The sequence below is a fragment of the Mesorhizobium sp. M0854 genome (assembly GCF_040319815.1).
GTDB lineage: Bacteria > Pseudomonadota > Alphaproteobacteria > Rhizobiales > Rhizobiaceae > Mesorhizobium.
Genome location: NZ_JAMYOL010000037.1, coordinates 1 through 45,858, shown reverse-complemented (window position 1 = coordinate 45,858; position 45,858 = coordinate 1). Strand labels below are relative to the sequence as shown.

47 protein-coding genes and 1 pseudogene are annotated in these 45,858 nt (G+C 63.4%); 28 read left to right on the top strand and 20 right to left on the bottom strand.

Annotated features, from left to right (window positions below):
• Window positions 1–177 precede the first annotated feature (177 nt).
• The 5 genes from NKH99_RS29640 (at window position 178) to NKH99_RS29620 (ending at window position 2,161) form a co-directional block, all read left to right on the top strand.
• Window positions 178–813: a BA14K family protein gene (locus tag NKH99_RS29640; RefSeq protein WP_352501267.1), complete on the top strand. Its 636-nt coding sequence runs from the start codon at window positions 178–180 to the stop codon at window positions 811–813.
• A 128-nt stretch (window positions 814–941) separates the two neighbouring features.
• The gene (locus NKH99_RS29635) at window positions 942–1,271 is read left to right on the top strand and encodes a DUF2934 domain-containing protein (RefSeq protein WP_352541206.1); all 330 of its coding nucleotides are present in this window, start codon (window positions 942–944) and stop codon (window positions 1,269–1,271) included.
• Between the two features lie 3 nt (window positions 1,272–1,274).
• The gene (locus NKH99_RS29630) at window positions 1,275–1,424 is read left to right on the top strand and encodes a hypothetical protein (RefSeq protein ID WP_023677295.1); all 150 of its coding nucleotides are present in this window, start codon (window positions 1,275–1,277) and stop codon (window positions 1,422–1,424) included.
• Between the two features lie 212 nt (window positions 1,425–1,636).
• A complete protein-coding gene (locus NKH99_RS29625; protein WP_352475623.1) occupies window positions 1,637–1,897 on the top strand; it encodes a hypothetical protein in 261 nt (86 codons plus the stop codon).
• A gap of 3 nt (window positions 1,898–1,900) precedes the next feature.
• Window positions 1,901–2,161 (top strand): hypothetical protein, encoded by a 261-nt coding sequence (locus tag NKH99_RS29620; RefSeq protein ID WP_353017342.1) that lies wholly within the window; start codon window positions 1,901–1,903, stop codon window positions 2,159–2,161.
• Here NKH99_RS29620 and NKH99_RS29615 read toward each other — a convergent pair.
• The 7 genes from NKH99_RS29615 to NKH99_RS29585 form a co-directional block, all read right to left on the bottom strand.
• The gene (locus NKH99_RS29615; RefSeq protein ID WP_353017340.1) at window positions 2,158–2,862 is read right to left on the bottom strand and encodes an SOS response-associated peptidase; all 705 of its coding nucleotides are present in this window, start codon (window positions 2,860–2,862) and stop codon (window positions 2,158–2,160) included. The genes NKH99_RS29620 and NKH99_RS29615 overlap by 4 nt on opposite strands.
• Window positions 2,863–2,973: 111 nt before the next feature.
• Window positions 2,974–3,192, bottom strand: coding sequence for a hypothetical protein (locus tag NKH99_RS29610; protein ID WP_292659780.1), 219 nt, complete (start codon window positions 3,190–3,192; stop codon window positions 2,974–2,976).
• A 1,082-nt stretch (window positions 3,193–4,274) separates the two neighbouring features.
• Window positions 4,275–6,059 (bottom strand): ABC transporter ATP-binding protein, encoded by a 1,785-nt coding sequence (locus NKH99_RS29605; RefSeq protein ID WP_502900123.1) that lies wholly within the window; start codon window positions 6,057–6,059, stop codon window positions 4,275–4,277.
• Between the two features lie 9 nt (window positions 6,060–6,068).
• Complete coding sequence (locus tag NKH99_RS29600) at window positions 6,069–7,097, bottom strand: glycosyltransferase family 2 protein (RefSeq protein ID WP_502900122.1); 1,029 nt, start codon at window positions 7,095–7,097, stop codon at window positions 6,069–6,071.
• 6 nt (window positions 7,098–7,103) lie between these two features.
• The gene (locus NKH99_RS29595; protein WP_353017338.1) at window positions 7,104–8,210 is read right to left on the bottom strand and encodes a glycosyltransferase family 2 protein; all 1,107 of its coding nucleotides are present in this window, start codon (window positions 8,208–8,210) and stop codon (window positions 7,104–7,106) included.
• Window positions 8,211–8,212: 2 nt separating this feature from the next.
• Window positions 8,213–9,409 carry an acyltransferase family protein gene (locus tag NKH99_RS29590; RefSeq protein ID WP_353017335.1) on the bottom strand — a complete coding sequence of 399 codons (1,197 nt, stop codon included), beginning with the start codon at window positions 9,407–9,409 and terminating at the stop codon, window positions 8,213–8,215.
• 433 nt (window positions 9,410–9,842) lie between these two features.
• Window positions 9,843–11,249, bottom strand: coding sequence for an MFS transporter (locus tag NKH99_RS29585; RefSeq protein WP_352774329.1), 1,407 nt, complete (start codon window positions 11,247–11,249; stop codon window positions 9,843–9,845).
• 204 nt (window positions 11,250–11,453) lie between these two features.
• Between NKH99_RS29585 and NKH99_RS29580 the strand changes: the two genes are divergently transcribed.
• On the top strand, window positions 11,454–12,356 hold the full coding sequence (locus NKH99_RS29580) for a sigma-70 family RNA polymerase sigma factor (protein ID WP_353017333.1): 903 nt from the start codon (window positions 11,454–11,456) through the stop codon (window positions 12,354–12,356).
• A 92-nt stretch (window positions 12,357–12,448) separates the two neighbouring features.
• Here NKH99_RS29580 and NKH99_RS29575 read toward each other — a convergent pair whose 3' ends face one another.
• On the bottom strand, window positions 12,449–13,651 hold the full coding sequence (locus NKH99_RS29575) for an MFS transporter (protein WP_353017330.1): 1,203 nt from the start codon (window positions 13,649–13,651) through the stop codon (window positions 12,449–12,451).
• A 216-nt stretch (window positions 13,652–13,867) separates the two neighbouring features.
• On the opposite strand from NKH99_RS29575, the gene NKH99_RS29570 reads away from it, so the two are divergent.
• A complete protein-coding gene (locus tag NKH99_RS29570) occupies window positions 13,868–14,296 on the top strand; it encodes a VOC family protein (RefSeq protein ID WP_353017328.1) in 429 nt (142 codons plus the stop codon).
• 85 nt (window positions 14,297–14,381) lie between these two features.
• On the opposite strand, the gene NKH99_RS29565 is transcribed toward NKH99_RS29570, so the two are convergent.
• A complete protein-coding gene (locus NKH99_RS29565) occupies window positions 14,382–15,275 on the bottom strand; it encodes a LysR family transcriptional regulator (RefSeq protein ID WP_352744118.1) in 894 nt (297 codons plus the stop codon).
• A 97-nt stretch (window positions 15,276–15,372) separates the two neighbouring features.
• On the opposite strand from NKH99_RS29565, the gene NKH99_RS29560 reads away from it, so the two are divergent.
• Both NKH99_RS29560 and NKH99_RS29555 read left to right on the top strand, forming a co-directional pair.
• Window positions 15,373–16,122, top strand: a complete 750-nt coding sequence (locus NKH99_RS29560) for an SDR family NAD(P)-dependent oxidoreductase (RefSeq protein ID WP_352501277.1) — start codon at window positions 15,373–15,375, stop codon at window positions 16,120–16,122.
• A 152-nt stretch (window positions 16,123–16,274) separates the two neighbouring features.
• Window positions 16,275–16,658, top strand: a complete 384-nt coding sequence (locus NKH99_RS29555) for a YybH family protein (RefSeq protein WP_353017326.1) — start codon at window positions 16,275–16,277, stop codon at window positions 16,656–16,658.
• A 69-nt stretch (window positions 16,659–16,727) separates the two neighbouring features.
• Here NKH99_RS29555 and NKH99_RS29550 read toward each other — a convergent pair whose 3' ends face one another.
• Complete coding sequence (locus NKH99_RS29550) at window positions 16,728–17,189, bottom strand: Lrp/AsnC family transcriptional regulator (RefSeq protein ID WP_023677275.1); 462 nt, start codon at window positions 17,187–17,189, stop codon at window positions 16,728–16,730.
• A gap of 155 nt (window positions 17,190–17,344) precedes the next feature.
• On the opposite strand from NKH99_RS29550, the gene NKH99_RS29545 reads away from it, so the two are divergent.
• A complete protein-coding gene (locus NKH99_RS29545; protein ID WP_353017324.1) occupies window positions 17,345–18,352 on the top strand; it encodes an ornithine cyclodeaminase family protein in 1,008 nt (335 codons plus the stop codon).
• Between the two features lie 80 nt (window positions 18,353–18,432).
• Here NKH99_RS29545 and NKH99_RS29540 read toward each other — a convergent pair whose 3' ends face one another.
• Complete coding sequence (locus NKH99_RS29540; RefSeq protein ID WP_352774340.1) at window positions 18,433–19,365, bottom strand: dimethylarginine dimethylaminohydrolase family protein; 933 nt, start codon at window positions 19,363–19,365, stop codon at window positions 18,433–18,435.
• A gap of 33 nt (window positions 19,366–19,398) precedes the next feature.
• On the bottom strand, window positions 19,399–20,991 hold the full coding sequence (locus NKH99_RS29535) for a zinc-binding metallopeptidase family protein (RefSeq protein WP_353017322.1): 1,593 nt from the start codon (window positions 20,989–20,991) through the stop codon (window positions 19,399–19,401).
• Between the two features lie 75 nt (window positions 20,992–21,066).
• Here NKH99_RS29535 and NKH99_RS29530 point away from each other — a divergent pair, with 75 nt between their 5' ends.
• The 6 genes from NKH99_RS29530 to NKH99_RS29505 all read left to right on the top strand — a co-directional run bounded on the left by NKH99_RS29530 (window position 21,067) and on the right by NKH99_RS29505 (window position 26,399).
• On the top strand, window positions 21,067–21,957 hold the full coding sequence (locus tag NKH99_RS29530) for a LysR substrate-binding domain-containing protein (protein ID WP_353017319.1): 891 nt from the start codon (window positions 21,067–21,069) through the stop codon (window positions 21,955–21,957).
• A 125-nt stretch (window positions 21,958–22,082) separates the two neighbouring features.
• Window positions 22,083–23,177, top strand: coding sequence for an ABC transporter ATP-binding protein (locus tag NKH99_RS29525; protein WP_353017316.1), 1,095 nt, complete (start codon window positions 22,083–22,085; stop codon window positions 23,175–23,177).
• Between the two features lie 67 nt (window positions 23,178–23,244).
• Window positions 23,245–24,360 (top strand): ABC transporter substrate-binding protein, encoded by a 1,116-nt coding sequence (locus NKH99_RS29520; RefSeq protein WP_023677269.1) that lies wholly within the window; start codon window positions 23,245–23,247, stop codon window positions 24,358–24,360.
• Between the two features lie 17 nt (window positions 24,361–24,377).
• Entirely contained in the window at window positions 24,378–25,211 is an 834-nt protein-coding gene (locus tag NKH99_RS29515) for an ABC transporter permease (RefSeq protein WP_352473751.1), read from the top strand.
• A gap of 4 nt (window positions 25,212–25,215) precedes the next feature.
• Window positions 25,216–26,022 carry an ABC transporter permease gene (locus NKH99_RS29510; RefSeq protein ID WP_352980184.1) on the top strand — a complete coding sequence of 269 codons (807 nt, stop codon included), beginning with the start codon at window positions 25,216–25,218 and terminating at the stop codon, window positions 26,020–26,022.
• 89 nt (window positions 26,023–26,111) lie between these two features.
• Window positions 26,112–26,399, top strand: a complete 288-nt coding sequence (locus NKH99_RS29505; protein WP_352473753.1) for a DUF982 domain-containing protein — start codon at window positions 26,112–26,114, stop codon at window positions 26,397–26,399.
• Between the two features lie 42 nt (window positions 26,400–26,441).
• Here NKH99_RS29505 and NKH99_RS29500 read toward each other — a convergent pair whose 3' ends face one another.
• The 3 genes from NKH99_RS29500 to NKH99_RS29490 form a co-directional block, all read right to left on the bottom strand.
• Window positions 26,442–26,750 (bottom strand): HigA family addiction module antitoxin, encoded by a 309-nt coding sequence (locus NKH99_RS29500; protein ID WP_352774347.1) that lies wholly within the window; start codon window positions 26,748–26,750, stop codon window positions 26,442–26,444.
• Window positions 26,751–26,865: 115 nt separating this feature from the next.
• Window positions 26,866–27,933: a glycosyltransferase family 2 protein gene (locus NKH99_RS29495; RefSeq protein ID WP_353017312.1), complete on the bottom strand. Its 1,068-nt coding sequence runs from the start codon at window positions 27,931–27,933 to the stop codon at window positions 26,866–26,868.
• Window positions 27,934–28,405: 472 nt separating this feature from the next.
• The gene (locus NKH99_RS29490; protein WP_352685245.1) at window positions 28,406–29,737 is read right to left on the bottom strand and encodes a dicarboxylate/amino acid:cation symporter; all 1,332 of its coding nucleotides are present in this window, start codon (window positions 29,735–29,737) and stop codon (window positions 28,406–28,408) included.
• Window positions 29,738–29,975: 238 nt separating this feature from the next.
• On the opposite strand from NKH99_RS29490, the gene NKH99_RS29485 reads away from it, so the two are divergent.
• A complete protein-coding gene (locus NKH99_RS29485; protein ID WP_353017309.1) occupies window positions 29,976–31,835 on the top strand; it encodes a sensor histidine kinase in 1,860 nt (619 codons plus the stop codon).
• 6 nt (window positions 31,836–31,841) lie between these two features.
• On the top strand, window positions 31,842–33,197 hold the full coding sequence (locus tag NKH99_RS29480) for a sigma-54-dependent transcriptional regulator (RefSeq protein WP_353017306.1): 1,356 nt from the start codon (window positions 31,842–31,844) through the stop codon (window positions 33,195–33,197).
• 30 nt (window positions 33,198–33,227) lie between these two features.
• Here the strand turns inward: NKH99_RS29480 and NKH99_RS29475 are convergent, their stop codons facing one another.
• On the bottom strand, window positions 33,228–33,971 hold the full coding sequence (locus NKH99_RS29475) for a 2OG-Fe(II) oxygenase (protein WP_353017303.1): 744 nt from the start codon (window positions 33,969–33,971) through the stop codon (window positions 33,228–33,230).
• Window positions 33,972–34,278: 307 nt separating this feature from the next.
• Here NKH99_RS29475 and NKH99_RS29470 point away from each other — a divergent pair, with 307 nt between their 5' ends.
• The 9 genes and pseudogenes from NKH99_RS29470 (at window position 34,279) to NKH99_RS29430 (ending at window position 43,179) form a co-directional block, all read left to right on the top strand.
• Window positions 34,279–35,892, top strand: a complete 1,614-nt coding sequence (locus NKH99_RS29470; protein WP_353017300.1) for a tetratricopeptide repeat protein — start codon at window positions 34,279–34,281, stop codon at window positions 35,890–35,892.
• Window positions 35,893–36,069: 177 nt separating this feature from the next.
• Window positions 36,070–36,793: pseudogene (locus tag NKH99_RS29465) on the top strand (3-keto-5-aminohexanoate cleavage protein).
• A 203-nt stretch (window positions 36,794–36,996) separates the two neighbouring features.
• Window positions 36,997–38,040: an acyltransferase family protein gene (locus NKH99_RS29460; protein WP_353017297.1), complete on the top strand. Its 1,044-nt coding sequence runs from the start codon at window positions 36,997–36,999 to the stop codon at window positions 38,038–38,040.
• 317 nt (window positions 38,041–38,357) lie between these two features.
• The gene (locus NKH99_RS29455; protein WP_023677254.1) at window positions 38,358–38,861 is read left to right on the top strand and encodes an Lrp/AsnC family transcriptional regulator; all 504 of its coding nucleotides are present in this window, start codon (window positions 38,358–38,360) and stop codon (window positions 38,859–38,861) included.
• Window positions 38,858–40,021, top strand: a complete 1,164-nt coding sequence (locus tag NKH99_RS29450) for a saccharopine dehydrogenase family protein (protein ID WP_353017294.1) — start codon at window positions 38,858–38,860, stop codon at window positions 40,019–40,021. Before NKH99_RS29455 ends, NKH99_RS29450 begins: the two co-directional genes overlap by 4 nt.
• Before the next feature lie 110 nt (window positions 40,022–40,131).
• Window positions 40,132–40,920 (top strand): ABC transporter substrate-binding protein, encoded by a 789-nt coding sequence (locus tag NKH99_RS29445; RefSeq protein ID WP_352541231.1) that lies wholly within the window; start codon window positions 40,132–40,134, stop codon window positions 40,918–40,920.
• A 147-nt stretch (window positions 40,921–41,067) separates the two neighbouring features.
• On the top strand, window positions 41,068–41,739 hold the full coding sequence (locus NKH99_RS29440; RefSeq protein ID WP_352451492.1) for an amino acid ABC transporter permease: 672 nt from the start codon (window positions 41,068–41,070) through the stop codon (window positions 41,737–41,739).
• Complete coding sequence (locus NKH99_RS29435; RefSeq protein WP_352920321.1) at window positions 41,736–42,410, top strand: amino acid ABC transporter permease; 675 nt, start codon at window positions 41,736–41,738, stop codon at window positions 42,408–42,410. Before NKH99_RS29440 ends, NKH99_RS29435 begins: the two co-directional genes overlap by 4 nt.
• Before the next feature lie 25 nt (window positions 42,411–42,435).
• A complete protein-coding gene (locus NKH99_RS29430; protein ID WP_353017291.1) occupies window positions 42,436–43,179 on the top strand; it encodes an amino acid ABC transporter ATP-binding protein in 744 nt (247 codons plus the stop codon).
• An 86-nt stretch (window positions 43,180–43,265) separates the two neighbouring features.
• Here the strand turns inward: NKH99_RS29430 and NKH99_RS29425 are convergent, their stop codons facing one another.
• Window positions 43,266–43,511 (bottom strand): hypothetical protein, encoded by a 246-nt coding sequence (locus NKH99_RS29425; protein WP_352770451.1) that lies wholly within the window; start codon window positions 43,509–43,511, stop codon window positions 43,266–43,268.
• A 75-nt stretch (window positions 43,512–43,586) separates the two neighbouring features.
• Between NKH99_RS29425 and NKH99_RS29420 the strand changes: the two genes are divergently transcribed.
• On the top strand, window positions 43,587–43,679 hold the full coding sequence (locus tag NKH99_RS29420; protein ID WP_352935211.1) for a LysR family transcriptional regulator: 93 nt from the start codon (window positions 43,587–43,589) through the stop codon (window positions 43,677–43,679).
• Between the two features lie 483 nt (window positions 43,680–44,162).
• Here NKH99_RS29420 and NKH99_RS29415 read toward each other — a convergent pair whose 3' ends face one another.
• From NKH99_RS29415 to NKH99_RS29405, 3 genes are all read right to left on the bottom strand, one after another.
• The gene (locus NKH99_RS29415) at window positions 44,163–44,615 is read right to left on the bottom strand and encodes a nuclear transport factor 2 family protein (protein WP_353017288.1); all 453 of its coding nucleotides are present in this window, start codon (window positions 44,613–44,615) and stop codon (window positions 44,163–44,165) included.
• 39 nt (window positions 44,616–44,654) lie between these two features.
• Window positions 44,655–45,296: a hypothetical protein gene (locus NKH99_RS29410; protein WP_353017285.1), complete on the bottom strand. Its 642-nt coding sequence runs from the start codon at window positions 45,294–45,296 to the stop codon at window positions 44,655–44,657.
• A gap of 129 nt (window positions 45,297–45,425) precedes the next feature.
• On the bottom strand, window positions 45,426–45,858 hold a 433-nt coding region (locus tag NKH99_RS29405; RefSeq protein WP_353017280.1), incomplete at its 5' end, for a LuxR C-terminal-related transcriptional regulator.

Sequence of the window (45,858 nt, the reverse complement as noted above, 5' to 3'; positions counted from 1 at the left end):
TTTCATTTTGGGACTCATTCCCGGTTGGGACCCCCCCCCACCACGGGGGGGTGTGGGGGCGCGGCCCCCCCGACACGGAGAGAGGGGTCCTCCTTTAAGTGCCCTGCCCCCACCCTCTTCCTGGAACCGGATTCCCCGCCCCCGCATTTCCTTAACCGGGAGGCGAAGGAGCGCGGCATGAAAGCCTTATTCGCAATCTTTGGCGGCTTCGTGCTGACGCTCGCCGTATTCGCCAGCGGTCTCGCCTTCGCCACCTGGCTTCTAATAGCCAAGCCGGTACGGCCGGCCGCCCCGGTCTCCAGCGTCGCCGAACTGTGGGCCAAGGACCCGCGACCGGTGAACCCGGCCTCGCAGCGCCTCGAACGCCTCCCGGCCCGCCCGGTCCCCGTTCGCACCTCGGAAGTCGATCGCAGCTCGAAAACCACCGATGCCGCCGCAGCGTCGACAACCGACATTACCGCGACCGGCTCCATCCAGCCACCAGCGGAAGAGCAGCAGACGCTGCCCGCCGCCCACGTGGAATGGTGCGCCAGCCGCTACCGCTCCTACAGGCCGGACGACAACCACTACACATCCTACAGCGGACAACAGCGCCCCTGCATCTCGCCCTATCTCGGCGCCGCCGATGACGGCAGCTATTTCGAGGCGGGCGATACGTCGTCGGTGGAGGGCTACGCGCCATCGGATGAATCCGGCGCCGCCGAGCTCTCATTCGACCACGTGCAATACTGCTTCAGCCGCTACCGGTCGTATCGACCGGAGGACAACAGCTATCAGCCGTATTCGGGCGGGCCGCGCAGGCAGTGCGAGTAGGCAGGCCGTGGGGTGGCTGGCGGCCGCAGTGCATGGCGCCTTGTGCGGCCCCACCCAACGATCACGCAGATTTCTTGGATCGTTCGGGTTGGCGCGGCGTTCATCCGATACCCAAAGGAGAAATCAACATGGGCGACGACCGGGAAGACAAGATTCGTGAGCGCGCATACCAGATCTGGGAACGCGAAGGCGGGATCCATGGCGATCCCGAGCGGCACTGGCACCGGGCCGAGGCCGAGATCGACAGGGAGGCGGCCCTGCCACTGACGGCAGGCGATGCCCTGCCGGAAACCCGCGAGGTCGCGAGCTCCGACGTTTTGACGGTGGAGGCCCTGGCGGTGCGCACCGGCATATCGGGCGAACAGGCGCAGGAGCTGATCGACAGGCTGGGAAACGACAGGGCGGCTATCGAACAAGCCGCGCGCAACCTTAAGGGGAAGCACCGGCTCGGGGAGTGACAGATGATCAGAAAACTCAAAGACGGAAAATACCGCCTCTATTCGCGCAAGAAGGACGAAAAGACCGGCAAGCGCCGCAATCTCGGCACCTTCGATACCCGCGAGGCCGCCGAAAAGCACGAACGTGAGGTGCAGTATTTCAAGAGGCATTGAGGCGGCGTGCTGTCGCTTCCCAGGCAGCCGCCCGGAGGGCAGCCTCCTAGGCTGTCCAGCGTCACGACGTGATCCTTGGCGGTGCCTCCAGTGTTCCTGTTGAAATTGAACAAAACAGGAACAAAAATGTCAAGAGCGAATTGACTCTGCGAGGAATGCCTTCCTATTTGTCAGTAGGCGGGGCGGTTGCTCACAAATCGAGGAGAGCCGCGATGGGCAGACGAAAAAGCCGGTTTGACAGGCTGTCGGCGAGGGATGCGGAGGCGATCATCAGGGACGCTTTGAGCCTGCGCCGGACGGTGCTGTCGTCGCAGCTGCATCTGAAGGCGCATGGCGAGCTGTTCTGGCAGCTTTGCGGGCTTGTCGAAAAATTGCACGGGGTGCTGGCCAGCGTCGCGGAGAAGGAGCCCGATTACCGGATGGCGGAGCTTGGCCTGCTTCCCCTCCCCGAGGATTACTCGACCCGGAAATGAGCCATGGCCGCGCCGATGGACAGCGTTGGGCGTGCCGCCAAGGCCAACATGCTGCTCATCGTGGAGTGCGGCCACTGCTACCATGTCGGACGGTTCAGGGCGAATGACGTGGCCCAGGTGGTGGGCTGGAACAAGCCGCTGGAAGCGATCAGGTTCAGGTGCACGCGATGCAGCCGCAAGGACACGACGGTGAAGACGCAGTTCATCGACCAGGATCATCCGCCCAAGGGCTACATCTGGGTGCTGCAGAAATTCAAGCGCTAAAACAACGAGCCTTGCGCCGGCGCCTGCTGCGGAAATTTGATCTGTGTCGCCGGCTTGTCGACGATCACCAGCGCATCATCGCGCGCCGTGCGCTGCAGGTGCCTTGCCTCCGACCATGGCGCCGTCAGCCAGGTCTCGGTTTCTTCAGGCGTGGTCAGGATCACCGGCATTGCCTTCTCGTGGATCGGCGCGATCAGCGCGTTGGGCTGGGTCGTCATGAAGCCATAGACCTGGTGATCGCCAGGGCCGTCCTTGACCTTGCGAAGGCCCTGCCAACGTGTCCACAGGCCGGCAAAGAAGAACAGCGGGCGGTCCTCGCCGAGTGCAAACCAGTAGTTGCGCTGAATGCCGGTCTCGGGGTCCTTGTCGCCGGGCGTCGGGCTGGGCTCGGCGAAGCTGGTGACGGGCACAACGCAGCGGTTCTCGATGCCGAGATATTGCTGCCAGTGGCCGTATTGCGGGTTGCGGATGTTGGTGGTGCCGTAGTCGGCCTTGCCCTTCACCCGCTCCAGCGGCGTCGGCATGCCCCACAGCAGATTGGCCAGTTCGCGTTCGCCGTCCAGCGCATTGCGCACCACCGGGCCTGGCTGGTTGGGATAGATGTCGATGGACGGTTCGAGATTGCCGAGGATATCGCGCAAGACGCGGGTCCACTGGCGGATGGCCTCCTGGCTGGTCGTGATGTTGTAGAGATTGCACATTTCAGGCCGTTCCCGGATGCTCAGGCATCTTGTTGGAAACGGCCTGGAATTTCCAGCGCTGTGCGTCGGGTTGCTGACACGGCAGGCCGTGTCAGCAATGGTTTGTGAGACTTACCGCGCCGATTGTCTCATAGCTTGTGCGGCGACTGCGGCGAGAAAAGCCCTCGCCGCGGCATCGCAGGCCGCTCGAGACGGGCCTTTGGCGAAAAGAAGAAGCTCGGCGGCTCGAATGTTGAGCCCGTGCTTCCTTGCGAATGTGGCTAGATCGTAAGGCTTGTTGTCGTAAGGTTCGTCGTCGTAGTCGATCGTCAGATCGTAGTTTTCTTTCATTTTCTTCCTCCCTTTAGCGATCTCCCCCCTCCTGTCGCTAACGCAAAATTAACGTCGATGGCGGCGGGCGAGTCCACCAATCAGAGATTGTGTAAAAAACGTACGAGCTCGCATGCTCACCCTCGCAACGGGGCTGCGAGCAATCGCTGCGGGCCGGACCGGTCGAAAGAGCCGATTATGATGGCAATGTTGGAAAGGCTGCCACGGCCTGGTGCTACAGGGGTGTCCGAGACGCCTAGCGTGCCTAAATGGCCGGCATTTTCATCTTCCAGGCCCCGGTCCGCAGCCGGCGCCGTTGGGTCCGGCTAAAGGATAAATCCGGCTAATAACACCGTGAGGAGCAGCGACAGCGGAACGGCCGCAAGACACCAGATCTCCAACGTGTTGTTTTGCAGCGGGTCCATCGTCAGCCTCACTTTTTGGTTTGTCATTGTGACACTAACGGTTGGTCGGAGGTAGCGGTTCCAAGCGACGCCGTTCATAGAGCGCTGCCTGTGCTGCATATTAGCAACAGCTTGACGACCGCTACGTACCGCTTGGACAACTTCACTGGCGCTGGTGGATGCGTATTCCGCAGGACTGCACGCGCCCTCGGCATCAGTCGTGCGGGGATAGATCGCCGCCCATGATCAGTGCCGAGCCGGTCATGCTCCGGAACCCGATGGCTGCATCTATCTCCGGCCGAAGTTTCGCTACCACCGAGCCGATCCGATGTTCACTCCAGCCAGCGATGCGCGTTTACAGGGACCTAAGTCTGACCTGCCTGCGCAATGGTCTTGTGTACGGCCGGCGTCGGGAACAACTGCGCCCGTCTTCAGTTGATGGCGTCACCTCCTCGAGGAGACATCGGCGCAGAATCAGTCCCTTCATGCGCTGATTAGGGTCCGCCTGCCATTGCTGGATTTGGCAGGCGGACCCTTGGTTCTGTACGCTCCAGATGAAAAGCGGGTAAGCTCGGGATCACTCGTCATCCCAGAAATCCCGTAGAGACGTATGGCGGAGGTCTTCCTCGCCCCTGAGATGCTTGACCTGAATTGACATCCGAGACGACCTCCCAGCGCGCGCACGCAGCGGGGTCGCCCTCAGCCTTCCAGCGCCTCGTGCTGGTAAAGCTCGTCCATGCTGAGCGTCGCAAGCGCGGCGAACGGCGCCTGCTTTTTCACACGGCCGTGGCTCAGGATCACGACGTCGTCGCAGAACGAGATGGTGCTGCGATGATGGCTGATGACGATGGTAGTGCGGCGGCCGGCCCGCGACTTGAGCGTCTCGACGATTGCCGCTTCCGACAGGCCGTCCACCGCATTGGTGGCTTCGTCCAGGATCAGGATATCGGGATCGCGCACCAGGGCCCTGGCCAGCGCGATCCGCTGCCGCTGTCCCGCCGAGAGATTGACGCCACGATAGCCGACGACCGTCCAATAACCCTGCGGCAGTTGCTCGATGAAGTCATGCGCTTCGGCCAGCCTTGCGGCGCGCTCGGCGTCGTTGGCCGAGGCGGTGTCCTGGCCATAGATTATGTTGTCGAAAATCGTGCCGTCGACCAGCTCCAGCTCCTGGCTGGCGAGCGCGATGTGCTTTCGCCATTGGCTGGGGTCGATGCGGTCCAGAGGCGATCCATCAACGAGAATCCTGCCGCTATCCGGTTCGACGAAGCGGCACAAAAGATTGACGATCGTCGTCTTGCCGGCGCCCGACCGGCCGATCAGCGCGGTCGAGCGGCCGCTGCGGAGGTCGAAGCTCGCCGCATGCAGCACCACCGCGCGCTGTTCCGAACCAGAATAGGTAAAGGTGACGTCCTCGAATTTGATGCCTTGGCTGAGCCCAGGGAACGCTGCGCTGCCTTGCGGCGGCGCGGGCTTGCCGGATGGGTCCAGCATCCACGTCACCTCTTCAAGCGATCCGCTCAGGCCCTGCAGCTGGCTCCAGGCCATTTGCAGCGACCGCATATAGGGCTGCAGCCTGTAGAGCAGGATGACGAAGGCGACGATCAGCGGGAAGGAAACATTGGCGAACCAGGCGCCGATCACCACCGCCAGGAACAGCATGGCGTGCAGAACCTCGGTCAGCGGCGGCAACGCTCCCTGGCGGGTTAAAAGCACGAACGCCGCCCGGCGCACCGCATCCGATGCCTGGTCGAATGCCGCCTTCTCGCGTTGCTCCTGGCCGAAGATGCGGATCAGCCGCCCGGCATGCACCAGATGCAGCATCTGCGATGCGAGCTGGCTGTTGCGGGAGGCGACGCTGCGGCTCGGCGCCTTCAGATTGGCCGACAGCACGGCGTGCGCGACCTGGACCAGCGCCAGACCCAGCGTCACCAGCAGCGTCATCTGCCACGACAAAAGCAGCAGGAAGGCCAATAGGATGATTGCGGCCGATGCATTGACGATTGCCCCCAAAGTGATCTGGATGGCATCCGAGGCCCGCCAGGATTCGTTGGAGATGATGTTGAGCAGCCGTCCGGGACTTTGCTGCAGGAAGAACGGGTAGCCTACCCGCAGCAGCTGCTCCGACAGCGCGCTGCGGATCGAATGGCTCGCCTTGCCGTAGATGAAGGTGGTCAGCAGCGTGTTGGCGAAAGCGAACAGGTTCTTCAGCACGATCGAGCCTAGAATGGCGACGGATATGACGATCAGGCGGTCGCGCTCGCTCAGGCTCGATCCGACATGCTGGAAGACGGCGGAAAAGCCGGCCATGCCGGTCTGGCCTTGCCCCATGATTATGTTCAGCAACGGGATGATCAGGCCGATGCCGAAGCCTTCAAGCGCGGCGCTGAGCAGCCCGAGCACCACCACGGCCGGAAGCAGACGCAACTGTTTTTGCCCGAGCGCGCGGCGCAGCATCGGCAGGCTGGGCGGCATCAGTCGCATGATGGCGGATCACCTTGCCTCGGCATTTGCCTGTTGCTCCTGTCGCATTTCCGTCGTTTCGGGGGATTTCGCCAGCAAAAGCACCGCGAACTTGGCCGCGCCCAGCAAGTTCATGCCGATGATCGGCCAGTGCGACAGCTGGAGTTCACGGTCGAACAGCGGGCCTTTCCCCAATTCGCGCAAGGCCGCCCTCATCGACCAGTAGAAATGCCGAAGCAGCCACGGCGCGTTGCGGATATGCTTCAGGCAAAGCCCGCCATTGCCCATGCTGTAGTCGCGATGCAGCTTTTCGATGGCCTTGCGGTCGCGCCGGCCGTGATGGTGATAGATGGTCATGTCGGGCACGTATTCGACCGGAATCCCAAGCAGCACCGCCCGCACCAGATAGTCCGTATCCTCCGCCGATCGCAGCGGGCCGCCGGCGCCGAACCGTTCGTCGAACCGCCCGATACGGGCGGCGACATCGCGATGCATCGTCATGTTGCAGCCAAGCACGAAGCCGCCGGGATGGACATCCGGCGTAAGCCGCGCGCGCACCAGCGACCGCTTGATGGTGAACGGCAGGTCGCGGGGGTCGCCGATCTCGACGCGGCCGCCGCGGATGACCCGTTCGCCGGCCGCATAGTGCCGCTGCAGATCGCGCAGATAATCCTTGTGGACAGCGCAATCATCGTCGACGAAGACCAGCACGCGGCCCCGCGCCCGCTCCAGCCCGGCGTTGCGCGCGGCCGCCAATCCGGGTCGCGGCTCGCAAATGGCGGTGAACGGGATGTCCGACAGTTCGGCGATGCTGGCCAGCCGTTTGGCCGTGCTGTCGGTCGAGCCGTTGTCGACAACCACCAGCTCGGCGGCAAAGTCGGCATGGGCACGACACGCGGCCTGGATCGAGCTGATGCAGGGCTCGAGTACGGCGACACGGTCGCGTGTGCAGACAATGAAGCTGACCGCCGGCGCCGGTCCTTGCTGCGGCCGCGGCGACATGGCCGCCGGCACCGTCGAGCGGCCGCGCTGCTGGAGCTGGTGCGATTTGACGAACATGCGTTGCTAGCTCAACTGGTTCGAAGGCAAAACCGCCGCGGCCGGCACGGACTGCAGATACCGCGACAGGGCGTCCACCCGCCTGGTGACCGACATCGAGGCGAGACTGAAGCGCGGCGCGAAGGCACCGGTCCGAAACATGTACTGCTCGCGCCGTCGGATGAGTTTCCATTTCGCCGTCCGCGTCAGGAATTCGTGCATCAGCAGCGGCTGCCTTTCCCCCGATATCAGCTGGTAGAGGAAATAGAACAGGTTCAGCGTGCCGGCCTGGTAGCTCGGCCTCGTCTCGGCCGGCAGTGCGGAAATCCTTTCTTCCAGCGCAAGGATCCATTCGGCGGCACGGCGAACCGTGTCCATCGACAGGACCTCACCGATGTCGCGCAGGCCTTGCGTCTCTTGGGCGAGCCCTTCGCGCTCGAGGTTCTCGGCGACGATCTTCAAATGGGTCCTGCGCATTTCGCGCTTGTGCCTATTGGTCACGCTGTCGTCATGGATACGATAGGCGATCAGGCTTTCGGGGATCATGGCCGCCGGGTAGCGGTCGGTCAGCCGCCTGAACAGGTCGAAATCCTCGGCATGCTTGTAGCTTTCGTCATAAAATAGAACGCTCTCTTCGATGACCTTCCTGTTGTAGACGACCGTGGAATGCATGAAGATCGTGAAGAACATCGACAGTATTCGCAGGATATTGTCCTGGAATATCGGATCGGGCGAACCCCTGACGATGCGGTTGCCGAGCAAGGTATCGAAACCCGCGCCGCATAGAGCCAAGTCAGGCTGCTGGTTGAACAGCGCGACCTGCCGCGACAGGCGCTGGGGATAGGCGATGTCGTCGGCGTCCATCCTGGCGACCAGATCGCCGCGCGCCACGGCCAGGCCTTCATTCAAAGTTGCGATCAGGCCACGGTTTTCGCGTGAGATGATCGAGATGCGATTGTCGGCCTGGCGGTATTTCTGCAGGATCTGCAGCGAGTTGTCGGTCGAGCCGTCATCGATGGCGATGACCTCCAGACGCTCGTAATCCTGGCGCAGGACGCTGCCCAGCGCAGCGGCGAGATAAGGTCCCGCATTGTAGATCGGCAGCAGAACGGAAACCAAGGGAGCAGCAGCCATGATCAGCTCCGATCGGTTCGGTGCAGCTTGCGCGGCAAGGGTGACGTGCCACCATCAAGCGGCCTGCCCGGATATGCTCCGGCCGCGAGCCATCCGGCATTGCCCACGTCCATGCCTGCCGAGATGGCGCCGCGGCCTTTTCCAGCAACATAGGGGAAGTGGCGCTTGAGGCTGTTGAGCGGCTTTTCGAAAAGCAGCCACGAAACCGAAGCCAGCATGAGCGTCGCAGTTCCCGCGACCAGGAACCGCCCCGGCCCTTGCTCCGAGACGTTGAGCGGGATCCAGGGCTGCGACTTGACAACCAGAGCCAGCACTATGGGATGGTAGAGATAGACGCCGTAGCTTATGCGGCCAAGGCCAAGCAGCGGCGGCAGTTCGAGAAGTTTTCCGACGCGACCGCCAATGCCCGTTGAACAGCTTGCAACGATGACCCCCAGAGGCGCGACAGGCAGGATCTGCAACAGCAGCCAGAGACCCCATTCCTGCACCGGATTTGCCGGCGCCGGCGCAAACCACTGCAGAACGAAAAACGCCGCGGCGAGCCCCGGCCAGCCAGCTCGAAGCCATCGCGGCAAGCCGGCTGTTCTTGACCGGTAGGCGGCGAGCAGCGCGCCTGACGCCAATGCATCCATCGACGCCGGCGGCAGCAGGTCGCGCGCCAAACCGGGCGTTCCCGCGATCGGCCAATAAAACCGGTAGGCCAGCGACAGCATGATCACGCCGATGCAGATCGCTTCGAGGCGCTGGCGCGGTGCCAGCAGGACGATCAGTGGCCAGGCGATATAGAACTGCTCCTCGATGCTCAGGCTCCAGAAATGGCAGAGCAGCCAGGGCGTCCATTCATTCTGCGCCGCGTACCAGAAATTCGACAGATAGAGGGCATGCCAGGCCAGCGATCCTCTAGACTGCTCCAGGTCCACCAGCCAGACGAAACCCAGCACGGCGAAATAGGGCGGGAATATCCGCAGCGCCCGCCTGATATAGAAGGATCTCAGCGCCGGTCCGGTTTCGAATTCGGCGGCCGCTCTGGCTTCCAGCAGCAGTCGCGTGATCAGAAAGCCGCTCAGCACGAAGAACAGGCGCACGCCGATATGGCCCCAGAACGAAGACCCACCGGCTGCGAAGAAATGGGAGTACAGCACCATCGTCACGGCGATGGCCCTCAGCGCGTCCAATTGGGTGTCGCGCGCATTTCCCATTAGCGGCATACGCCGGCGGGACGGCGAAACTGCCAATCGGTCAATATAGCGGCGTCGTTCACGGCGCATTCCAATCGGAAGCGCCCCCCTTGCGCAGAATAGGACCACCATTGTGCAACGCAACACAAAAAGTTGACACATTTGAAACAGGAACGTGAGGCGCGACTAATAAAAGCCAAAAAACAGCAGGAAACAGCCTGAATTGTCCATTCTTGACGATTTTTTCGCACTGCCTTGGCCCGCCGATATCGGCGAGAGGGTGCTGCGATGCAGCATGTTCGCCGCCATCACGGGCGCAAGATCTGGGTCTGGACACAGATGCCCCGCCACAGGACCGGCCGGCAACCGACGCTCGGCGACCTTTTTGCTGCGCTGGCGCGGCTGCTGTTAGCGCGACAACAGTGGGAGCAAGCGCAAGCTTCCCGCCTTCGAGTTACGCCTCCTTGCTGGCATTCGCGAGCGCCACTGCGCGACGCTCCGGGAGCGCCAATCCGACGAGCGCGCCGGCGAGCGAGAGCAGAGCGGAGACGTCGATTGCCGAGGTGAAGCCATCGCTGAACGCGTCAGTGGACGAGAAGCTTCCAGTGCCGGCGAACACCGCACCGGCGATCGCGATCCCGGATACGCCACCGAGGAAGCGGAATGTGTTGAACGTGCCGGCAGCCTTGCCGACCTCCGGCCGGGCGACCGCATTGAGAACCGCGTTCTGCGCGGCAGGCATGGCCATCGACACGCCGGCACCGGTAATGATCAGCGGGGCGACTAGCTGAACGTAGGGCAGATCAGGTGCGGCGATCTGCGCCAGCCAGGCCATTCCAGCCGCTTGCAGGATCAGTCCGGCCACCACAAGCCAGCGCTCGCCGACTCGGTTGATCAGGCTGCCGGCGATCGGTGCGACCACGAAAAGCGTGGCGGTCCAGGGCAGCAATCCCATGCCGGCGCCGAACGGCCCACGGCTCTGGGCAAACTGCAGAAACTGCGGCAACAGGAATACGAGGCCGTACATGGCCGCGCAGAGCAGGAAGTTCGCCCCTACGCCCGAGGAGAATGCGCGCGCCTGAAAGAACCGCAAAGGCAGCATGGGCTCGCGGGTACGCAGCTGCCAAAGGACGAATGCGGTGGCGAAAAGCAGCCCGGCCGTCAGCGCCGTCAGCACTTCAGAGCCGCTCCAGCCCACGATGTTGCCGCGCATCAGACCCCAGACCAGACCAAATGCCGCCGCAGTTACCAGGACGACGCCGAGGACATCGATAGCCGTGCCCGGCCCGTAACTCTCCGGAATCCGACGCAGCACCAGCGGGATGAGGACGATGCCGACCGGGACATTGAGCCAGAAGATCCAGTGCCAGGAGAGGCCTTCGGAAATCGCACCGCCCGCCATCGGGCCGATGATCAGGGCCAGGCCGGTGATGCTGCTGAAGATACCCAGCGCCTTGCCTCGCTCCTCCGGGGGAAAAGCGACGCTCAGCAGCGCCATGGCCAGCGGCATGACCATTGCGGCACCTGCGCCCTGGACCGCACGGGCCGCAATCAGCAATCCGGCATTGCCAGCGAGCGCGCAGGCAACCGACGCTGCGACGAACAACGCCAATCCGGCAACGAGCGTACGCCGGCGGCCGAACCGGTCACCGAGCGCAGCCCCGGTCATGAGTAGGACGGCAAAACTCAAATTATAGGCGTTCATCGTCCATTGCAGCGTCTCCAGCGAGGCATCGAGCTCGACGCGCATTGTGCTCAATGCCGTCGCCACGACCATCGCATCGAGAACGACCATCAAGGAGCCTATCGACGTGAGGGCGAGAACCCAGACCTTCGTTGATCCCGCACTTTGCTTGCTCATGACTATGGCGCCTCCGGCTTGAACAAAGGGCCCGCCAGGTTGACGGGCCCGTGATCCAGAGACGCGTAGGGAACATCAAAGGATTCCAGCAGGAGAAAGTTTTTTCGACCGAATCCTTTTGCCATCGTCGAGCGTCTATAAGACGCTGCGCCCGATGGCGGGCGCCTCTGCCTGGGAGATACGCATGAGATCGACCCTTGTGCGATGACCGGATCCGCAATCGGCACGCCAGAAGGACGGGAGCCATTCGACCGGCTGCTCGGCGAATTGCGGCCGAAACTGCACCGTTATTGCGCCCGCATGACCGGTTCGGTGATCGATGCCGAGGATGTCGTCCAGGAAGCTACGGTCAAGGCGCTTGAGGCGTTCCCCGGGACCGGGCCGATAGCCAATGTCGAGGGCTGGCTGTTTCGCATCGCGCACAATGCCGCGCTCGACCACCTGCGCCGTCGTGCCAGGTTGGATGCCGCGCATGTCGTTGAGGATATCGATATGATCCCTGACCCCGGTATGTCGGCCGAGGGTCGGCACACTGCGGCCGCAAGCCTGCAGACCTTCATGCGCCTGCCCGCGGCGCAGCGTAGCAGCGTCATCCTCATGGATGTGCTCGGCTATACGATCGAAGAGATCGGCAACATTATCTACAGCAGCGTTCCGGCGGTGAAAGCCGCACTGCATCGCGGCCGTCTGCGCCTGCGCGAGGTCGCCGGCGAGTCTGAGGATCGGCCTGCGCCGGTGTTGGCCGAGCCCGAGCGGGCGCGGCTGGCAGCCTATGTAGAGCAGTTCAACGCCCGCGACTTCGATGCGATCCGCGACATGCTGGCCGAGGACGTCCGGCTTGATCTCGTAAACCGGCTCCGGGCGAGCGGCCGCACGAAAGTGGGCCGGTACTTCCACAATTACGCGGGTATCCACGATTGGCGGCTGCTTCCTGGCCTGGTGGATCGGCACCCAGCCATTCTTGTGATCGATCCGGACGACTCGGCCGGAGGGCTAAAATACTTTATCCTGCTGGAATGGGCCGGCGACAGACTGGCGAGAATTCGCGATTTCCGCTATGCGCGCTACACGCTTGATGGCGCCGAGGTGGTGCCTCTGCTTGCATAGCAATACGCGTTTCATAATGCCGAACACTGCCAGCTATTTTGGATCGCGGCCGCTTGCCATCCAAGCGGCCGCCCTTTTCCACCGATCGTGCTTTAAGCCGGTTGCAACTCCCTGCGCGGCAGCGGCGGGAAGGCGATCGCAATCGCCATCGCGCCAAGCCCGACAAGGGCCGAGCCGATGAACAGCCAGGAATAGCTAGCATAGGCATCGAACACCATGCCGCCGGCGAGCGGGCCGAAAGCCATGCCAAGGCTGGACAGCATGGTTACTGCACCGAACACCGTGCCGAGGATGCGCTGGCCGAAATATTCGCGCGCCAGCACCGCATAGAGCGGCATGACGCCGCCATAGGTGGCGCCGAAGATGACGGCGAGCGTGTAGAATTGACCAAGCTCGCTGACCGCCAGATAGGCGGCGATAACCACGGCCTGTATGGCCAGCCCGGTGATCAGCACCGGTTTAACGCCCAACCGATCGGCAAGCACGCCGTAAAGCAGCCGGCCACCCAGCCCTGCCAGGCCCTCGATGCTGTAGATGCTGACCGCCGCCATCGGCGCTATGCCGCACAGCATCGCATAGCTCACCATGTGGAAGATCGGCCCGGAATGCGCCGCGCAGCAGGCAAAGAAGGTCAGTCCCAACACGATGAATTGCGGCGAGCGCAGCGCCTGCGGAACCGTCATGCCGGCACCCTCGGCGGCAACGCTTGGGGCAGCGCCGTCGGCAGCGGGCTTGGGCGGCTGGCGCACCAGAAGCGCGGCCGGCAGTAGCAGCACCCACGCGGTTATGCCGATGTCGAACATTGCGGTGCGCCAGTCGTAGGCCGAAATCAGCCAGCGGGCGAAGGGCGAGATGGTCATTGGCGCCACGCCCATGCCGGCCGAGACCAGCGAGACGGCGAGGCTGCGGTTCGTGTCGAACCAGGCGGAGGTCAGCGCAATCATCGGCGCGAAGAAGGCGCTTGCCGCGAGGCCGACGAGCACGCCGTAGGCCAACTGGAAAACGAGCAGCGAACCGGTGCGGCTGGCCAGGACCAGCGCCAGGCCGAGCAGCACGGCGCCGGTCATGACGACGATGCGGGCGCCAAAGCGGTCGTAAATGGCGCCCCAGGCGAAGCCGCCGAGGCCCATTACTAGGAAGTTCAGCGTCATCGCACTCGATATGCCGGCGCGCGACCATTGTGTGTCAAGCGCCATCGGTTCGAGAAAGATCGCCAGCGAGAACATCGCCCCGAGGGCGACACAGGTCATCAGCGCGCCAGCCGCGACGACAACCCAACGATAGGGAAGGCTCATTTCACTTTTCTCCCATGCCGGAAGCGTTGATACGGCACGACCTTTTCGAGCTCCGCCGAGCCGCTTGCGTCCGAAGGACGTTGGACATGTCTTGAATCCGACAATCCGGTTGCATTTTTTATCCAGTCGGCGCGATGGCGCCATTCCACGGCTTTCTGGATTGACCGCGCACCATTCGAAGCTAGATTTCCAACCGGCGATCAGGAGCTGTCAAGCATGGCAAATCAGGAACTTCATCGCGGGCGTCTCATCGACCACCTCCAGCTGGTGGTCAGGGATCTCAAGGGCAGCCGCCGTTTCTACGAGGCGGTTCTCAACGTGCTCGGCATCCCGATCGGTGGCGCCGGCAATGATTATTTCTGGGCCGACGAGCTGTTCATTTCCACCCCCGACAACCCGGCGGCCCTGGGAAAGCTGACCGGGCGCCACCACCTGGCCTTCCAGGCAAAGGACCGCGCCATGGTCGACGCATTCTACAGGGCCGGCCTCGACGGCGGCGGCACCGACAATGGCGCGCCCGGCGAACGATCCTACCATCCCGGCTATTACGCCGCCTTCCTGCTCGACCCCGACGGCAACAACATCGAGGCCGTCCACCACGGCGCGGCCAACCGCAACGCCGATTCAGTGAAGATCACGTTCTAGCTTCGGGTAAGGGTGCTTCGCACCGGCCGGCACGGTTGGTCTCTGCCAAAAGCTGGGTGTTTGCGTCATAGACCATGCGTCTGCCCTATCGCGTCAGCGCAGCCATTTGGCCTGCAAGGAAATCGACGAACAGCCGCGCCCGGACCGGCAGCTGTCGCCCGTAGGCATGGACTATGTGCACCGGCATGGTTGGCATCGCCACCTCGGGCAGGATGCGGACCAGGCGACCCGCGTCGAGATCGTCCTGCACGGCAAACCGCATCAGATGCGCGATGCCGGCGCCGGCAAGTGCGGCATTGCGGATGGCGCCGCCGTCATCGGTATCGAGCCGCCCATCCGGCACGATCATCGTACCGTCGGCAAATGTGACCGGATAAGGCCGGCCAGCCATCTGGTGGCGGACGAATTCATGGTCCCGTAAATCCTCGACCGATGCCGGACGGCCGCGCCGCTCGACATAGGCCGGTGAGGCCACCAGCATGATCGGCAGATTGGCGATCTTGCGCGCGACGAGCCCGGTGTCTGAGAGCGGCCCCATGCGCACCGCAACGTCATAGCCTTCGCGGATCAGATCGGCGTGACGGTCGGTGACGCTGAGCTCCAGTTTGACTGCGCCGTGCTGCGCAAGGAACGCTTGCGCCCATGCCGCGATCAGGCCACGCCCAAGCTCGACCGGCGCTGTAACGCGCAGCAGGCCGCGCGCCGTATCGGCCATCTGAACGATGTCTTCGGCATCGTCCAGCGCCCTGAGCAGCGGCGCCACGCGCTCGTAATAGGCGATGCCTTCGCTGGTCAGCCCGAGCCGGCGCGTCGAGCGCTGGATCAGCCTGACGCCGAGCCGACGCTCGAGCCGCGCCACGCTTTTCGACACTGCCGACGGGCTGGAGCCGACCAGCCGGCTGGCGGCATGAAACGAGCCGGCATCGACCGTGCGGACGAAGGCGACGAGACCGGCGGTCTTTTCGAGGATGGTGGTCATTCCGGAATTCCAGGCACGAAAGAACGGATTGCGGGCACCATAATACGCGTTTCGATCATGATTAAATACCGCTCATCGTCAACAAAGGAGAGATTTGATGAGCAAGCTGAACGGCAAGGTCGCCATCGTCACCGGCGCCTCCAACGGTATCGGCGCCGCCATCGCCAAGAGTCTTGCCACGGCCGGCGCCGCAGTGGTCGTCAACTACGCCTCGTCACGGGAAGGCGCTAACCGCGTTGTCGCCGAGATCGAGGACCGTGGCGGCCGCGCCATCGCCGTCCAGGGCGACGTGTCGCAAGCGGCTGATGTGCGCCGCCTGTTCGAGGCGGCGAAATTGGAGTTTGGCGGGCTCGACATACTGGTCAACAATGCCGGAGTCTTCGCATTCGAGCCGCTGGAAGCGGTGACCGAGGCCGAGTTTCACCGCGAGTTCGACATCAATGTGTTGGGCATCATTCTGACCACGCAAGCAGCAGTGAAGCATTTTGGCGCGGGCGGCGGCAGCATCATCAACATAAGCTCGGTCGCCAGCCGCAATCCGCAGCCGAACTCGCTCGTCTACGCCGCGACCAAAGGTGCGGTGGACACGATCACGCTGTCGATGTCGCGGGAGCTCGGCGCACGCAACATCCGCGTCAACGCCATCGCGCCCGGCGGCATCGATACCGAGGGCCTCGCGCGCATCGGCATCGTCGGCAGCGAATTCGAGAAGCAGATTATAGCCATGACGCCGCTCGGTCGCTTCGGCCTGCCCGACGACGTCGCCCGCGTCGCGGTGTTCCTCGCCTCCGACGAAGCGTCCTGGCTGACCGGCGAGCGCATCACCGCCTCCGGTGGCTGGCGATAGGCATGGAGGGCGCGAACCTGCCGGCTCGCTGACCGTGCTACCCGCGGCGCGACGCACTGCAATCGATGACGAGAGCGATCTAAGCCCTATGTAGCAGCGAGGAAGGAGCGCCGTGCGTCATCGATGACGGCGAGATGCCAGGGAGGTAACGGATGACGGGCGACGAAAAAGCAATCCGAAAGCTGGTCGAGACGTGGATGGATGCGAGCAAGCGTGGAGACATCGCGACCGTCCTCAGCTTAATGACGGACGACGCGATCTTCATGGTTCCCGGCCGGGAACCCTTCGACAAGGAGATCTTCGCGGCAGCCGCGCGGGAGACGGCCGGCGTTCATATCGACGGCACGAGCGATATCGTGGAACTACAGCTTCTCGGCAATTGGGCCTTCATCCGCAGCCGCATCAATATGACCGCGACCCCGCCGAATGGCGAGCCGGTCCATCGATCGGGATATGCGCTGACGCTCCTGCGCAAGGAGGCGGATGGTGAGTGGCGGCTCGCAAGCGACGCAAACCTGCTGACCCAGCAAGGCTAGAGCCGGTCTCCGGCATCTCTGCACCTGGGCGAAGATGCGATGCAGGTCGCTCTGATTCCCTCCACCTGATCACACCGGCAAGAGGGCGTTCGGCTTGACATCGGCGATGGAGGCGAACGTGTGCGTTTCGCGCACGCCGGGCAGCGGCAGGATGACCCGCTGCAGGAAATCCTGGAACACCGCCATATCGGCGATCCGCGCCTTGACCAGATAATCGAAACCGCCAACCACCATATGGCACTCCAGAACCTCCGGAGCTTTCGCCACCGCTTCGGCGAAGCGGTCAAAGACATGAGGCGCCGTGTGGTCAAGCCGGACCTCGATGAACACCAGCGTTCCCCGGCCGACCTTGCGCGGATCGAGCATGGCCCTGACCGCGGTGATGAACCCGTCGCGGAACAGGCGCTTAACCCGCTGGCTGGTTCCGGTCGGAGACAGCCCGACACGCCCGGCAAGATCAAGCGTCGTCCGGCGTCCGTCTTCCTGCAGCAACCGGAGCAGGCTGCGGTCTATCTGGTCGAGGTCGCTCATTTCACAATCCACGCTATCTAAGGGATTTGCGTGTTGATTTCACGCAGAGACACCGAAATCAACGTATTTCACAACATAAAACCTCGCAATAGCCTGCGCTTCCCTCACCGCTGAAAGCAAACGTGGTGAGCCGATTTCGAACACAGGAGTGCAGGATGACCAAGCAAGCGTTCAGCCCAGCCGGCAAGAGTGCGGCGGAAATCAGCAAGGGAGCGACCGAGATCCTGGTGCTGAGCGAAGCCGACGTGATGGCGTGCATCGACCTCAGTCAGCTTCTCGATGTTCTGGAAGACGGCTTCAAGGCGCTGTCACAAGGCAAGGTCGTCAATCCACCCCGACCACAGCTCGACATCCCCGAGGCCGGCTACAGCCTCGCCATGCCGGCCTGGATGGAGGGCATGAACCTGACCGTCAAGATCGTCAACGTCTTCGAAGGCAACCTGGCCAAGAACCTGCCCAGCCACCTCGCCACCATCACCCTGTTTGATCCGCTGTCCGGCCTGCCGGTCTGTATCATGGACGGCACCTTCATAACCGCGGTGCGGACCTCCGGCTCCGCCGTGCTGTCGGTGCGCACGCTTGCCCGCAGGGACGCCAGGATAGCGACCGTGGTCGGCGCCGGCGTGCAGGCCAACCAGCACCTGCATCTGTTGCCCTTGGTGCGCGACTTTGCCGAAATCCGTGTCGCTTCGAAGAGCTTCGACGATGCGGCAGCGCTTGCCCGGCTGCATCCGTCGGTGGTGGCGGTCGCCGACCTCAAGGCAGCAGTGCGCAGTTCCGACGTGGTGTGCCTGGCGACCCACTCCTACCAGCCGGTGATCGACGCAGGCTGGGTCCAGCCGGGCACGCATGTCTCCTCGGTCGGGGTGGCGCCGCCCGGCGGTGAAATGCCGATCGAGCTCATCGGCAGATCCAGTCTTTTTGTCGAAACCAAGGATGCATTCAGACCGACCCCGGTCGGATCTTGCGAGCTTGCCGGCTTCGACCCGGATTTCGGCACCGAGCTTGGCGCCATGCTGCTCGACCGCGCGCCGGGCCGCGTTTCGGATCAACAGATCACCACCTACAAGGCGATGGGCATTGCGATGGAAGACATGGTCGCTGCCGACCTCGTCTATCGTTGCGCCCGGCGTCTGCGCAAGGGAAAGCTCATCGTGCTGTAGGGGCGCGCCGCACGCCAGGCGGGATCGACGGTGCTGACAATGGCGCTTTCGCGCAAGCGGCCGGGCTAAAGGCCGGCCCCTCAGGCCGGCTCGCGCTTCAGCGCCTGCGCCATGCAGTGAATGCCGCCGCCGGTCTTCGAGATCTCGCTCATGTCGATGGCCGCCACCTCGAAGCCGCGTGCCTTGAGCTGGCCGATCAGCGTCTGGCTCGAGGTCGGGGCGATTACCCTGTCCTTGCCCAGCGACATGAAGTTGCAGCCGAGCGCCATAGTATCCTGGAACGGCACGTCGATGATCTCGTGGCCCTTGCCCTTCAGCCAGTCGACGATGCCGGGCTCTGTACAGGCAAGGCAGACGGCGGTCAGCTTTTCGGCGATCGGCACCACCATCAGGTCGATATGGACGTAATACTCGTCGATGAAGGCGATGCGGGTCTCCCAGCCCTCCTTGTCGAACCAGGCCTGGACCTGGCGCGCGCCCTCCTCCTGCGTGCGGGCGCCACCGCAGCCGATCAGCACGACGCCGTCCTCGATGACGTTGAAGTCGCCGCCCTCGAACGTGCCCGCGGTGACCATGTCGTAGATCGGGATGCCGAGCTTCTCATAGGTGCGGATCGCCGCGTAGTTCTCGCCGCGCCGCCACCATTGCGACATGGCGGTGATGATGGCGCCGTACGGCGTCATGACGCTGGAATCGCGCGAGTAGACCTGCATCGGCAGTTCCGGCGTCGGCTCGTGCCAGTGGATATTGACACCGAAATGCTCATAGGCGGCGACCAGGTCCTTGTGCTGCGCCTGCGCGATCTGGACGTTGCATGGCGCTTCGCGCAGGTGCTTGCGCGACAGCGAGCTGGTCGAGAGATGGCGCAGGAAATTCGGCGAGCCGAGCAGCACGTCGGTCAGCACGTCTGTCTCGTTGGCGAAGCCCCAGGCGGTCAGCGGCTTGGTTCCGCCGGCCGGGTTGCGGTGCTGCAGCGAAAACGCCTCGGCGACGATGCGGTCATGGACGGTCATGGGGTTTCTCCTCGTGAAGGGCGGCTTGGTTGATCATGCGGCTTGGTTGCCTGGTATCCACCAATCCCGTCCGCGCGGGGTGGTGATGTATTCCGGCCAGCGAAATCCGATGGGCGGATCGTAGTCGCAGAGCGGCGCGACCCAGTTCGAGCCGCCGATGCCGCCGCCGGTGCGGGCGACGAATTCATCCATCGCCGCGTTGCGCGCGGCATCGTCTTCCAACAGGCGAAGTGCTGCCAGCGCGACCGTCTTTGCGGCGCAGATGACCATTGGGTCGATGGTGGCAGAAATGCCGCCCAGCGCATTCATCGCCCAGGACGGAAACGCGTGGCCGTTCTCGGATCGCAGCGCCGGCCGGGCGACGTAGAACCGCGCCGTCGGCGTCTGCCACGACATGTCGGTGTAGTCGTCGGAGGTCGAATTGAGCTGCGACGGCGGCAAGTCGCGGCGCAGGATCGCTTCTGCATCCTGCGGCGTGATCAGCTGCTCCAGTTCGTCGATGAATGGTTCCTCGGTCGCCTCGCCGCCGGCATTGACCTGGATTTCGCGGGCGATCGCCTTGGCCGTCTTGTCCCAGCACGGCGGCCCGACCGCCGCCAGCGCGTCGAAGGCAATGCCGGCCATTGCGTGGTTGGCAAGCCCCGGCCGCGACTTCGACACCCAGTGCCGCTCATGGCGGCAGCCGCTCATCCTGGCTGCGGCTTCCGCATTGCGGTCGAGCACGGCGGTGACCTGCTCGGCCATCGCAAGCGTCGGCACGCGGATCATGTACTGGATGTCGGCCAGCCCGGCCGGCAGATTGTCGGCGGTCGCCTGGCCCGCCGTCAGGATCGCCTCGCTGATCGACCAGCCACCCTGGTGCGGCAGCATGGAATCGCGCAGCGCCTTGGAGGCCATGTACATCATCATGAGCGCGTCGTTGGCGCCGGGCGCCCTGACTGCCGAATGCGCCTGCGGGATGGGTGCTGCGCCGCCTGCCGCCCTCGCCCAATGTTCCGGCTCGTCGCACACAAAGCGGTAGATCATCGCATAGGCCGCGCCGCAATGCGTGTCCCAGCGCGCCGTGTTGCACAGCGGCAGCATGTAGAAGGGATGGAAGGAGATCATGCCGACGAGGCCATCATAGTAGCCCTTCGCGGCATGGATCGGCTTCGACCCGCGCACCTTCTCCGCCGGCTCGCCGGTGAAGCGCAGCGTGCCAGATATGCCGTGGCGCTGCATCGCCGCCTTGGTCGCCAGCAGCCCGCCGAGGCTGGCAATGCCGAGGCCGGAATGCGGATCGGTGTGGCCGCCGGCCTGTTCGCCCAGCCCCGGGCGCGGTCGCTTCACCGTCGCCGCATCCTGGCAATTGCCGGGCACTGCATCATACTCGGCATACAGGCCGATGGTCGGCCCCGCGCCATTGGTCCAGTGGGCGCAGAAGGCGGTCGGCATGCCGCCAGAACCTTCCTCGACGGAAAAGCCTTCGTGCTTCAGATGCTCGACATACCAGGCGGCCGACTGGTATTCGCGCCAGGCGGTCTCGCCGAAATCGAAGATCGCCCGCGTCCACGCCGATAGCGACGGCTGGATGTCGTCCAGAAAGGCAAGTGCGGTCACTTGCGCGGAGGTCACCGGTTTCTCCATGGCGGAAAGAAAGCAGTGAAGCGCCCCGCCAAAAAGTGATATGTTTTCCCGGCTCATGCAAATTCGGTTCACCTCTTGAGAATTCCCTCGACGCAGGCGCTGCGCGCCCTCGACAGTTTTGCCCGCCACGGCAGCGTCTGGCGCGCCGCCGACGAACTGCATCTGACCCGCAGCGCAGTCAGCCATCAGCTTCGCCTGCTCGAACGCGATCTCGGCTTCGACCTGCTCGAGCGCATTGGCAAGGGCGTGGCGCTGACGCCGCGCGGCCAGCGCTATGCCAGCGACGTGCGCAAGGCGCTGACGGTGCTGGGCGACGCGGTGACACGCCATGCCGGCACCGGCATCGGCGGCTCGTTCAGCGTCAGTTGTACGCCGGGTTTCGCCTCGCTGTTCCTGTGCACCCATATCGGCGAGTTCCGGCAGATGTACCCCGATGTCGCGCTGCGCATCCTGACGCCGCGCCGTCTCGACGACGTGAGCAATGCCGACGAGGCCGATGCCTTCATCGCCTTCGGCGTCGGCAATTGGCCGAACCGCGCGGTCGAGCTGTTGTGCGGGATCTCCTTTACGCCGCTGTGCAGCCCGACGCTGCTCAACAAGATCGGCGGCTTCTCCAAGCCGGCCGACGTGCTGCGCGCCAATCTCCTGCATCTCGGCGATACCGAGGACTGGGCGCGCTGGCTGGCGCTGTCCAAGGTCGAGAACCCCGACCCGGAAGGCGGCATCTTCTTTTCCGACATGAACCTGGTCTTTTCGGCGGCGATCGCCGGCCAGGGCATCGCCATGGGCGACGAGCTGACCAGCGGCCGGGCACTGAGCGAAGGCCGGCTGGTCCGCCCCTTCGACATAGCGATCAATTCACCGCGCTCGTATTTTCTGGTTTCCGAGCACGCCAAGGCGGCGCATCCGGTGCTGGAGGCGTTTGGGCGGTGGCTGCGGTCGAAGCTGTCGGAGAACCAGCGTTAATCTCCCCCCTCGAGGGGGAGATTGGGCGCATAGATGAATCAAATTTGCCGATCAGGCGAAAACTATTCGGTTGCGGTGAGCCGCCGCCCTGCCTACGATTTCGCCTACGCTAAGGAAAGGGCAGGATGCAGCAACCCGGCCGGGCCGCAGAGATCAAGGCAATCAGGATCGGCAAGAGCTTCGGCTCGTTCCGTGCGCTGGACGATCTGACGCTCGATATCGGCCGTGGCGAGTTCCTCACCCTGCTCGGCCCCTCCGGTTCCGGCAAGACCACCTTCCTGATGATCCTTGCCGGCTTCATTCAGCCGACCGACGGTCGCCTTTACAGCGACGGCGTCGACATCACCGAGCGGCCGGCCGAGCAGCGTGCCGCCGGCATGGTGTTCCAGGGCTATGCGCTGTTCCCGCATATGAGCGTCGAGGCCAACATCGCCTTTCCGCTCAAGGTGCGAAAGAAACCGGCGGCCGAGATCAAACGCCGCGTCGGCGAAATGATCGAGCGCGTCGGGCTCAAGGGCCACGAAAAGAAACTGCCGTCGCAATTGTCCGGTGGCCAGCAGCAGCGGGTCGCACTGGCGCGGGCGCTGGTGTTCGAGCCGGGCGTACTTTTGCTCGATGAGCCGTTTTCAGCACTCGACAAGGGCCTGCGCGGCCAGATGCAGGCCGAGATGAAGCGGTTGCACCAGGAGACCGGCACCACCTTCGTCTTCGTCACCCATGACCAGAGCGAGGCGCTGGCGTTGTCATCTCGCGTCGCCATCTTCAACCACGGCAAATTGCTGCAGGTCGGCGCGCCGGACGAGGTCTACGACCGGCCGGACAACCGCTTCGTCGCCGAGTTCCTGGGCGAGATCAACATGCTGCCGCTGAAGGGCGTACGCCCGGCCAACAATGGCTCGACGGGCCTCTGCGAAGACCGCGCGATCAGCATGCGCTGCAAGGCCGAGAAGGTCCGGGGCGACGCCATCCTGGCGATCCGGCCCGAATACATGTCGATCGCCCGCGAAGCCGCGACAGGCGAGAACGGCATTGCCGCGACTGCCGTCGCCTCGACCTATCTCGGCGCTGCGACGCGGCTCGATCTGACGACGCGGCAAGGCGCCAAGGTGACGATCTCTGTGCCGAACGAGGTCGCCGCTTCCGCGCTCAGCAAGGGCAATTCCGTCTGGCTGACCTGGCCGGCGGAGAAAGGCTTCCTCCTTCCGAACGGAGGACAATGACGATCGGCGCGGCGAATTCGCCAAGCTGACTTTCAGGAAATATCAACGACAAAAAAGGGGAACTGACATGACAAACCAAACCAAGAAAAATTCCATCGAGGCGCTATCCGCCAGGGCAGTGCGCGGCGAGATCTCGCGCCGGCAGTTTACGCAGCTGGCCGCACTGGTGCTGGCCGGCACGCCGATGCTGCTGCGCTCGACCGGCGCCTTTGCCGCGGCTAAGGAACTGGTGCTCGTCAACTGGGGCGGCGACGCCATTACCGCCTATGACGCGGCTTACGGCCAGGCCTTCACCAAGGAAACCGGCATTGTCGTTAAGATGGACGGCTCCGGCCCGACCGAAGGCGCGATCGCGGCGCAGTTCAAGAGCGGCGCCCCGACCTGGGACCTGGTCGACGTCGATCCGTTCTCGGCCATCACGCTCGGCGCCCAAGGCATGCTCGAGCCGATCGATTATGCGGTCGTCGACAAGAAGAAGATGCGGCCGGGCTTCGGCTGGGAATACGCCGCCTCGACCTATTTCTTCTCCTATGTCATCGCCTATGATGCCGAGAAATACGGCAGCCAGGCACCAACCGGCATGGCCGACTTCTTCGACGTGGCAAAATTCCCCGGCAAGCGCTCGCTCTACAAATGGGGCGTGTCGAGCTGGGAAGCGGCACTGCTCGCCGACGGCATCGCACCGGCATCGCTCTACCCGCTCGACCTCAAGCGCGCGCATGACAAGATCGCCGCCTTCAAGGAAAACGTCGTCGCCTATTGGGGTGGCGGCGCCGAAAGCCAGAGCGTGCTGCTCAATGGCGAGGCCTCGATGGCGATCGTCTGGTCGACCCGGGCTTCGCTCATCGAGCAGGATTCCGGCGGCAAGATCAAGTTCATCTGGGACCAGGGCCTGATCTCGCCCGGCGCGCTCGCCGTGCTCAAGGGCAATCCCGGCGGCAAGGACGCGGCGATGAAGTTCATCGCCAGCACCCAGGACCCGGAGAAGGAACTCATCATGTTCGAAAAGCTCGGTCAGGGTCCGGCCAACCCGGCCACCGATGCGCTGATACCCGCCGACAAGAGGCGCATCAATCCGGTCGATCCCGAGAACATGAAGAAGCAGATCCCGCTCGACATGGATTGGTACGCCAAGAACTACGGGGCGGCACTCGACGAATACACGAAGATCATCTCCGCCTGACAAGCCGGGATAACCGGATGAGAGCATACCTCTCCGACAGGATGGGTGCGGCGCTGTTGATGGCGCCGCTGCTCCTCTTTCTTGTGCTGGCCTATGCCTGGCCATTCCTTGGCGTGGTTAAATGGAGCTTCACCCTGCCCACGCCGGGGCTGGGGCAGTACAATGCGCTGCTCACGGATCAGTTGGTGCAGTCGGTCTTCATCCGCACGCTGCGTATCGCCGCGATCGTGACGATCGTTTCGGTTGTCGCCGCCTACGCCATCACCGTTGTCTGGGTACGCGGCACGCCGGTGCAGCGCGTCGTGGCCGAGTTCTGCATCCTGGTGCCGTTCTGGATCTCGGTGCTGACGCGCGCCTTCGGCTGGGTGGCGCTTTTGTCCAATCGCGGCCTGATCAACACCTGGCTGCAGGCGGTCGGCTTCATCTCAGAGCCGCTGGCGCTGGTGCGCAACGAGTTCGGCGTTATCGTCGGCATGACGCATTTCCTCATTCCCTTCGCCGTGTTTCCGCTGGCCTCATCGATGCGCAGCCTCGACGACCGTGTGCTGCTGGCGGCGCGCGGCCTCGGCTCCAGCCGTATGCGCACCTTTTGGTCGGTATTCGTGCCGATGACCAGCTCCGGCATCATCGGCTCGGCGCTGATCGTCTTCGTCTTTTCGCTCGGCTTCTTCGTCACGCCGGCGATCCTCGGCGGCGGCCGTAGCGTGATGATCGCCGAGCTGATCTACCTTCGCATCTTCCAGAGCCCGGACTGGGGCCTGGGCGCCGCAATCAGTGTCGTGCTGGTGCTGTTTGTCGGCGCGCTGATGGCGCTGCTGTTCCGCTATATCAGACCCAAGCAACTGGTGTAGCGCGATGCCGACCTACCGCCCCGGTCCCGTCTCGCTGGTCCTCGCCGCCCTCGTCGCGCTGTTCCTGCTGCTGCCGCTGCTCGCCGTCATCCCGGTATCGCTGACGCCGAGCCGCATGCTGGCGATGCCGTCGGGCGAATTGTCGCTGCGCCATTACCGGGCGCTGATCGAGGATCCGCGCTGGATCGATTCGATCCTGCTCTCGATCAGGATCGGCATCGTCAGCAGCGCCTTTTCCACCGTGCTGGCGCTCTGCTTCAGCCTCGGCATCTGGATGTTCCAGCCGCGCTTCACGGCAGCATTGGTCGGTTTTGTGCTGCTGCCGATGGTGGTGCCGCCGGTGGTCTCGGCAATCACGCTCTACTTCCTGCTGACCTCGATCTCGGGGTTCTCGTCGTTCTTCGGCTATGACACCTGGCTGGGTGTCGCCATGGCGCATGCGGTGATGACGGTGCCCTTCGCCACGGTGCTGATCCTGGTGTCGCTCAGCCAGCTCGACCGCCGCATCGACCTCGCCGCCCGTGGCCTCGGCGCCACCGTGTGGGAGCGCGCCACCCGCATCATCATGCCCAATATCAAGTTCGGCATCGTCACCGCGGCGTTGTTGTCTTTCGTGCTGTCCTGGGAGGAGATCGGCGTCACCCTGTTTATCACCTCGGTCAACGCCATCACGCTGCCGCGCTTGATGTGGATGGGCCTGCGCGACAACATCGACCCGGCGATCGCCGCACTCTCGGTGATCCTGATCGTCATCACCGTACTGGTGCTTGTGGCGCGCAGCGTCGTGGTCAGGCTGCGCGAGGCGCAGTGAGGGCCGCCTCACGCCGTGGTGACTGGCGCGAATGAAACCTTGCGCTACGATTTTCGTTATAGATGGTTCAACACGTCGAGGGCTCTGCCATGAACCAGGGATGGTTTGCCAAGCCGGTTGCGGTTGCGGTCGGCATCGTGGGAGATATCCGCAACATTTCCAACGCACGGCAGGCTGTCGAGTTGCTGGAAGCCCACTGGCGTGACGCCGGCAGCGCCAAACACGGCTTGGCGCTGCGCACATGCCGCCGTGCCATGAGTGACGACCGCTGGACCGAAGCCGCCAGGGACGCGTTCGTCGAGGCCGCGCGGGAAGCGCATGTCCTGGTCGAGCGAGCCGTCGAACCGGAGAACCGGTCCAGGCAGGCGGGACCGTGATCGATTTTTGAGAGCTCGGTGGTCCGGCGGATCTATTGCATCTCAGGCAGCATGCAATCTTGGAACGGCGCTGACGTCGACCTCGCGCTCCGCATGCCAGGCATCATAGGCAGCCTGCATCCTGAGCCAGATCGCGGCGCCGTCGCCGAACATCTTTCCAAGACGGGCAGCGACAGCCGGCGACACCGGCTTCTTTTCGCGGATGATGTCATAAAGCTGCTGGCGCGAGATTCCGAGCAGATTGGCGATCTCCACCTTGGTCTTTCCGGTTGCCGGGATAATGTCGTCAAGCAGCGCTCCAGGGTGGGATGGGCAGCGCTCGATCGGACGCATCGGCTCATAAGAGGTCATGGGCTGGTTGTCCTTTCGCTTGGGGCGCCACGTACCCATAATGATATTGTTCGAAATCTACCCGGGTTGCCAGACCTCCCGAAAACCTGGCGGAGTTGTGGCACAGCGCCACCCACTATCCCATGGCGTGGCGGATGGTCTTGGACAGGCGGCTCAAAAATGCCGGCCTCGACGACTCATCAAGCTTCCACGACAGCACCGCGGTCGCCATTTTCCGCGGCAATACCCCGACCGACAGGAACCAGGCGGCAAGGATCGCGCGCCGCCGCAGGGATGCGGTCATTTCGAGGCTGGCGACGGCGCCGGCCGCCCCGAGCGCCAGCCGGGAATCGTCGGCCACGGGATGTCGGTCTCTGTCCGCGCAAAGCGACGCCAGCCGCTCTTCCAGGTGGACCGGATCGTGGCGGACAGCATCCGACGGCACGATGGTCAGGCCGATCCCGGAAGCCTGGTCCGACAGCGCCTGCATGCGGCGGAAATCGTGGGTTACCCGCCAGCGTGCCCGCTCGGCGAGCTTTTCACCGAAGACTGAATGGTTGGCGCCATGGATCCGGTAGGCGCCGAGGCATTCGTCGATGGACTGGACGTGCCCGTACATCGGCGCCAGCGTTGCCAGATAGCCGTCGGCGCCCTGGCGGAACTCCGGCTCCGGTATCGGCATGATCGATTCGAGCGTTGCGCGGTCAAAGGCCAGCCCGCTGGTCACGGTCGTCTGATAGCGGCCCTTGTGCAGTAGTTTCGGCATGACGTCGCCGCTGTCGAAAGGCAATTCGGGCGGCGGAAAGACATCCTTGATGCGCTGTCCTTCGTCGACGATATGCAGTCTGGACTGGACCTGGGCGGTTGCCTCGTCCCAGGTTTCGACAATGGTGGAGACGGCGGTCGGATAGAGATAATCGTCGGCGTCGAGGAACAGGACGATCTTGCCCGAGCTCGCAGCGAAGCCGGTGTTGAATGCCGCCGCGTGTCCGCCATTTTGCGCTCGCGGGCATGCGAGGATCTCGTCGCGATAAGATTCCATGATTGTCGTGGAATTGTCCTGCGATGCATCGTCGACGACGATGACCTCGACATCCGCGTAGTCCTGCTCGAGAGCGCTGTCGATGCTGCGTTTGAGGAACCGCGCGTAGTTGTAATTCGGGATGATGATGGATACCGGAATCCTGTTTTGGACAGACTGCATCGCGTTTGACCTCGCATCTTGCTTTGGTTCGGCAAAGGCCCGCTCATGGGCCCGCCCCCCTCTTCAAGCGCCCCTCTTGGCGCGCAACGAGTTCCCTGGGAGAAAGCCTGCGCTTCCCACGAGGAGACGGGTCACGTTTCGCTTTGCGACTTCGTACTGAGGCCGCCTTTGCCTTCGAGGCTGCTGCCATGGTCAGGGTCGGCGGCAGCAAAAGCTCCGACGGTTCGGCAAGGATGATGTTGCAAACCGAGCCCGACGGAAATGTCTCGCCTCGCGATCAGGTCGGGAGCGAAGCGGACGGTGCCATGAAGGCACGGCGGATACTGGCCTGCAAATGCGGCTGGAACAAGCCCCGCGTCGAAAATAGCGCCACTTCAGGTTGCGTTTCAGGCGGCATGCCGCGACCGCCGCCGCTGTTGCCCCGAAGCCGGCGAACCGCCTCCGGGGCCTTGTGGTCATGTGGCCTGGACGGTCAGGCGGCCTGCAAACCCGGCAGCGACAGGTCGACTTCCTCCGGCAAGTCGCCGGCCATGGCGGCGGCAAACTTCGTCTGGTCGAGTTCTCCCTCCCAGCGTGCCACCACCACTGTCGCCACCGCATTGCCGATGAAATTGGTCAGCGCCCGGCATTCCGACATGAATCGGTCGACACCGAGGATCAGCGCCATGCCGGCGACCGGCACGGTGGGGACGACCGAAAGCGTTGCCGCCAGGGTGATGAAGCCGGCGCCGGTGATGCCGGCGGCACCCTTGGAGCTCAGCATGGCGACGGCGAGCAGCAGGATCTGGTCGCCGTAGGTGAGTGGCGTGTCGGTCGCCTGCGCGATGAACAGCGCCGCCAGCGTCATGTAGATGTTGGTGCCGTCGAGGTTGAAGGAATAGCCGGTCGGGATGACCAGGCCGACCACCGAGCGGTTGCAGCCGGCGCGCTCCATCTTGGCCATGAGGCCCGGCAATGCCGCTTCCGAGGACGAGGTGCCGAGCACCAGCAGCAGCTCTTCCTTGATGTAGCGGATCAGCGCCAGGATCGAGAAGCCGTTGTAGCGGGCGACAGTGCCGAGCACCACCAGCACGAACAGCAGCGCGGTCAGGTAGAACGTGCCGATCAGCATGGCGAGGTTGGCGATCGAGCCGATGCCGTATTTGCCGATCGTGAAGGCCATGGCGCCAAACGCGCCGATCGGTGCGGCCTTCATCAGGATGGCGACGAGGCGGAAGATCGGCGTGGTCAGCGCCTGCAGGAAATCGACGACCGGACGGCCGCGATCGCCGACCAGCGCCAGGGCGACACCGAACAGCACCGAGAAGAACAGCACCTGCAGGATGTCGCCCTGCGCGAAGGCGCCGGTGATGGTGTCGGGGATGATGTTCATCAGGAAGCCGACGATGGTAGTGTCGTGCGCCTTCTCGGCATAGGCCGCCACCTTGGCGGTATCGAGCGTCGCTGGATTGATGTGCATGCCGGCGCCGGGCTGGACGACATTGGAGACGACCAGGCCGACGACCAGCGCCAGCGTCGAGAACACCAGGAAATAGATCATCGCCTTGCCGGCGACGCGGCCGACCTTCTGCAGGTCGGAGACACCGGCGATACCGGTCGCCACGGTCAGGAAGATCACCGGCGCGATGACCATCTTCACCAGCTTGATGAAGGCGTCGCCGAACGGCTTCATCGCCTCGCCGGTTTCGGGATAGAAATGGCCGAGCAGCACGCCGGCGGCGATCGCCGCGAGCACCTGCACATAAAGATGCCGGTATAAGGGAAGTTTGCCGCGCGGCTCGGCGGCAGCGATTGCTGTCTGCATAACGTCCTCCATGGCGCCCCGATCGAAAGCTCGACTCCCCGGGGCAGTTGTTTTGAGACCAGCAGCCTCGCGACTGCTGAATTCGTGTTTGCAACAGTCGTGCCAGATACGCAGAAGAGCTTTTCATCATTGATTTTGTTGAGCATTCGCAAACGTCCGCTGTGCTGGACGCATGGATAGGTGCGAATCTCCGCATAGGTCGAATTGTGCTTTGTGCGAATTCATGCACAAATGGGCGATGCTGCAACGCCCCGCCGGTGCCTTGTCTTCGACGCCCGAGCAACTCGCCAGGCGGGCGCGCCGAGCCTGGCTGCTGTTTGCGGCCATCGCGCTTTTGATCGTCACGGCAGCGCTCTACGGCGCCGGCCTTTACGGCCGCACCGCCGAGGTCGGGACCCTGGCGGCGCAGGGGCGTACCGACGCCAATCTGAAGGTCGCGCTGCTGCGCGCGGTGCTCGAAAGCCCGCGCGCCCTGCCGCTGCTTTTGTCCGCAGACCAGCAAGTGCGTGACGCGCTGTCGCAGAAAAATGCCGCGGCAATCGATGTGCTGAACCGCAAGCTCGAGGGGCTGGTCTCCGGCACCAAGGCGTCGGTACTCTATGTCGTCGGCACCGATGGACTGGCGGTCGCCTCCAGCAACTGGCGCGAGCCGATCAGCTTCGTCGGCAATGACTACCGTTTCCGCGACTATTTCTCCGGCGCGATGCAGGCCGGAACCGCCGAGTATTTTGCGCTCGGCAATGTCAGCAAGCGCCCCGGCCTCTACATTTCGCGGCGCGTCGGCGACACAGACGCACCGCTCGGCGTCGTCGTCGTCAAGATGGAGTTCGACCAGCTCGAAGCCGACTGGCGCGAGGCGAATCGCCCGGCTTATGTCAGCGACGAGAACGGCGTCGTGCTGATCACCAGCGTGCCGTCCTGGCGTTTCATGACAACCGCACCGCTGGCCGCACCTAAGCAAGCCGCGATCCGCGACAGCCAACAGTTCGGCGACGCGCCGCTTGTGCCGTTGCCGATCATGCACGCGCAGGCGCTCAGCCCGGATGTGTCGATCGTCCACGCAGTAACGCCCGGCGGCAGCGACGCGGAGTATCTCAGCCTTTCCACGACGATTCCTTCGACCCCCTGGCGGCTCGACTATCTGATCCCGGCTGAAGCGCCGATCGCCGCCGCCGTCCGCGAAATGCGGCTTCTGGCGCTCGGCGTCGTCGTCCCGCTGCTCGGCCTTGCCGCGTATCTGTTGTGGCGCCGGCAGTCGGCGCAGATGCGGATTGCCGCTGAACAGGCAGCCCGCACCGAACTCGAACGCCGCGTCGTGGAACGGACCGAGGATTTGAGCCGCGCCCGCGACCGGCTGCAGGCCGAGATAACAGGCCACCGCAGCACGGAAGCCAAGCTCCAAATCGTGCAGCAGGATCTGGTCCAGGCCAACCGCCTCGCCATCCTCGGCCAGGTCGCGGCCGGTGTCGCCCATGAGATCAACCAGCCGGTCGCCACCATACGCGCCTATGCCGACAATGCCCGCACCTTCCTCGACCGCAAGCAGACCGGGCCGGCCGAGGAAAACCTCGGCGCTATCGCAGCCCTTACCGAACGCATCGGCTCAATCACCGAGGAGTTGAAGGCATTTGCCCGCAAGGGCCGCACCGCCGCCGAGCCTGTCGAATTACGTGGTGTTATCGAAGGCGCCGTCATGCTGTTGAGAAGCCGCTTTGCCGGCCGGCTCGACGCATTGGCCATCGACCTGCCGCCGCCGAGCCTCAAGGTCATGGGCAATCGAGTGCGGCTCGAACAGGTGCTGATCAACCTCTTCCAGAACGCGCTCGAAGCACTCGACGGCCGCGACGACGCTCATGTGCAGGTGTCGGTCGAGGAGACCGCGGACGGCGTGACGGTCGGCGTGTCCGATAACGGACCGGGCATTCCACCCGCGATCCTCAAATCGCTGTTCACGCCGTTCAACACCTCGAAGGAAAAAGGCCTTGGCCTTGGCCTCGTCATCTCGAAGGACATCGTCGCCGATTATGGCGGCCGCATCGAAGTTTCGAGCGACGACAGCGGCACCCGCTTCACCATTCATCTCCAGACAGCAGCGTAAGCCATCATGACGAACGACAATGCCGCGCCGGTGATCCTGATCGACGACGACCGCGATCTCCTCAAGGCCACCGTGCAGACGCTGGAGCTTGCCGGCTTCTCGGTTTCCGCCTTTGCGGTGGCCACTGAGGCGCTGGCCGGGCTCGACGCCGGCTTTACCGGTGTCGTGGTGTCGGATATCCGCATGCCTCAGATCGACGGCTTGCAGCTTTTCAATCGCATCCTGCGGCTGGATGCCGACATTCCCGTCATCCTCGTCACCGGCCACGGCGACATCGCCATGGCCGTCAAGGCGATCAAGGACGGCGCCTACGACTTCATCACCAAGCCCTTCGCCGCCGACCGGCTGGTACAGAGCGTGCGCCGCGCAGCGGAAAAGCGCTGCCTGGTGATGGAGAACCGGGCCTTGCGCGAGGCGGCCGGAGAGGCGCAGGACGGCCTGCCGCTGATCGGCCAGACGCCGGCGATGGACAGGCTGCGCCGCACGCTACGCCAGATCGCCGACACCGACGTCGATGTGCTGGTGACCGGCGAGACCGGCTCCGGCAAGGAGGTGGTGGCAAGCCTTCTGCATCGCTGGAGCCGCCGCGCCAAGGGCAATTTCGTCGCGCTGAATTGCGGCACGCTGCCGGAGACCGTCATCGAGAGCGAGTTGTTCGGCCACGAGGCCGGCGCCTTCACCGGTGCGCAGAAGAAACGGATCGGCCGCATCGAGCATGCCAGCGGCGGCACGCTGTTCCTCGACGAGATCGAAAGCATGCCGGTCTCGACACAGGTGCAGATGCTGCGCGTGCTGGAGATGCGCGAGGTCACCCCGCTCGGCACCAACGAGGTACGGCCGGTCGACCTGCGCGTCGTCGCCGCCGCCAAGGTCGACCTCGGCGATCCGCGCCAGCGCGGCACGTTTCGCGAGGATCTCTATTACCGGCTCAACGTGGTGACGATCTCGATCCCGCCGCTGCGCGAGCGCCGCGACGATGTCGCCCTGCTGTTCTTCTATTTCGCCGAGCGCGCCGCCGCCCGTTTCCACCGCCAGGTGCCGGCAGTGCCGGCTTCGGTGCATCGCCATCTGAGCGACCATGACTGGCCGGGCAATGTGCGCGAACTGGCGCATTTCGCCGAGCGGTTTGTGCTTGGATTGGAGGAAGGCGCGGAAGCACAACCCCCTGCCCCGACCGAATCGAACGCCGCCATGAAGCTGCCGGAGCGGCTGGAGCGCTACGAGGCCGACATCATCCGCGAGACGCTTGGCCGCAACGACGGCGACGTCAGGCGCACGATCGAAGCTTTGGGGATTCCGCGCAAAACCTTCTACGACAAGCTCCAGCGCCACGGCATCGTGCGCAGCGATTTTTCCCGGTAACCGCCGGCGGGCCTCGACCGGGCGGCTCGGTTACTTGGCGTCGTGGAAGATGATGCCGACGGTGTGGCGCATGCCGGAGCGAAGCCGGCTGACGCCGTGCCTGAGATTGACCCGGTAATTGCCTCGTGTGCCCTGGACCGGTCGATTGTGGACCGCGAAGGCGACTGCATCGCCCTGGCGCAGCGGCACCACTTCGGCGCGGCTTTGCATGCGCGGACGCTGCTCGGTCAGCACGAACTCGCCACCGGTGAAATCCTTGCCGGGTTCGGACAACAGGATCGCCACCTGCAGCGGGAACGCCAGATCACCGTAGAGATCCTGATGCAAGCAGTTGAAGTCGCCGGAAACATATTGCAGCAGGAGCGGCGTCGGCCGCGTCTGGCCCTGCTCGTGGCATTGCCTGAGGAACGCGGCGTGTTCGTCGGGATAGCGCTGCGCGATACCCATGCGCTCGTTCCAGTCGTTGGCGACCGCAGCCAGGCGGGGATAGAGCGCCGTGCGCAAGCCGCCGATCAAGTCGGGCAAGGGATAGCGGAAATAGCGGTACTCGCCCTTGCCGAAGCCATGCCGCGCCATATGGACATGGCTGCGGAAATGACTCTCGTCCGAATAGAGTTCGGCAATCTGCCGGCACTCCTGCGGCGTCAGCAGCTTTTCCATCACCGCGCAGCCATAGCCGCCCAGCTCATCGGCCAGCGTCCGCCAATCATATCCGGCAACGCGCAGTTCCGCCGATTTCACCGCCGCCTTCGCGCCTATCGAATCGATGGTCATGGCTTCGCCTCCTGTGGCTTCTCTGTCATTGAGATGGGTGAAACGGCGCGCGCGGACCACCCGTTTCTTGCCGGGTGAGCTCGTTAGCGATTGTCTCGGGGATTTCGTTGAATACAATGCAGCTGGGCTTGCCGCGATGGGGGGCGAATTGATCCGACGGGTTCGACAAAGGGACGGGGCAGTCCGGCAATTCCTCGTTTGCCTCGTCGTCATGCTGGTCTCGGCGCTCCCGGCCTTGCCCGCCAGCAGCGACTGCGTCAGCGACGACGAGGTCGAGGCAAGCACGCGGATCGCCGCCTGTACGCGCATGATCGAGGATGCGACAGAGCCCCTCGAAAACCGCGGTATTGCCTATTTCAAGCGCGGCAATGCCCTGACGGAACGAGGCGACTATGACCGCGCGATCGCCGACTACAGCGCGTTCATCGGCATCGCACCGACCGTCGCCAGCGGCTACTACAACCGGGGCATCAGCTGGGTCTTCAAGGGCGACTACGACAAGGGCATCGCCGATCTGGACAAGGCGATCAGCCTGGACCCGAAATATGGCGATGCCTACTACAATCGCGGCGTCGCCTGGACCTTCAAGGGCGAGAACGACCGGGCTTTGGCCGACTATGACAGGGCAATCAGCCTCAATCCGGGAGACGGCAGAAATTACCACAATCGCGGGCTGATCTGGTCACGCAAAGGCGACGACGACCGCGCGATAGCCGACTTCGACCGGGCCATCAGGCTCAACCCGAACGACGCCGGTTCCCTGAACGATCGAGCCGATGCGTTGACCAGCAAGGGCGATGAGGAGCGCGCGCTGGCCGACTATGACAAGGTGATCAGCCTCGATCCGAAAAACGCGCATGCCTACTACCGGCGCGGCAACGCCCGGCTGACGGCCGGCGATTTTGACGGCGCCATCGCCGACTACAGCCAAGTGATCAGCCTCGATCCGAACGATGAGAGCATCTGGTACAACAGAGGGGTGGCCTGGTCAGGCAAGAGCGACAATGACCGCGCCATCGCCGACTACGACAAGGCAATCAGCCTCGATCCGAAAGGCCCCAACGCGTACTTCAATCGAGGTATCGCCTGGGCTAGCAAGCGAGACAATGATCGCGCCATCGCCGACTACGACCAGGTAATCAAGCTCGACCCGAAACAAGCCCTCGCATATAATAATCGTGGCTTGGCCTGGGTGGCAAAGGGGAACGATATTCGCGCCTTCGCGGACTACAGTCGCGCAATCGATATCGACTCAACACTTGCCATCGCCTACAACAACCGAGGCTTTCTCTGGAACAAGCGAGGTGAGTCCGATCGGGCCATCGCCGAATACGACCGGGCGATTGGTCTCGATCCGAAAAATCCAAGAATTTACCACAACCGCGGCATTGCCTGGATGGGAAAGGCAGACGACGGTCGAGCCATTGCTGACTTCGACCAGGCGATCCTGCTCGATCCGAATTATCCGTACAGCTACTCAAACAGGGGTGTTCTTTATTTCTATTCCGGCTCGCTGGCGAAGGCGCAGGCTGACTTTGAAAAGGCGGCCGCTCTCGAGCCCGACTACGCCTATTTTGCCATATGGCTGGATATTGTTGAGCGACGCAACGGCGCGGCGAGCCATTTGCGGGAGGCAGCTTCCAAACTCGACATGACGAAGTGGCCGGCGCCCGTGGTTCGAATGCTGCTTGGCGAAAAGACGCCCACCGCGACATTGAACGACGCCGATGACTCGGATCCAACCAAGAAACACGGCAAGTTTTGCGAGATCGGTTTCTACAACGCGGAACTCAGCCGGCTCAAAGGGCAACGCGATCAGGCACTATCGCTTTACAGGCATACCATCAGCCATTGTCCAAAGAATTTTATCGAATACCGTGCCGCCAACGCTGCATTACGCGAGTTGGGTGTTTCGCCGTAACTCTGCCCGACGGATGTTCGTTTGCTAAGAAGACTGATCCGAACACGATAGAGGTGCATTCTGCCAGACTGATCCAAGCCGGCCGGCGTCCATATGTCAGGAGCCTTCGCCAGCGCGATTCCGGTTTTCACTGGCCCGCGCTAGACTGGCAGCAACCGCAACCGGACTGCCCCCGGCATGATCGTCCAGACCTGCATCAATGGCGCGCAGCGCCGATTTTCACCCGCGACTGCCGCTTGATCCCGAAGCCATGGCGCGCGACGGTGCGACCTGCGTCGCCGCCGGTGCGGCCGAACTGCATGTCCATGCCCGCGGGCTGGACGGTCGCGAAAGCCTGGCTCCGGCGGCGATGGACCAGACTGTGCTAGCGCTTCGTCGCGCCTGCCCTGGAACGCTGATCGGCGTGTCGACCGGCGCCTGGATCGAGAATGACGACGAGCGGACGCTGGCCGCGATCGCCGCTTGGAGCGAGCTGCCCGACTATGCCTCGGTCAATCTCAGCGAAGACGCCGCGCCCGCTATCATGGAGCGTCTGCGCCAGCGCGGCATTGGCATCGAGGCGGGGCTTGCCTCCGTCGCCGACGCCGAACGCCTGGTGAGCCTCGACCATGGCAAACGCGTGCTGCGGATCCTGATCGAAATCTCCGAGCAGGAGCCGGACGCTGCGCTGGAGATCAGCGACGATATCGCCGCCGTGCTCGACGGCGCCGGAATGCGCCGGGCAATCCTGCTGCACGGCGCCGACGCCACGGTCTGGCCTTTCGTGCACCGGGCGGCGGAACGCCGTTGGTCGACGCGCGTCGGACTGGAAGACGGCAAGGAGCTCCCTGATGGAACAGTAGCATCTAGTAACGCTGCGCTGACAGCGGCAGCCGTCGCTATCTTCGAGTCCAGCCGTTAGCGCGGGAACGGCCAATCTCCTCTTCACTGGGGAGATGCCAAGTTCGGCAACGAGGCAGGCCAAAGTCGGCCGAGCGTAAGTGTGGCGGCACGCTATATCAATAAAACTTGCCTAAAACTTTACGTGTTAATTAAACCAACAATTAATCGGCACATCAACGATCACGTATGTTAATGCTCTCCTGCACCGGGGACCATTTTTTGATGAACATCATTCCACAGAATGATCACGCTGCGCCGCGTCGGATTCAACAGTATACATCGATACAGGTACTGCGGGGGCTGGCAGCTCTCATGGTTGTTATCTATCATCTTCCGGCCGCGCTGGGCATGCTCGATCTGCGTATTCCCGTTCTAAACAGCGGCGTCGACCTGTTTTTCGTCATTAGTGGTTTTGTAATGGTTCTCTCGACAGAGAACAGACGCGCCGACCACCGTGCTTTTTTGATGCAGCGCTTCACGCGCGTCGTTCCGTTCTATTGGGTTATGACCTTCCTTATGGTCGCCGCACTTTGGTTGTTTGCCGGTCGTGCAGTGTCTCTTGAGCAGACCACCAATAGCCTGCTTTTCATAGCCTATCTCGATACGGTCACAGGCTATGTCCAACCGGTGCTTGGCGTGGGTTGGACGCTCAATCTGGAAATCCTGTTTTACATTCTGTTCGCGGCGACTATGCGTTTCGGCACGCTGACGCAAATGGCCATGGTCGGCGTTGTCTTTGCAATCGCCGTAGCGGCGCGCATCGTCTTCAAACCCGCCGCCGACACTGTGCTGTTTTTCTATACCACGCCAATCCTGTTTGAGTTCCTTGCCGGCATGGTGCTCGGCCACCTGGTCGGCAGACTGGCGCGTTTGGCTACCGTCCTGGGTGTCTCGGCGCTCGTGTTCGCCATCGTGTCCATGCTGGTGATGGTACTTGGCTTCAACTTGCCGCGAACCCTTGCTCAGGGAATCCCGGCCTTGATCCTAGCCGCCGGTTGCATCAGCCTGGAAAGCTACTTCCGGCTTTTTGCTCCTCGCCTGCTGGCAAGGTTGGGCGATGCCTCCTACTCTCTCTATCTGACGCATCCTATCGTGCTGCTTGCGACCGCTCCTGTCGTTGCAAGCGTCAGCGTATCACCATGGCTTGCTGGCATGGTTATTGTCACCGCCTGCATTGCCGTCTCCCTGGCCAACTACAGTTTTGTTGAAAAGCCGATTTTGGCCATTTCGCGGATGAGCCTTTCCGCCCGTCACGTGAAGGCATGAGTTGCGGCTGCGCTCCGCGGAACCACGGTGTCCCGCCAATCTTAGACCGGCGGCGCTGAACCTTCAAAAGATCCGGAAACAAAAATCCGCCTCGGGAGGACGGGTCGTTGGAGCCAAATTGGCACCATACCCAAATTAGTAGCATAGCTGCCGGCACAAAGCAAGAACAAAATGTGGCGACATCGACGAAACTGCCGATAGGCGCAGCGGCACGGCGGATGACATGGCTCTTGCCGTTGTTAAAAATCTCTCATAAGGTATTTTCATATCAGAAAGAAAATACGATCATTTCTTTCCCTTTATGAAAGCCTGAGCGTTTGCGGGAACATCTCGATCAGACCGACCGGCGACTGGTCAAGCTGCTGTCGCAAGATGCGCAGCTTGGCGTCAACCGCCTCGCTGAGAAGATGGCGATCTCGGTGCCGACGGTGCGCATGCGGCTGCGCAACCTGCTCGACCGCAACCTGCTCAAGATCGTCGGGCTGCTCAACCTGACCGAACGCCCTGAGCTGATCTCGGCCATCGTCGGCATCAACGCGCAGGGACGCGGCCGCGCCCGGGAACTGGCGCAGCGCATCTCCGAACTGCCTTTCGTGAACTCGGCCGCCGTCGTCACCGGGCGCTTCGACATCATCGTCGACGTGACCGTGGCCGGTGATGTCGCCGATCTCTACCGCGTCACCAGCGAGCTGATCCCCGGCGCCGGCGAGCCGGGCGAAGTCGTGCGCAGCGAGACCTTCGTCGTCATGGCGTCCTGCAACAAATGGGTCAGCCTGCCGGAAGGCTGCTGGTCGGACGAGACGCGGAAGGAAATGGCATGAAGATCGCGGTTCTCGGCGGCCTCGGCCTGCAAGGCCGGGCGGCGATCGCCGATCTCGTTGCCAGCGACGGCGTCGAGCAAGTGGTCTGCCTCGACACGGCAACCGACGGCGCTGCGCGGCTTGGCGGCCTGACCGACCTTGCCAGGGTGCGTTTTGTCGTGCCGGAGGGCGCGATCGGTCCGGTGCTGGCCGAGGTGATGAAGGACGTCGATGCGGTCATCGACCTGTTGCCGCAGCCGCTGATGCGCGACGCGGTGCAGGCGGCGATCGCGACGCGCACGCCGCTGGTCACCACCAATTACGGCAAGGCCATCGCCGATCTCGCTCCCGAGGCCGAAAAGGCCGGCGTGTCGATCGTCACCGAATGCGGGCTCGACCCCGGCATCGACCTGGTGCTCTACGCGCGCGCCGCCAGCCAGTTCGACACCATCACCGCGATCGATTCCTACTGCGGCGGCATTCCCGAGCCGAAGGCGGTGGTCGAGCCGCTGCGCTACAAGGTGAGCTGGAATTTCGACATGGTTCTGGTCAGCCAGAACCGCGACAGCGTGCTGGTCGAGGACGGTAAACGGGTCGATGTGCCGGCCGCCCGCCAGCACGACAATCGTTTCATCCACGAGATCGAGGTGGCGGGACTGGGCAGGCTCGAAGCCTTCCCCAATGGCGACGCGCCGCATTATGCCGGCATGCTCGCCGCCGCCAAGGGGCTGCAGCGCTCCGGCCGCTATTCGCTTCGCTGGCCCGGCTGGTCGGCGTTCTGGGCGCCGCTGAAGCAGCTCGGCTTCCTGTCCGAGGACAAGGTGCAAAGCACCGGTGCCAGCCCACGCGAATTCCTCGGCCGGCTGCTTGGCCCGCAACTGCAATATGGCGCCGACGAAAAGGACCTTTGCGTGATGCGCAACGTCTTTGTCGGCAGCGAAGGCGGCCGCCGCAAGACGGTGACCTCGGAGCTGGTCATCGAACGCGACCTCGCCTCGGGCCTATTCGGCATGAGCCTCGGCGTCGGCTATCCCGCCAGCATTGTGGCGCAGATGCTGGCACGGCGCGAGATCGCCGCGCCCGGCCTGCTCAATCCGCTGCTGCATGTTCCCGATGGCCGCTTCCTCGATGAGCTGGCCAGGCGCGGCATCAAGGTTGCCGAAACGGTGAGCTGGGACTGAAGGATTTTCGAACGGTGGTCGCCGCCGGCAACGGCGCTGCCGCTCAAAAAGCACCTCGATGGGGTGAAACAACAAGTGGAACAACAAACGAAACAAGGAGGAATGCCCAAATGAAGATTGCCAAGCTTTTCATCGCCGGCCTTGCGCTCGCTGGCCTTACCGCTGCCGCCAGTGCGGGAACGCTCGACGAGATCACCAAGCGCGGAGAGTTGCGCGTCGCCGTGCAGACGCAAGGACCGCCCTTCTCGCTGGTGGGTGCTGCCGGCGAACGCACCGGCAGTTCGGTCGAACTCGCCGAACTGATGGCCAAGGAAATGGGCGTCAAGATCACCTTCCTCGACTTCGACTGGGACGGCCTGATCCCGGCGCTGCTGTCGGGCAAGGCCGATCTTCTGGTCGCCGACATGACCCCGACACTGGCGCGTGGCATGAAGGTCGCCTTCACCAAGCCTTACATGTACACGGGCAGCACAGTCTTCACCAAGGCTGGGACCGCCTTCAAATCCACCGAGGACTGCAAGGCCAAGGGCACCAAGATCGCCGTGCTGCTCGGCGCCACCGGCGAGAAGGAAGCCAAGGCCGCCTTCCCCGACGCCGATATCAAGAGCTACAAGGGCGGCGGCCCGCTGCTGCTCGACGCCGTCAACAACGGCCAGGCCGATTGCGGCGTCAACGACGTCTCGGCGGTCAAGGGCCAGTCGACCGCTTACCCCGCCGGCAGCTTCATCATCATGCCGGACATGCTGTCGAAGGAGCCGCTGGCCTTCGCCACGCGCTATGACGAGCAGGACCTGCTGGTGTGGATGAACCTGTTCCTCGACCAGGTCAGCCTCGACGGCCGCCTGCAGAAGAACCTCGATTACTGGGTGAATTCCGACGCCTGGAAGAAGGATCACTGAGTAGTGTGAATAGGGAGTAGGGAGTAGGGAGTAGGGAGTAGTAAAGCGCTACTCGCTACTCGCTACTCGCTACTCGCTACTCGCTACTTTCTGCTCCTATTCCCAATTCCCTATTCCCTATTCACTATTCACCATTCACCGTCCAAAATGCTCGAAAACTTCAGCTTCCGCACCATCGTCGAATATCTGCCCCTGTTCGGGCAGGGCCTCGTCACGACCGTGTGGCTGTCTGTCCTCTCCTTTGCCGGCGCGCTCGCCGTCGGCATCGTGCTCGCCGCCATGAACCTGCAGCGCGGCCGGCTGTTCCGCGTCCCGGCCAAGGCCTATATCGACGCGGTGCGCGCCACGCCGCTGCTGGCGCAGCTTTATTTCCTCTATTTCGGCCTGCCGCGGCTCGGCTTCGTCCTGCCCGAGTTCGTCGTCGGCATCTTGGCCCTGTCACTGAACAGCGGCGCCTATGTCGCCGAGATCATCCGCGCCGGCATCCTGTCGATCCCGCGCGGCCAGGTGGAGGCCGGCGTCGCCTCCGGCATGACCTATGTCCAGCGCATGCGCCTGGTCATCCTGCCGCAGGCGTTCAAGGTGACGATCCCGCCGCTGCTCGGCCAGGCGATCGTGCTGGTCAAGGATTCCGCCCTGTTGTCGCTGATCTCGGTTGCCGAGCTGACGCGCGCCGGACAATTGCTCGCCTCCGACCGCTTCATGCCGGCCGAAGGTTTCATCACCATCGCCGCCTTCTACCTCCTGCTCTATTACGGGCTGAAGGGGCTGGCGGCGCTCTCCGGGCGCTGGCTCGGCCTGGCGGGGGCACGGACATGATCTGGCAGCAGCTGCAAAGCATCGCCGGCAGCTATCCCCTCGCCTTGCACGGCCTCGGCATGACCGTGGTGCTGTCGCTGATCAGCCTGGTGCTGGGCACGCTGCTCGGCTTCGGCCTCGGCATCCTGCGCACCGGCGGCAACCGGCTGATCAGCGGCGCGATCGGCGCCTGGGTCGACCTGATCCGCGGCACGCCGTTCCTGGTGCAGATCTTCCTGATCTTCTTCATCCTGCCGGAACTCGGCATCGAGCTCGACGCCTTCACCGCCGGCATCATCGCGCTGACCAACCTGGCCGCCTGCTTCATCTGCGAGATCGTCGTCGCCGGCATCCGCTCGGTGCCGACCGGCCAGGTCGAGGCAGCGCTTGCGTCCGGCCTGTCGCGCTGGCAGCGCATGCGCCAGGTAGTGCTGCCGCAGGCGATGCGCATCGTGCTGCCGCCGCTGGTCGGGCAATATGTGCTACTGATCAAGGATTCCTCGGTCGTCTCGGCCATCGGCCTCACCGACCTCACCCGCGTCGGCTGGCTGGTGGTGCAGCGTGTACCCAATGGGCTGCTGGTCTTCTTCCTGGTCGGGCTCGGTTACTTCATCGTCTGTTACCCCCTGATCATGCTGGCCCGCCGGCTGGAGCAACGCATGGGCGCGGCGCATGGCGAGGTGCAGTTGTGACATCGAACCTCAAGGGTCCGGCAATATGACCAAAACCGGCATGATCGAATTTCGCGGCGTCAACAAATGGTTCGGCACGCTCAACGTGCTGAAGGACATCAAGCTCAGCGTCGAGCCGCGCGAAGTGGTCGTCGTCTGCGGCCCGAGCGGCTCGGGCAAGAGCACCCTGATCCGCTGCATCAATGGGCTGGAGACGATCCGCGACGGCGACCTGACGGTCGACGGCCAGCGCCTCGGCGACCCCGCCACCAACATGACGCGGCTGCGCACCGAGATCGGCTTCGTCTTCCAGTCGTTCAACCTCTACCCGCACAAGACGGCGCTCGAGAACGTCACCCTGGCGCCGATCCATGTCCGCAAGATCCCGCGCGCTGAAGCCGAGAAGGCCGGGCGCGAATTGCTCGCCAAGGTCGGCCTCGCCGACAAGGTGAACGCCTATCCGGCGCAGCTGTCTGGTGGCCAGCAGCAGCGCGTGGCGATCGCGCGCTGCCTCGGCATGCGCCCCAAGATCATGCTGTTCGACGAGCCGACCTCGGCGCTCGATCCCGAGATGATCTCGGAAGTGCTCGACGTCATGGTCGCGGTGGCGGAGGAAGGCATGACCATGATGGTGGTGACGCACGAGATGGGCTTTGCCCGCAAGGTCGCCCAGCGCGTCGTGTTCATGGACGCGGGCGCCATCGTCGAAAGCGGCACGCCGGATGAGTTCTTCTCGCACCCGAAGACCGACCGCAGCCGCGCTTTTCTGAGCAAGATCCTGCGGCATTGACAGCAGCGACAATACGCACCGAACCTGCCGTCGCCTTTGCGCCGAGGTTGCGCTCGAGCCTACAATGGATCATCCGCAGCGGCGCACTATGGCGACACACCGAGCGCGCGCAGTGCCTTGCCTGCCGCGACATATTCGATGAAGTCGCGGGGGCAGTCGCGTACCGCAAGCCGGTACCGCCGCAAGGCTTGATCGTCACGGCCGTCGAGCCGGTAAAACTCCGCGACATAGAGATTGGCCTCGCATAGATTTCCGCGTTTCTTGGCCGGGACCGGGACGGGATCGTCGGCTGCGGCCAACGCTGCTTCGGGCGTCTGTTCGCCAAGAAACATGCGAAACCAGCGGCGCCGGCCAACTTCACGGCCGCGGCCAAGACACTTCGGGTCTCGCCGTCGGCGATCAGCAAGATGATCAGGCAACTGGAAGCGCGGCTTAGCGCGACCCTTCTGAGGCGGACCACGAGGGCGACGAGCCTGACTGAAGCCGGCGAGAGGTTTTGAGCCAGGCAGGACCGGCGCTGGAGCTCATCCTTGCCGCAATGAGGGATGCGGGAAGCTTTGCCGAAAAGCCTGCCGGCCGGTTGCGGTTGAATGTCCCGCAGATGACCTATCCGAACTTCCTCAAAGTACCAGAAACATAGGTAATTATACTTTCCAAATCCCTGCCCCGGAGCGCCGATCTGGTTCCTGTCGTGGCTCCTGCGGACGTGGCCCCGCGCTGTTCGCGACCAAATCTTGCGCCGGGTTAGCGTTCGCTCTGGGCCTAAGATCTGCCGAAGCGTTCAGCCGACCAAGCGGCAGCAATGGGTGGCGAGCCGACGCTCCACGCGAACGCATGGAATGGCCGGATTGCTGGGCTAGCCGGACGTTGAATGTGGATCAATTCGGGCTGAAAAGAAGCACAGTTCTGGCTCCATGACGCCGGCAGAGCCGATGGTCCCGCCAGCGCAAATCCTTTCTCTGCCCGTTTCGGACCGACGCTTCTCAGAACGCGAAATCCGCGGACTGAACGACATCGGCTGGGAGCCAGGTTTCATGAACTTGCAAGATCTCGGGCCCCCGGCTGTTGCCGCGATCGCGGACCACCATCGTCGTGACCCGGCCATTGTTCGGTTGATCGGAGTCCTTCGCGTCGCGTTGCCATTCGTGGTAGTTCACGACCGCCAGGTCGGCGCTTTGATGGCTGATCCGGATGTCGCGTATTTTGATACGGAAGGCCGGATTCGATCCGTAGATGCTCTTCATGTAACCTGCGAAATCATTTTTCCCGAACGCCCTGCCGCCCGGCATGATGGCGACCAGATCGTCGCTGATCCGGTCGAGCGCGTTCTTCTTGAACGTCGCGTCGTCGCCAGGGCATCGGCCCACCACCCAGTCGGTGAAGAATTCGTGGATGTCGTGGATCGTCGCCTCGATTTCCTTCGTTTGAAGGGACATTTTTTCCTCCTGTCTCAAGATGATGCTGGATCAGGCGCTTTACGCCGCGGCTTGCCCCGACCGGACGCTGCTTGAGGACAGCCCGTACCACGCGAGCCACAGGCACATGAGAAGCGAGGAAATCAGCCAGATCGGACCCCCGATGCCGATCCCGAGCTGCTCACCGAGTGTCCACCCGGTTGCTGAAAGGATACCGAACGCCGAGCCGACGATCGCGGCCCATCGGGGCAGTATCCCAACGTTGTCGCGGGCATCGTGATACGCGACAAGCGCTGTCGCCAGAGCGAGCGCCCAGAATCCGTTACCCATGCCGCCGGAAAACGCCCACCAGGTCATGAAGGCGTTGGTGTCACCCCGGTCGGCCGCGACCGCGACCACCGATGCCTCGGCGACTGCGGTGGAGAACGTGGTCAGGGCGCCGAGAGCCATCACCATCCAGGCAGAACTCAGCATCGGCGAACGCCGGACCCGGGGGTTGAGTGCCAGGTTCAGGAACGAAGCGCCGGCGATCAGGAACAGCGCCGCTGCCGCCGTCCAATGGACCGTAGCCCATCGCCCATGGCCCTCGGCGATATTCTGCATCTGAACAGACAAATCCGCGTCCGGTGGCCCGTGAAAGACGAGCGCAGCCGCCAGCAGCAGCGTTCCGGTGGCGAGCCAGACACCGCCCGGCCCGCTCATGCTGTTATTATTCGTTGGCATCGGGAAAACCTCCTGTGGCCTTTACCACGCCATGAGGTTTAGACCCGCGCCACGGTTGCCCGCTTCGGCGTAAGTACCCACGCAGCGAGAAATTTGGCTTGGGTAGGATTACCCAGATACGACCATGCCGATCAGGCCGTGCTCGACCGCATAGGCCGTGGCTGCCGCGCGCGTGCGCACGTTCAGCCGCGTCAGGATATCGCTAACGTGACGGTCTACCGTCCGCTGGCTCAGACCGAGCTCGCGGGCAATTTGAGGAGGTGGCGGCAGGTTACCGATGTGACAGAAGTTCGTTTCGGGCTCAATCGAGCCGTTCATCGCGTCCGCCGCCGAGGACCGGGGGAAGGGTGGATGCTGCCATTCGTCTCGTCGATGGGAACGAGTAGGTAGCGCCAATATCGCGACATTCATGGCGCTTCTCAAAAGCGGCCCTTCGCGCAACGGCTCGAATCGACCGATAGTGTTGAAGAAGTCGGCGATGAAGCCGTGGATCCACTCGCACCGAAGCGTCTTGATTAAGGTCGACGCGACCTCCTCGCCT

Bases quoted from the DNA above. Each gene is read 5' to 3' on its own strand.
- NKH99_RS29550 (WP_023677275.1), bottom strand. From the start codon at position 17,189: ATGAGCGACCTCGACCAGATAGACCGCAGCCTGCTCCGGTTGCTGCAG.
- NKH99_RS29535 (WP_353017322.1), bottom strand. From the start codon at position 20,991: ATGGAGAAACCGGTGACCTCCGCGCAAGTGACCGCACTTGCCTTTCTG.
- NKH99_RS29460 (WP_353017297.1), top strand. From the start codon at position 36,997: ATGAACATCATTCCACAGAATGATCACGCTGCGCCGCGTCGGATTCAA.
- NKH99_RS29640 (WP_352501267.1), top strand. From the start codon at position 178: ATGAAAGCCTTATTCGCAATCTTTGGCGGCTTCGTGCTGACGCTCGCC.
- NKH99_RS29565 (WP_352744118.1), bottom strand. From the start codon at position 15,275: ATGACCACCATCCTCGAAAAGACCGCCGGTCTCGTCGCCTTCGTCCGC.
- NKH99_RS29580 (WP_353017333.1), top strand. From the start codon at position 11,454: ATGACCGGATCCGCAATCGGCACGCCAGAAGGACGGGAGCCATTCGAC.
- NKH99_RS29485 (WP_353017309.1), top strand. From the start codon at position 29,976: ATGCTGCAACGCCCCGCCGGTGCCTTGTCTTCGACGCCCGAGCAACTC.
- NKH99_RS29500 (WP_352774347.1), bottom strand. From the start codon at position 26,750: ATGACCTCTTATGAGCCGATGCGTCCGATCGAGCGCTGCCCATCCCAC.
- NKH99_RS29630 (WP_023677295.1), top strand. From the start codon at position 1,275: ATGATCAGAAAACTCAAAGACGGAAAATACCGCCTCTATTCGCGCAAG.
- NKH99_RS29505 (WP_352473753.1), top strand. From the start codon at position 26,112: ATGAACCAGGGATGGTTTGCCAAGCCGGTTGCGGTTGCGGTCGGCATC.
- NKH99_RS29515 (WP_352473751.1), top strand. From the start codon at position 24,378: ATGAGAGCATACCTCTCCGACAGGATGGGTGCGGCGCTGTTGATGGCG.
- NKH99_RS29570 (WP_353017328.1), top strand. From the start codon at position 13,868: ATGGCAAATCAGGAACTTCATCGCGGGCGTCTCATCGACCACCTCCAG.
- NKH99_RS29605 (WP_502900123.1), bottom strand. From the start codon at position 6,059: ATGCGACTGATGCCGCCCAGCCTGCCGATGCTGCGCCGCGCGCTCGGG.
- NKH99_RS29415 (WP_353017288.1), bottom strand. From the start codon at position 44,615: ATGTCCCTTCAAACGAAGGAAATCGAGGCGACGATCCACGACATCCAC.
- NKH99_RS29490 (WP_352685245.1), bottom strand. From the start codon at position 29,737: ATGCAGACAGCAATCGCTGCCGCCGAGCCGCGCGGCAAACTTCCCTTA.
- NKH99_RS29590 (WP_353017335.1), bottom strand. From the start codon at position 9,409: ATGGGAAATGCGCGCGACACCCAATTGGACGCGCTGAGGGCCATCGCC.
- NKH99_RS29510 (WP_352980184.1), top strand. From the start codon at position 25,216: ATGCCGACCTACCGCCCCGGTCCCGTCTCGCTGGTCCTCGCCGCCCTC.
- NKH99_RS29435 (WP_352920321.1), top strand. From the start codon at position 41,736: ATGATCTGGCAGCAGCTGCAAAGCATCGCCGGCAGCTATCCCCTCGCC.
- NKH99_RS29445 (WP_352541231.1), top strand. From the start codon at position 40,132: ATGAAGATTGCCAAGCTTTTCATCGCCGGCCTTGCGCTCGCTGGCCTT.
- NKH99_RS29470 (WP_353017300.1), top strand. From the start codon at position 34,279: ATGATCGAGGATGCGACAGAGCCCCTCGAAAACCGCGGTATTGCCTAT.
- NKH99_RS29425 (WP_352770451.1), bottom strand. From the start codon at position 43,511: ATGTTTCTTGGCGAACAGACGCCCGAAGCAGCGTTGGCCGCAGCCGAC.
- NKH99_RS29495 (WP_353017312.1), bottom strand. From the start codon at position 27,933: ATGCAGTCTGTCCAAAACAGGATTCCGGTATCCATCATCATCCCGAAT.
- NKH99_RS29595 (WP_353017338.1), bottom strand. From the start codon at position 8,210: ATGGCTGCTGCTCCCTTGGTTTCCGTTCTGCTGCCGATCTACAATGCG.
- NKH99_RS29475 (WP_353017303.1), bottom strand. From the start codon at position 33,971: ATGACCATCGATTCGATAGGCGCGAAGGCGGCGGTGAAATCGGCGGAA.
- NKH99_RS29520 (WP_023677269.1), top strand. From the start codon at position 23,245: ATGACAAACCAAACCAAGAAAAATTCCATCGAGGCGCTATCCGCCAGG.
- NKH99_RS29430 (WP_353017291.1), top strand. From the start codon at position 42,436: ATGACCAAAACCGGCATGATCGAATTTCGCGGCGTCAACAAATGGTTC.
- NKH99_RS29585 (WP_352774329.1), bottom strand. From the start codon at position 11,249: ATGAGCAAGCAAAGTGCGGGATCAACGAAGGTCTGGGTTCTCGCCCTC.
- NKH99_RS29575 (WP_353017330.1), bottom strand. From the start codon at position 13,651: ATGAGCCTTCCCTATCGTTGGGTTGTCGTCGCGGCTGGCGCGCTGATG.
- NKH99_RS29600 (WP_502900122.1), bottom strand. From the start codon at position 7,097: ATGTTCGTCAAATCGCACCAGCTCCAGCAGCGCGGCCGCTCGACGGTG.
- NKH99_RS29635 (WP_352541206.1), top strand. From the start codon at position 942: ATGGGCGACGACCGGGAAGACAAGATTCGTGAGCGCGCATACCAGATC.
- NKH99_RS29450 (WP_353017294.1), top strand. From the start codon at position 38,858: ATGAAGATCGCGGTTCTCGGCGGCCTCGGCCTGCAAGGCCGGGCGGCG.
- NKH99_RS29480 (WP_353017306.1), top strand. From the start codon at position 31,842: ATGACGAACGACAATGCCGCGCCGGTGATCCTGATCGACGACGACCGC.
- NKH99_RS29610 (WP_292659780.1), bottom strand. From the start codon at position 3,192: ATGAAAGAAAACTACGATCTGACGATCGACTACGACGACGAACCTTAC.
- NKH99_RS29525 (WP_353017316.1), top strand. From the start codon at position 22,083: ATGCAGCAACCCGGCCGGGCCGCAGAGATCAAGGCAATCAGGATCGGC.
- NKH99_RS29410 (WP_353017285.1), bottom strand. From the start codon at position 45,296: ATGAGCGGGCCGGGCGGTGTCTGGCTCGCCACCGGAACGCTGCTGCTG.
- NKH99_RS29555 (WP_353017326.1), top strand. From the start codon at position 16,275: ATGACGGGCGACGAAAAAGCAATCCGAAAGCTGGTCGAGACGTGGATG.
- NKH99_RS29545 (WP_353017324.1), top strand. From the start codon at position 17,345: ATGACCAAGCAAGCGTTCAGCCCAGCCGGCAAGAGTGCGGCGGAAATC.
- NKH99_RS29560 (WP_352501277.1), top strand. From the start codon at position 15,373: ATGAGCAAGCTGAACGGCAAGGTCGCCATCGTCACCGGCGCCTCCAAC.
- NKH99_RS29540 (WP_352774340.1), bottom strand. From the start codon at position 19,365: ATGACCGTCCATGACCGCATCGTCGCCGAGGCGTTTTCGCTGCAGCAC.
- NKH99_RS29625 (WP_352475623.1), top strand. From the start codon at position 1,637: ATGGGCAGACGAAAAAGCCGGTTTGACAGGCTGTCGGCGAGGGATGCG.
- NKH99_RS29420 (WP_352935211.1), top strand. From the start codon at position 43,587: ATGATCAGGCAACTGGAAGCGCGGCTTAGCGCGACCCTTCTGAGGCGG.
- NKH99_RS29615 (WP_353017340.1), bottom strand. From the start codon at position 2,862: ATGTGCAATCTCTACAACATCACGACCAGCCAGGAGGCCATCCGCCAG.
- NKH99_RS29440 (WP_352451492.1), top strand. From the start codon at position 41,068: ATGCTCGAAAACTTCAGCTTCCGCACCATCGTCGAATATCTGCCCCTG.
- NKH99_RS29620 (WP_353017342.1), top strand. From the start codon at position 1,901: ATGGCCGCGCCGATGGACAGCGTTGGGCGTGCCGCCAAGGCCAACATG.